The organism is Streptomyces sp. NPDC001858 (assembly GCF_053594615.1).
Map to the genome: position 1 here is coordinate 226,307 of NZ_JBSFEV010000005.1, position 57,671 is coordinate 283,977.

Annotated in this window: 48 protein-coding genes and 2 tRNA genes (1 of these 50 cut by a window edge); 30 read left to right on the plus strand and 20 right to left on the minus strand. The window is 72.2% G+C overall.

Annotation, left to right across the window (positions count from 1 at the left end):
- On the minus strand, positions 1-181 hold the start of the coding sequence (locus ACWCPF_RS09680; protein WP_451044434.1) for a DEAD/DEAH box helicase. Its footprint begins 2,585 nt before the window's first position; only the first 181 of its 2,766 coding nucleotides appear in the window; its start codon is at positions 179-181; the stop codon falls past the left edge of the window.
- A gap of 525 nt (positions 182-706) precedes the next feature.
- Between ACWCPF_RS09680 and ACWCPF_RS09685 the strand changes: the two genes are divergently transcribed.
- Positions 707-1,450 (plus strand): ferritin-like fold-containing protein, encoded by a 744-nt coding sequence (locus tag ACWCPF_RS09685; protein ID WP_451044435.1) that lies wholly within the window; start codon positions 707-709, stop codon positions 1,448-1,450.
- A 63-nt stretch (positions 1,451-1,513) separates the two neighbouring features.
- On the opposite strand, the gene ACWCPF_RS09690 is transcribed toward ACWCPF_RS09685, so the two are convergent.
- From ACWCPF_RS09690 to ACWCPF_RS09705, 4 genes are all read right to left on the minus strand, one after another.
- Positions 1,514-1,783 carry a hypothetical protein gene (locus tag ACWCPF_RS09690; RefSeq protein ID WP_451044436.1) on the minus strand — a complete coding sequence of 90 codons (270 nt, stop codon included), beginning with the start codon at positions 1,781-1,783 and terminating at the stop codon, positions 1,514-1,516.
- Between the two features lie 399 nt (positions 1,784-2,182).
- Complete coding sequence (locus ACWCPF_RS09695) at positions 2,183-2,410, minus strand: DUF3107 domain-containing protein (RefSeq protein WP_189920010.1); 228 nt, start codon at positions 2,408-2,410, stop codon at positions 2,183-2,185.
- 146 nt (positions 2,411-2,556) lie between these two features.
- Positions 2,557-3,198, minus strand: a complete 642-nt coding sequence (locus ACWCPF_RS09700) for a TetR/AcrR family transcriptional regulator (protein WP_451044437.1) — start codon at positions 3,196-3,198, stop codon at positions 2,557-2,559.
- A 181-nt stretch (positions 3,199-3,379) separates the two neighbouring features.
- The gene (locus tag ACWCPF_RS09705; protein ID WP_451044438.1) at positions 3,380-3,598 is read right to left on the minus strand and encodes a hypothetical protein; all 219 of its coding nucleotides are present in this window, start codon (positions 3,596-3,598) and stop codon (positions 3,380-3,382) included.
- A gap of 263 nt (positions 3,599-3,861) precedes the next feature.
- Between ACWCPF_RS09705 and ACWCPF_RS09710 the strand changes: the two genes are divergently transcribed.
- The 7 genes from ACWCPF_RS09710 to moeZ all read left to right on the plus strand — a co-directional run bounded on the left by ACWCPF_RS09710 (position 3,862) and on the right by moeZ (position 12,939).
- A complete protein-coding gene (locus tag ACWCPF_RS09710) occupies positions 3,862-4,866 on the plus strand; it encodes an alpha/beta fold hydrolase (protein WP_451044439.1) in 1,005 nt (334 codons plus the stop codon).
- A gap of 7 nt (positions 4,867-4,873) precedes the next feature.
- Positions 4,874-6,328 (plus strand): DUF3152 domain-containing protein, encoded by a 1,455-nt coding sequence (locus tag ACWCPF_RS09715; protein WP_451044440.1) that lies wholly within the window; start codon positions 4,874-4,876, stop codon positions 6,326-6,328.
- 277 nt (positions 6,329-6,605) lie between these two features.
- A complete protein-coding gene (locus tag ACWCPF_RS09720; RefSeq protein ID WP_451044582.1) occupies positions 6,606-8,471 on the plus strand; it encodes a DUF3492 domain-containing protein in 1,866 nt (621 codons plus the stop codon).
- The gene (locus tag ACWCPF_RS09725; RefSeq protein WP_451044441.1) at positions 8,468-9,676 is read left to right on the plus strand and encodes a hypothetical protein; all 1,209 of its coding nucleotides are present in this window, start codon (positions 8,468-8,470) and stop codon (positions 9,674-9,676) included. Before ACWCPF_RS09720 ends, ACWCPF_RS09725 begins: the two co-directional genes overlap by 4 nt.
- Before the next feature lie 303 nt (positions 9,677-9,979).
- A complete protein-coding gene (locus ACWCPF_RS09730; protein WP_451044442.1) occupies positions 9,980-10,942 on the plus strand; it encodes an NAD-dependent epimerase/dehydratase family protein in 963 nt (320 codons plus the stop codon).
- Positions 10,930-11,697: a spherulation-specific family 4 protein gene (locus tag ACWCPF_RS09735; RefSeq protein ID WP_451044443.1), complete on the plus strand. Its 768-nt coding sequence runs from the start codon at positions 10,930-10,932 to the stop codon at positions 11,695-11,697. Before ACWCPF_RS09730 ends, ACWCPF_RS09735 begins: the two co-directional genes overlap by 13 nt.
- 63 nt (positions 11,698-11,760) lie before the next feature.
- Complete coding sequence (gene moeZ, locus ACWCPF_RS09740; RefSeq protein WP_451044444.1) at positions 11,761-12,939, plus strand: adenylyltransferase/sulfurtransferase MoeZ; 1,179 nt, start codon at positions 11,761-11,763, stop codon at positions 12,937-12,939.
- An 86-nt stretch (positions 12,940-13,025) separates the two neighbouring features.
- On the opposite strand, the gene ACWCPF_RS09745 is transcribed toward moeZ, so the two are convergent.
- From ACWCPF_RS09745 to ACWCPF_RS09755, 3 genes are all read right to left on the minus strand, one after another.
- Positions 13,026-14,588: an alpha/beta hydrolase gene (locus ACWCPF_RS09745; RefSeq protein WP_451044445.1), complete on the minus strand. Its 1,563-nt coding sequence runs from the start codon at positions 14,586-14,588 to the stop codon at positions 13,026-13,028.
- 138 nt (positions 14,589-14,726) lie between these two features.
- Positions 14,727-16,271, minus strand: coding sequence for an alpha/beta hydrolase (locus ACWCPF_RS09750; protein WP_451044446.1), 1,545 nt, complete (start codon positions 16,269-16,271; stop codon positions 14,727-14,729).
- Between the two features lie 72 nt (positions 16,272-16,343).
- Positions 16,344-19,031, minus strand: a complete 2,688-nt coding sequence (locus ACWCPF_RS09755; protein WP_451044447.1) for a lysylphosphatidylglycerol synthase domain-containing protein — start codon at positions 19,029-19,031, stop codon at positions 16,344-16,346.
- A 186-nt stretch (positions 19,032-19,217) separates the two neighbouring features.
- Here ACWCPF_RS09755 and ACWCPF_RS09760 point away from each other — a divergent pair, with 186 nt between their 5' ends.
- From ACWCPF_RS09760 to nudC, 5 genes are all read left to right on the plus strand, one after another.
- Positions 19,218-19,625 carry an MGMT family protein gene (locus tag ACWCPF_RS09760; RefSeq protein ID WP_451044448.1) on the plus strand — a complete coding sequence of 136 codons (408 nt, stop codon included), beginning with the start codon at positions 19,218-19,220 and terminating at the stop codon, positions 19,623-19,625.
- Positions 19,626-19,885: 260 nt separating this feature from the next.
- On the plus strand, positions 19,886-23,200 hold the full coding sequence (locus ACWCPF_RS09765; protein ID WP_451044449.1) for an ATP-dependent helicase: 3,315 nt from the start codon (positions 19,886-19,888) through the stop codon (positions 23,198-23,200).
- Positions 23,201-23,244: 44 nt separating this feature from the next.
- Entirely contained in the window at positions 23,245-26,796 is a 3,552-nt protein-coding gene (locus ACWCPF_RS09770) for a UvrD-helicase domain-containing protein (protein ID WP_451044450.1), read from the plus strand.
- Positions 26,797-26,806: 10 nt separating this feature from the next.
- Positions 26,807-28,219: a dipeptidase gene (locus ACWCPF_RS09775; protein ID WP_451044451.1), complete on the plus strand. Its 1,413-nt coding sequence runs from the start codon at positions 26,807-26,809 to the stop codon at positions 28,217-28,219.
- Between the two features lie 155 nt (positions 28,220-28,374).
- Complete coding sequence (nudC, locus tag ACWCPF_RS09780) at positions 28,375-29,319, plus strand: NAD(+) diphosphatase (RefSeq protein ID WP_451044452.1); 945 nt, start codon at positions 28,375-28,377, stop codon at positions 29,317-29,319.
- A gap of 117 nt (positions 29,320-29,436) precedes the next feature.
- Here nudC and ACWCPF_RS09785 read toward each other — a convergent pair whose 3' ends face one another.
- Positions 29,437-29,679: a mycoredoxin gene (locus ACWCPF_RS09785; protein WP_351903091.1), complete on the minus strand. Its 243-nt coding sequence runs from the start codon at positions 29,677-29,679 to the stop codon at positions 29,437-29,439.
- Positions 29,680-29,882: 203 nt separating this feature from the next.
- Here ACWCPF_RS09785 and ACWCPF_RS09790 point away from each other — a divergent pair, with 203 nt between their 5' ends.
- From ACWCPF_RS09790 to ACWCPF_RS09805, 4 genes are all read left to right on the plus strand, one after another.
- Positions 29,883-32,099 (plus strand): ATP-dependent DNA helicase UvrD2, encoded by a 2,217-nt coding sequence (locus ACWCPF_RS09790; protein ID WP_451044453.1) that lies wholly within the window; start codon positions 29,883-29,885, stop codon positions 32,097-32,099.
- 221 nt (positions 32,100-32,320) lie between these two features.
- Positions 32,321-32,638 carry a hypothetical protein gene (locus tag ACWCPF_RS09795; RefSeq protein ID WP_451044454.1) on the plus strand — a complete coding sequence of 106 codons (318 nt, stop codon included), beginning with the start codon at positions 32,321-32,323 and terminating at the stop codon, positions 32,636-32,638.
- A 177-nt stretch (positions 32,639-32,815) separates the two neighbouring features.
- Entirely contained in the window at positions 32,816-33,184 is a 369-nt protein-coding gene (locus ACWCPF_RS09800; protein ID WP_030038270.1) for a WhiB family transcriptional regulator, read from the plus strand.
- The gene (locus ACWCPF_RS09805; RefSeq protein WP_451044455.1) at positions 33,181-33,507 is read left to right on the plus strand and encodes a hypothetical protein; all 327 of its coding nucleotides are present in this window, start codon (positions 33,181-33,183) and stop codon (positions 33,505-33,507) included. Before ACWCPF_RS09800 ends, ACWCPF_RS09805 begins: the two co-directional genes overlap by 4 nt.
- A 206-nt stretch (positions 33,508-33,713) precedes the next feature.
- Here the strand turns inward: ACWCPF_RS09805 and ACWCPF_RS09810 are convergent, their stop codons facing one another.
- Together ACWCPF_RS09810 and ACWCPF_RS09815 are read right to left on the minus strand one after the other, a co-directional pair.
- Positions 33,714-35,102: an ABC1 kinase family protein gene (locus ACWCPF_RS09810; RefSeq protein ID WP_451044456.1), complete on the minus strand. Its 1,389-nt coding sequence runs from the start codon at positions 35,100-35,102 to the stop codon at positions 33,714-33,716.
- A complete protein-coding gene (locus ACWCPF_RS09815; RefSeq protein WP_451044457.1) occupies positions 35,095-36,309 on the minus strand; it encodes a TOMM precursor leader peptide-binding protein in 1,215 nt (404 codons plus the stop codon). Before ACWCPF_RS09815 ends, ACWCPF_RS09810 begins: the two co-directional genes overlap by 8 nt.
- 241 nt (positions 36,310-36,550) lie before the next feature.
- On the opposite strand from ACWCPF_RS09815, the gene ACWCPF_RS09820 reads away from it, so the two are divergent.
- The 4 genes from ACWCPF_RS09820 to ACWCPF_RS09835 all read left to right on the plus strand — a co-directional run bounded on the left by ACWCPF_RS09820 (position 36,551) and on the right by ACWCPF_RS09835 (position 40,427).
- Positions 36,551-37,147, plus strand: a complete 597-nt coding sequence (locus ACWCPF_RS09820; RefSeq protein WP_451044458.1) for a M48 metallopeptidase family protein — start codon at positions 36,551-36,553, stop codon at positions 37,145-37,147.
- A gap of 146 nt (positions 37,148-37,293) precedes the next feature.
- Positions 37,294-38,961, plus strand: coding sequence for a TerD family protein (locus ACWCPF_RS09825; RefSeq protein WP_451044459.1), 1,668 nt, complete (start codon positions 37,294-37,296; stop codon positions 38,959-38,961).
- 11 nt (positions 38,962-38,972) lie between these two features.
- Entirely contained in the window at positions 38,973-39,653 is a 681-nt protein-coding gene (locus ACWCPF_RS09830; RefSeq protein WP_451044460.1) for an AIM24 family protein, read from the plus strand.
- An 18-nt stretch (positions 39,654-39,671) separates the two neighbouring features.
- Entirely contained in the window at positions 39,672-40,427 is a 756-nt protein-coding gene (locus ACWCPF_RS09835) for an AIM24 family protein (RefSeq protein ID WP_451044461.1), read from the plus strand.
- 100 nt (positions 40,428-40,527) lie between these two features.
- Here the strand turns inward: ACWCPF_RS09835 and ACWCPF_RS09840 are convergent, their stop codons facing one another.
- A complete protein-coding gene (locus ACWCPF_RS09840; protein ID WP_451044462.1) occupies positions 40,528-41,043 on the minus strand; it encodes an NUDIX hydrolase in 516 nt (171 codons plus the stop codon).
- Positions 41,040-42,491, minus strand: coding sequence for a zinc-dependent metalloprotease (locus ACWCPF_RS09845; protein WP_451044463.1), 1,452 nt, complete (start codon positions 42,489-42,491; stop codon positions 41,040-41,042). The genes ACWCPF_RS09840 and ACWCPF_RS09845 overlap by 4 nt, the downstream gene beginning before the upstream one ends.
- A gap of 192 nt (positions 42,492-42,683) precedes the next feature.
- On the opposite strand from ACWCPF_RS09845, the gene ACWCPF_RS09850 reads away from it, so the two are divergent.
- The 4 genes from ACWCPF_RS09850 (at position 42,684) to ACWCPF_RS09865 (ending at position 45,828) form a co-directional block, all read left to right on the plus strand.
- Positions 42,684-43,793 carry an SDR family oxidoreductase gene (locus ACWCPF_RS09850; protein ID WP_451044464.1) on the plus strand — a complete coding sequence of 370 codons (1,110 nt, stop codon included), beginning with the start codon at positions 42,684-42,686 and terminating at the stop codon, positions 43,791-43,793.
- Positions 43,794-43,923: 130 nt separating this feature from the next.
- Complete coding sequence (locus ACWCPF_RS09855) at positions 43,924-44,385, plus strand: molybdenum cofactor biosynthesis protein MoaE (protein WP_451044465.1); 462 nt, start codon at positions 43,924-43,926, stop codon at positions 44,383-44,385.
- Positions 44,386-44,517: 132 nt separating this feature from the next.
- Positions 44,518-44,682 carry a hypothetical protein gene (locus tag ACWCPF_RS09860; protein ID WP_358801141.1) on the plus strand — a complete coding sequence of 55 codons (165 nt, stop codon included), beginning with the start codon at positions 44,518-44,520 and terminating at the stop codon, positions 44,680-44,682.
- Between the two features lie 54 nt (positions 44,683-44,736).
- Positions 44,737-45,828, plus strand: a complete 1,092-nt coding sequence (locus tag ACWCPF_RS09865) for a YlbL family protein (protein WP_451044466.1) — start codon at positions 44,737-44,739, stop codon at positions 45,826-45,828.
- 42 nt (positions 45,829-45,870) lie between these two features.
- On the opposite strand, the gene ACWCPF_RS09870 is transcribed toward ACWCPF_RS09865, so the two are convergent.
- Positions 45,871-46,413, minus strand: coding sequence for a PPA1309 family protein (locus tag ACWCPF_RS09870; protein ID WP_450948909.1), 543 nt, complete (start codon positions 46,411-46,413; stop codon positions 45,871-45,873).
- Between the two features lie 163 nt (positions 46,414-46,576).
- On the opposite strand from ACWCPF_RS09870, the gene ACWCPF_RS09875 reads away from it, so the two are divergent.
- The 4 genes from ACWCPF_RS09875 (at position 46,577) to ACWCPF_RS09890 (ending at position 51,927) form a co-directional block, all read left to right on the plus strand.
- The gene (locus ACWCPF_RS09875) at positions 46,577-49,570 is read left to right on the plus strand and encodes a UPF0182 family membrane protein (RefSeq protein ID WP_451044583.1); all 2,994 of its coding nucleotides are present in this window, start codon (positions 46,577-46,579) and stop codon (positions 49,568-49,570) included.
- Positions 49,571-49,610: 40 nt separating this feature from the next.
- Positions 49,611-49,684: transfer RNA gene (locus tag ACWCPF_RS09880), tRNA-Met, on the plus strand.
- 206 nt (positions 49,685-49,890) lie between these two features.
- Positions 49,891-51,771 (plus strand): tetratricopeptide repeat protein, encoded by a 1,881-nt coding sequence (locus ACWCPF_RS09885; protein WP_451044467.1) that lies wholly within the window; start codon positions 49,891-49,893, stop codon positions 51,769-51,771.
- Between the two features lie 82 nt (positions 51,772-51,853).
- A tRNA-Met gene (locus tag ACWCPF_RS09890) sits at positions 51,854-51,927 on the plus strand.
- An 82-nt stretch (positions 51,928-52,009) separates the two neighbouring features.
- On the opposite strand, the gene ACWCPF_RS09895 is transcribed toward ACWCPF_RS09890, so the two are convergent.
- The 6 genes from ACWCPF_RS09895 to hisN form a co-directional block, all read right to left on the minus strand.
- Complete coding sequence (locus ACWCPF_RS09895) at positions 52,010-53,167, minus strand: ABC transporter substrate-binding protein (RefSeq protein ID WP_451044468.1); 1,158 nt, start codon at positions 53,165-53,167, stop codon at positions 52,010-52,012.
- Positions 53,164-54,006: an ABC transporter permease gene (locus tag ACWCPF_RS09900; RefSeq protein WP_451044584.1), complete on the minus strand. Its 843-nt coding sequence runs from the start codon at positions 54,004-54,006 to the stop codon at positions 53,164-53,166. The genes ACWCPF_RS09895 and ACWCPF_RS09900 overlap by 4 nt, the downstream gene beginning before the upstream one ends.
- Before the next feature lie 44 nt (positions 54,007-54,050).
- Positions 54,051-54,818 (minus strand): ABC transporter ATP-binding protein, encoded by a 768-nt coding sequence (locus ACWCPF_RS09905; RefSeq protein WP_451044469.1) that lies wholly within the window; start codon positions 54,816-54,818, stop codon positions 54,051-54,053.
- An 85-nt stretch (positions 54,819-54,903) separates the two neighbouring features.
- Positions 54,904-55,320 (minus strand): Fur family transcriptional regulator, encoded by a 417-nt coding sequence (locus ACWCPF_RS09910; protein ID WP_363166974.1) that lies wholly within the window; start codon positions 55,318-55,320, stop codon positions 54,904-54,906.
- Between the two features lie 228 nt (positions 55,321-55,548).
- Positions 55,549-55,941: a CBS domain-containing protein gene (locus ACWCPF_RS09915; RefSeq protein WP_451044470.1), complete on the minus strand. Its 393-nt coding sequence runs from the start codon at positions 55,939-55,941 to the stop codon at positions 55,549-55,551.
- Positions 55,942-56,116: 175 nt separating this feature from the next.
- Positions 56,117-56,917, minus strand: a complete 801-nt coding sequence (hisN, locus tag ACWCPF_RS09920; RefSeq protein ID WP_451044471.1) for a histidinol-phosphatase — start codon at positions 56,915-56,917, stop codon at positions 56,117-56,119.
- Positions 56,918-57,054: 137 nt separating this feature from the next.
- Between hisN and ACWCPF_RS09925 the strand changes: the two genes are divergently transcribed.
- Positions 57,055-57,669 carry a TetR/AcrR family transcriptional regulator gene (locus tag ACWCPF_RS09925; protein WP_451044472.1) on the plus strand — a complete coding sequence of 205 codons (615 nt, stop codon included), beginning with the start codon at positions 57,055-57,057 and terminating at the stop codon, positions 57,667-57,669.
- Positions 57,670-57,671: the final 2 nt, after the last annotated feature.

Sequence of the window (57,671 nt, forward strand, 5' to 3'; positions counted from 1 at the left end):
GGACGACGATGAGCGCCTGCGGGGCGTCGGTGAGGTCCTCGGGCTTGGCGCGGCCGGCCTCGACGTCGGCGGGGACGGTCACGCGCTCGAGGAGCGGGAGGCCGAAGCCCAGCGTCTTGCCGGTGCCGGTCTTGGCCTGGCCGATGACGTCCGTGCCCGTGAGGGCCACGGGGAGCGTCATCTCCTGGATGGGGAAGGGACTGATGATGCCGACGGCCTCAAGGGCCTCGGCGGTCTCGGAAAGGATTCCGAGCTCTCGGAACGTCGTAGTCAGGGTGCTGCCTCTTCTGTGTGCGCGGTGCGAGGCGAGCGCGGGGGTCGTTGACGGACCGTGCCGGGGGGACGTCGGCTGCCTTACGAGCCAACCGCTGGGGCAAGCCGTATGGCACGGGACCTCTGCCGACGCTCTAGCGCTCGTACCGCTGAGGGGGTCCCTCCAGGGGTTCCGTACGCACCGTGACTGCACAGTGTTTTCCGGACGAGGAGGGCTGTCGGGTCGGAGCCGATCGGGCCACCGACCGGGCATCCTCATACGTGCGGCCCGTCGAATATTCGGCAGGCGCATTACCACCATACCCCGGAATCGTGCACATGCGATGGCCGATTCGGTCACGTTGTGGTTGTCACAGTGCCCGGCGTGGTCCCGTACGTCTTCGTTGTCACACTGATTGACCAGGGACTTCCACCTTGCGGCGAGCGGGCTATTGTGCGCTTCATGACGACCTCTGACAAGCCTGAGAACACCGCCACCCCCACCGGTATCGCCGCGCAGGACTGGGCGCAGGCCGCCGCCGACCCGCAGTACCGGGCCGCGGTCGTGGATCTGCTGGGTGCGCTGGCGTACGGCGAGCTGGCGGCGTTCGAGCGGCTCGCGGAGGACGCCAAGCTCGCGCCCACGCTGGAGGACAAGGCGGAGCTGGCCAAGATGGCGTCGGCCGAGTTCCACCACTTCGAGAGGCTGCGCGACCGGCTCACGGAGATCGGTGAGGAGCCCACGCGCGCGATGGAGCCGTTCGTCGCCGCGCTCGACGGCTTCCACCGGCAGACGGCGCCGTCGGACTGGCTGGAGGGCCTCGTCAAGGCGTACGTCGGCGACTCGATCGCCAGCGACTTCTACCGCGAGGTCGCGGTGCGCCTGGACAACGACACCCGCGCGCTGGTGCTGGCCGTGCTCGACGACACCGGTCACGCCGGCTTCGCCGTGGACCGGGTGCGCGCCGCGATCGACGCGGACCCGCGCGTGGGCGGACGGCTCGCGCTGTGGGCGCGGCGGCTGATGGGCGAGGCCCTGTCGCAGTCCCAGCGGGTGGTCGCGGACCGCGACGCGCTGTCGACGATGCTCGTGGGCGGCGTCGCGGACGGCTTCGACCTCGCCGAGGTGGGCCGGATGTTCTCCCGGATCACCGAGGCGCACACCAAGCGGATGGCCGCGCTGGGCCTCGCGGCGTAGCGCCTACGGACCTCCGGGCGGACGGCCCGGCGCGGGCGATGCGGTGCGGGCGGAGCGCTGTGGCTACGCCGGGACCGATCGTCGACGGAGTCTTCCGGCCGGGCGCAGCAGCAGGGAGAGCGAGGCGGCGGAGACGATCGCCGCGCCGAGGAGGCTCGGCAGGGCGGTGCCGGGGCCCAGCGCGCTGTGGGTGACGAAGTCACCGAACAGGGCTCCGGCGACGCCCGTCGCGAAGACGAGGGAGCGGACGGGCATGCGGTGGGAGAGGCGACGCAGCGCCACCCACGCGAGCACGAGACCCAGCACAGCGGAGCCGAGCGCTTCCAAGATCATGTGGGTCCCTCCCGGACGGCGGGCTGTGCATCGAGGTCGTAGCCCGTCATTACCCGTGACCTGCGGAATGCAATCCTCCTCTGTGGTCGAGTTGTGCTCCATCTGTGCAGAACACGCTGACAGCGAAAACGACGGCGAAGACGACGGCGAAGACGACGGCGAAACGACGGCGAAACGACGGCGAAGAGGGTCGGGGAAAACGGAAGCGGGGGCCCGGCGGGGGGGGGGCAGCGGGCGCCCCCGGCGGGGGGGGGGCGCGGGGGGCCCCCCCGCCCCCCCGGCGGCGGCGGGCCCCCCCCCCCCCCCCCCCCCGCCCCCCCCCCGGGGCGGGGGGGGGGCCAACCGCGCGGGGGGCCCGGGCCTGGGCCCGCCCCCGGCCCCCCGCTTCCGTTGCGTCGCCTAGAGCGCGCCGAAGCCCACCTTGCGCGGGGCGGCCTCGCCCAGCTCCACGTAGGCCAGGCGGTCGGCCGGAACCAGGACCTTGCGGCCGTGCTGGTCCACGAGGCTGAGCAGCTGCGACTTTCCGGCCAGGGCCTCGGCCACCACGCGCTCGACTTCCTCGGGAGTCTGACCGCTCTCCAGAACGATCTCGCGGGGTGCGTGCAGCACGCCGATCTTGACCTCCACGGCTATGTCCCTCCGACGGTCATGGGGTGCGCGGGCTTCCGCGCCGTACGCTGCACACATTAGCCCGGTGAGGGGACGTACACGGTCCGGCCGTCCACGCCAGGAGCGAACAGCGAGCGGGAACAAACGGCCGGGCGCCCCGCGGGTCAGTGCTGATCGGTTCCGTGCAGCGGGAAACCTGCGATGCCCCGCCAGGCCAGGGAGGCGAGCAGCTGAACCGCCTGGTCGCGCGGGACGCTGCGGTCGCTGTGCAGCCAGGACCGCGCCACGACCTGCGCGAGGCCGCCCAGACCGGAGGCGAGCAGCATCGACTCCGCGCGCGAGAGACCCGTGTCCTCCGCGATGACCTCGCAGATCGCCTCGGCGCACTCGGTGGTCACCTTGTCGACGCGCTCGCGCACCGCCGGCTCGTTCGTCAGGTCCGACTCGAAGACCAGGCGGAAGGCGCCGCCGTCGTCCTCGACGTAGGCGAAGTACGCGTCCATCGTGGCGCGGACGCGCTGCTTGTTGTCGCTCGTCGACGCGAGCGCGCCGCGCACGGACTGGATGAGCGACTCGCAGTGCTGGTCCAGCAGGGCGAGGTAGAGGTCGAGCTTGCCGGGGAAGTGCTGGTAGAGCACCGGCTTGCTGACGCCGGCCCGCTCGGCGATGTCGTCCATCGCGGCCGCGTGATAGCCCTGTGCGACGAAGACTTCCTGGGCAGCGCCCAGCAGTTGGTTCCGTCGGGCACGGCGCGGCAGGCGTGTGCCCCGCGGGCGCGCCGCCTCTGTCTGCTCGATGGCTGTCACGCCGCCTCCCAAAGTCGTCCTCTTGCGGTGAGCGCCGCGCCGCCATCGTACTTTTCAGTAACCGTGGTGTGCGCGGTGCGAGCGCAGAATTTCACGGACTGGACGACGGAAGTAGCGGCAGAGACAGTTTTGAAACGGGATCTTCCGGGCATACTCCGGCCCCGCTCCGGCCGGGCGTCCGTCAGCGGTAGTCGTCCTCGTCGATCGAGACGACGCGGGCCTGTTCGGCCAGGTCGGCCTCGTTGGCCCGGGCCGGGTCCGCGCCCTCCAGGGAGTCGTCCCGATCCGGTGTGGCGTGCGCGTACTGCTCGGCTGCGTCGTCCTCCGGCGCCTCGACGTCGATCTCTCCGAAGTCGTCGTCCTCTTCGAACGTCTCCGGGTCGGTGGGGTCAACGGCCATGGTGGGCTCCCTTCCTACGAAAGTCCCTGCGAGCTGCAGGGGCCACAAGCGGGTGCCCTCGGTACGAGCCTAGGAGACACCCGTTTCGGACGCTATGCGATCGGTGTGCGCTGTGCCCCCGATTCGCGCCGGTATGGCATCGACGGGGAGCGGGGAGGAGATCGGCGTCGAGGCGTGGTCGAGACATGATCGATATGCGTTCGACCCGCGCGTGTGATGGCGAACACACAAAGTCGCGCGTGATCGTCTCGTAACATTGCCGCATGTCTTCGACCGAGTTGCCCTCAGTGCCGCTTGCCGGCGTGCTGCCGAAGGTGACCGCCGTGCGGGTCGCGGAGGGCGAGCGACTGCGGTCGGTCGGGCTGCCCGGCGTCACGCTGACGGTCCGTTCCAGGCCTGCCGCGCGCGAGGGGCTCCAGCCCGCGCTGTACGTGCACGGCCTGGGCGGTTCCTCGCAGAACTGGTCCGCGCTGATGGCGCTGCTCGACGGGGTCGTGGCCAGCGAGGCCGTCGATCTCCCGGGCTTCGGCGACTCCCCGCCGCCGGACGACGGCAACTACTCGATCACGGCACACGCGCGTGCCGTCATCCGCTACCTCGACGCCGCCCGGCGGGGGCCCGTCCACCTCGTGGGCAACTCGCTCGGCGGCGCGGTGTCCACGCGCGTCGCCGCGGTCCGGCCCGACCTCGTGCGCACCCTGACCCTGGTCTCGCCCGCGCTGCCGGAGCTGCGCGTGCAGCGCACCGCGCTGCCCACGGGCCTGGTCGGGCTGCCCGGGGTGGCCCCCCTCTTCAGCAGGCTGACCCGCGAGTGGACGGCCGAGCAGCGCGTCCGGGGCGTCATGGCGCTCTGCTACGGCGATCCCGGACGGGTCAGCCCGGAGGCGTTCCGGCACGCGGTGGACGAACTGGAGCGGCGGCTGCAGCTGCCGTACTTCTGGGACGCGATGACGCGCACCACGCGCGGGCTGCTCAGCGCCTACACGCTGGGCGGCCAGCACGGGCTGTGGCGGCAGGCCGAGCGGGTCCTCGCCCCCACGCTCCTCGTCTACGGCGGCCGCGACCAGCTCGTCGGCATCCGCATGGCCCAGCGGGCCGCCCGCGCCTTCCCCGACTCCCGCCTGCTCACGCTGCCGAACGCGGGCCACGTGGCGATGATGGAGTACCCCGAGACGGTGGCGATGGCCTTCCGGGACCTCGTCGCCGAGACGGCTGCCGCGAGCGCCGAGACCGCACCGGCCGGCGCGACCGAGACAGCGGGGGGCTGAAGCCGTCGTGGGACGCCACAGCCGGCGCGGGCCTGCGCCCAAGAGCGCCGCGAAGGGCAGCGCCTCCCAGGGCGCGCCCGAGGAGCCCCAGAGGCCTCCCCAGGGGCCCGCGTGGGCGGACGCACGAGGGGACACGCGAGGAGAGGCGCGAGGGGACCTGCGGGGGGACCTGCGGGGTGCCCGCACCCCGATGCCGCCTCCGGGCCGGGACGCCACTCCGTCGCACGGAGTACCCCGCTTTCCCATTCCCGACGGGACGCCCGCCCACGGGTTCCCGCAGGTGCGCGGCGGCCATCCGGAGCAGCGCGAAGCCGGCGGCGGCTGGGGTGAGCCGAGGGGGCGTCAGACGGGCGCCGGGGCAGGCGCCGGGCGGGGTGCGGGGCCAGGTGCAGGGCCGGGTGGGGGACAGCCGCTGATACCGCGTCAGCGGCAGACGTCTGCGGGTGGCTCGCGCCGGGTCCCCCGTCAGGACTACCTGGACGCCTTCGAGGAGAACGACGTCTTCACGCGCACGCGTGAGCAGGATCGGTACGCCTCCTTCGCCTCGGTCCCCGACTGGGACACCATCTCCGGTGTGACCGCCCCACCCGAAGTCGAAGTGGCCGCCGACGCTCCGCCCGCCGGGCAGCCCCTGCCCGCCAAGGGCGCCAAGGGGCGCACGTTCGCAGGCATCGCCGCCGCCGCCGTCACCACGGTGCTGGCCGTCGTGGTGGCCGGCCAGGTCACCGGCGGGCGGGACGAGGACTCCGTCCAGTCGCAGTCCGCGACCGGCCAGGCCCGTGACGCCGTCGACGACGCCGCGCGCGGGGACGACCGGCCGAGCCCGGCCGCCTCCGCGTCCCCGTCCGCGAGCCCCGTCGCGCTGACGTACGCGCAGAAGATGGACGCGAAGTACGCGCTCGGCCCCAAGCTCACGGGGTCGGGGAAGTTCGACGCGATCGCCGGCGTCGACAAGGCGCCCGGCAAGGGGCAGAAGTTCACGTACCGGGTGGACGTGGAACAGGGCCTCGGGCTCGACGGACAGCTCTTCGCCGAAGCCGTGCAGGTGACGCTCAACGACGAACGCAGCTGGTCCCACAACGGCGCCCGCACCTTCGAACGGATCCACTCGGGCACCCCCGACTTCGTGATCACGCTCGCCAGCCCCGGCACCACCGCCGACTGGTGCGCCAAGTCGGGCCTGGACACCACCCAGGACAACGTCTCGTGCGACTCGGCCGCCACCCAGCGCGTGATGATCAACGCCTACCGGTGGGCGCAGGGCTCGGACACCTTCGGCGACGCGATGTACGCCTACCGCCAGATGCTGATCAACCACGAGGTCGGCCACCGACTCGGCTACAGCCATGTCACCTGCGACAAGGACGGCGAGCTCGCGCCCGTCATGCAGCAGCAGACGAAATTCCTCGACCACGACGGGATCCACTGCCTGCCCAACGCCTGGCCGTATCCGGGCAACTGACGAGTCAGTCGTCCGGCATGCGGGACGTCGCGCCGTGGGGTGCGCCATGGACGTCTGTCGTGACGTGTGCTCCGATACCCGTGAAGTAACGTTTCGCAGTCGGATGATCTCTTAGCGCGACGGAACGCGACCCGCACGGGAAAGTTACGACCGTTCACCCCTTTTGGTGGTGCGACGGACAACCGTCCATCGCACCCCCGCCTTGTCCGCATACGTTCGTCCCGCTGCGAGCCGCCGGGTCAACGGCGGCTCCCCAAACGGGAGATCGGGGGTGCGCGTGCGCATCGGACTGCTTACGGAGGGTGGCTATCCGTATGTGAGCGGTGACGCCGGGCTCTGGTGCGACCGGCTCGTTCGCAGACTCGGGCAGCACGAGTTCGAGGTCTACGCGCTCAGTCGTGCCGAACACCAGGAGGACTCGGGCTGGATCGAGCTTCCGTCGCAGGTCAGCCGGGTGCGCACCGCGCCGCTGTGGACGGCCGAGGACGACGGGGTCACCTACGGCCGACGGGCGCGTCGGCGCTTCGCGGAGTTCCACGGCGAGCTGGTGGCCGCGCTCTGCGAAGGGGAGCCGGCGACCGTGGCGGACCCTTCCGGCGCAGGTTCAGCCGCTCAGGCGGACCGTTTCGCCAATGCGCTGTACGGCCTCGCCGAACTCGCCCGCGACGAGGGCGGGCTGGTGGGAGCGCTCCGCTCGGAGAGCGCCGTGCGCACCCTGGAACGTGCCTGTCGTGCGCCCGGCGCACTGCGAACGGCGCGCGAGGCGCGCGTGCCCGAGCTGCTCGCCGTCTCCGCGCACCTAGAACGAGCCCTGCGCCCCCTCTCGCTCGACTGGTACGAGGACACGGTCGGCGACGGCGGCGAGGGCCTCGGCTCGGTCGACCTGTGCCATGCCGCCTCCGGCGGCACCGCGGCCCTGCCCGGACTGCTGGCGCGGCACTTCTTCGACGTGCCGCTCCTCGTGACCGAATACGGCGTACGGCTGCGGACGCACTACCTGAACTCGGGGAACGGGACGTCGCCCACGGGCTCCGGGAGCACGTCGTCCGCCGAGGCCGCGCCCGCCGTACGCGCCCTGCTCGCCGCCTTCCACGGCCGGCTCGCGGCCGAGGTGTACCGGGCGGCGGCGATCATCACGCCCGGCAACACGCACGCCCGCCGCTGGCAGGAGCGGTGCGGCGCCGACCGCGCGAAACTGCGCACCGTCTACCCGGGCATGGAGGCGTCCCGCTTCGCCGAGGTGGGCGACTCCCCGGACGCCGCCGACCCGCACACCCTGGTCTGGGTCGGCCGGGTCGAACCGGCGAAGGACCTGGTGTCCCTGCTGCACGCCTTCGCCGAGGTCCGCAAGGAGGAGCCCCGGACCCGCCTGCGGATAGTCGGCGCGGCGGTCGGCGCGGAGGGCCGGGCCTACCTCGGCCACTGCCGGATGCTCGCCGCACAGCTCTTCCCCGACGAGGCGGACGGACCGCACGCCGTCGGCGACAACCCGGTGTCCTTCGAGGAGATCGGCGGCCCGGAGACGCCCGGCCTTGCCGAGGCGTACGCGGCCGGCGCGGTCGTCGTGCTGTCCAGCGTCGTCGAGGGGTTCCCGGTCGGTCTGGTCGAGGCGATGTTCTGCGGCCGGGCGACCGTGTCGACCGACGTCGGCGCGGTGGTCGAGGTCATCGGCGGCACGGGACTGGTCGTCCCGCCGCGCAATCCGCGCGCGCTCGCGGAGGCGTGCGTGGCGCTGCTGCGCGACCCCGAGCGCCGCGCGCGCCTGGGCGCAGCCGCCCGCGCACGCGCCCTCGAACTGTTCACGGTCGAGCAGAACGTCGCGGCCTTCCACGACATCTACCTGGAGCTCGTCTCCCAGGCCCCGGTGAGCCGGTTCGTCTTCGACGACGACGGTGATCCGCGGCCGTTCGCCGCCCCGGCCGAGGCGCGTCTGTCGGGCCTGTGGACCGCTCCGGGCGCTCCGGCGGCTCCGGCCGCCCCAGCCGCTCCGGGTGCTTCGGGCGCGCGGGCCGGCTCCGGGCACGGCCCGGGCTGGGCGGCGGGGCCGCCGGTACGGGGCACGGCGCCGGCGCCGGTGCCGGCACCGGGCACTTCGCCGGTACGGGGCACCGAGCCGGTCGCTGCGACGGAGGGAGCACGATGAGCGGGCTCGACGAACTGGACCGGTCAGGACTCGAACGGTCAGGACTGGACAGGTCAGGACTGGACCGGTCAGCGCTCGGTAAGCCGGGGGGCGGGGGATCGGGCGGTTCGCGGCGCGGTGCGGCCGACCCGGTGAAGGCGCTGATGCACCGGCACCGTGAGCTGTGCGAGCGGGCCGTGGACCCGCTGGAGATCGCGGCGGGCCTGGAGGCCCACGGAGTCACCGACCGCACCGCCGCCCGCTTCCGGCACCGGGACGTCTTCTCCCTGGCGGAGGAGATGTACGCGCGTGTGCCCCGCGACGGCGAGGCGCCCCCGCTCACCACGCCCACGGCGATCCTGCGGCCCCGCCTCGACTGGGCGCTGCTCACCCTCCTGCCGGGCGCCCTGTGCGCCGCGACCGTGACCGGCGTCCGCCTCACCCATGGCCGGACGTGTCTCCTCGTGGCCGCCGCCGGCCTCCTCGCCGTGGCCCTGGCCGTGCACGCGGCGCTGCGCCGGGGCCCGCTGGGTCCGCAGCACGGCGCCCACCCCGGCCTGCACCGGACGGAGGCCTGGACCTGCTGGCTCCTCGGCTACGCGGCCCTCGGCGACAGCCTGCTGCGCGCGGCCGTCGGCGGCGGCCCCGACGGCCTGCCCGACGGGACGGCGAACGGCCCCTGGCCCGTGGCCGCCGCCCCGCTGCTGGCCCTCGCCCTGGCCTGCGCGCCCGCCGCCTGGAGCGCTCACCTCCTCGCTGTGCACGCCCGGCGCCGCCTGAACGCCAGCCGCGGCCTGGAGGAGTTCGCCGCCTCCGTGCAGCCGCTGCTGCTCGGCGCGTTCACCCTGTTCATGTGCGCGCTCGCCGCACTGGCCGCCCTCTGCGGCGCGGCCCTGGGCGAGCCCGCCGGCTACGCGCACACCCTCACCCTGGGCGCCCTCCTCTTCCTCGCCCGCCTGCTCACGGTGCACGGTTTCGCCCACGCCCCGGCGGTCGTCCTCGGCGTCGTCGGCGCGGCCGAGGTGCTGGCTCCGGCCACGGTGTTCGCGGGGCGGCTGCCCGGCTGCGGCTTCCTCGCCACCCCTGTGGAGACCCTCGTGGCCGCCTGGGGCCCGGCCGGCGTCCCGTCACTCGTCTGCGGAACCGCCGCCCTGATCCTGCTGATCCACGCGAGCCGCACGCTGACCAGGGCCTCGGCCCACGCACGAACGGACCAGCCGTGCTGACCCGAACCCCCAGCCGAAGCCGTCCCCGTCCCCATCCCCATCCCCGTCTCCATCCCCGTCTCCATCCCCGTTCCTGCCTCTGTCGGCCGTACCGGCCTTCGCACACCGCGCAGCCCCCACCGTGCCCCGACGGCACGCCGCACGCGCTCCTCCACCCAACCGCAGCCCACCGCAACACCCCTGAAGGAGAGACCAGATGACCACCTCCCGATCCGCAGCGACCGGAGTACCCGGGGCGACCGGAACCTTTGCAGCCCCGGCAGCCCCGGTGGCAGCCCCAGCGCACACCCCGGGAGCCGCGCGATGAGGGTTCTGCTGATCGGAGCCAACGGCTACCTCGGTCGATTCGTCGCCGACCGGCTGCTCGCCGACCCGGCCGTCCAGCTCACCGCGCTCGGCCGCGGCGACGACGCCGACGTCCGCTTCGACCTCGCGTCCGGCAGCCCCGGCGCGCTCACCCGCTTCCTCGACGCGGTCCACCCCCAGGTCGTCGTCAACTGCGCGGGCACCACCCGCGGCGGCGCCCGCGAGCTCACCCGGCACAACACCGTCGCCGTCGCCACCGTCTGCGAGGCCCTGCGCCGCAGCGGCTGCGGCGCGCGACTCGTGCAGATCGGCTGCGGCGCCGAGTACGGCCCGAGCCAGCCCGGCTCCTCCACGGCCGAGGACGCCGTGCCCCGCCCCGGCGGCCCGTACGGCGTCAGCAAACTCGCCGCCACCGAACTCGTCCTCGGCTCCGGTCTGGACGCCGTCGTGCTCCGGGTCTTCTCGCCCGCCGGTCCGGGCACGCCCGCCGGCTCCCCGCTGGGCCGGCTCGCCGAGGCGATGCGCCGCGCCATGCAGTCCGGCGACGGCGAGCTCAAGCTCGGCGGCCTCGGCGTGCAGCGCGACTTCATCGACGTCCGTGACGTGGCCCGCGCCGTGCACGCCGCCTCGCTCTCCGCCGCCCAGGGCGTCATCAACATCGGCTCGGGCCGTGCCGTGCGGCTGCGCGACGCCGCGGCGATCCTCGCGCGCGTGGCCGGATACGGCGGCGCCCTCCATGAGCTCGACGGCCCGCCCGGCGGCCACCTCAGGCCCGCAATCGGCCACCCCCGCCCGGAGCCCGACCACGGGGGCCCGGTCGCCTTCCCGTACCCGGACGGCTGCGGCAGCTGGCAGCAAGCCGATGTGCGCACGGCCCGCGACCGGCTCGGCTGGCGGCCCCGGATCAACCTCGAGGAGTCCCTCGCCGACATCTGGATGGAGGCGGCGTGTCGTATCTGACCGGAACCCCTGCGGGCACCGCGAGCGCCGGCACCACCGATATCCGCACCGGCCTCGGCGTGCCCGGCCTCGCTCATCCCCTCGTCGCGCCGACCGAGTGGGGCGAACTCGCCCGCCCTGGCAGACCGCTGCACTGGGTCGTCCTCGACGTCGCCGACGGCCCCGGCGTCCGCCCCGATCCGCGCTGCCTGGAGTACGCGGGCCGGCTGCGCAACGCGCGCGTGCGCGTCCTCGGCCGTCTCGACACCCGTTACGGCGCCCGACCCTTCGCCGAGACGATCTCCGACGCGCAGCGGTACCTCGACTGGTACCAGGTCGACGGCTTCCTCCTGGACCGCTGCCCGACCGCGCGCACCGCGCTCCCCGAACTGCGCCGCACGACGGGCACGCTGCGCACGCTGGCCGATGCGCTCCACCTCGTCCTCGGCCACGGCGCGCACCCGGACCCCGGCTACGCCGAGCACGCCGACCAGCTGGTCACCTTCTCCGGGCCGTGGAACGACTACCGCTGGTCGCAGGCGGCCGAGTGGACCGCGGAGCATCCGCCCGAGCGCTTCTGCCACTTCGTGCACGGCGTGCCGCGCGGGCACCTCGACGAGGCGCTGCGCATCGCCCGATGGCAGGGCGCGGCGACGATCTGGTTGACCGATGCGACCTGCGGGCCCGACCGCGCCGGCCCCGGCGACCCCTGGGAGACCATGCCCGGCTACTGGGACGAACTCGTCTCGCGGATCGGAACGGGTGTCTCGGAATGAAGAAGGCCATGGCAGTGTTACGGGGAGAACAACTGTAGTGATAGACCGACCAACGGAGTCCCCGTGTCGCTGCCACCCCTGGTCGAGCCAGCCTCTGAGCTCACCGTAGACGAGGTCCGCAGGTACTCCCGCCACCTGATCATCCCGGACGTGGGGATGGACGGGCAGAAGCGGCTGAAGAACGCCAAGGTGCTCTGTGTCGGTGCCGGCGGCCTGGGCTCGCCGGCGCTGATGTACCTGGCCGCGGCGGGCGTGGGCACGCTCGGCATCGTGGAGTTCGACGAGGTCGATGAGTCGAACCTGCAGCGCCAGATCATCCACAGCCAGGCCGACATCGGCCGCTCCAAGGCCGCGTCCGCCCGTGACTCCGTCCTCGGCATCAACCCGTACGTCAACGTGGTCCTTCACGAAGAGCGGCTCGAGGCCGAGAACGTGATGGACATCTTCAGCCAGTACGACCTGATCGTCGACGGCACGGACAACTTCGCGACCCGCTACCTGGTCAACGACGCGTGCGTGCTGCTGAACAAGCCGTACGTGTGGGGCTCGATCTACCGCTTCGACGGACAGGCGTCCGTCTTCTGGTCCGAGCACGGTCCGTGCTACCGCTGCCTCTACCCGGAGCCCCCGCCGCCGGGCATGGTCCCCTCCTGCGCCGAGGGCGGCGTCCTGGGCGTGCTGTGCGCGTCCATCGGCTCCATCCAGGTCAACGAGGCCATCAAGCTTCTCGCGGGCATCGGCGAGCCGCTGGTCGGCCGCCTCATGATCTACGACGCCCTGGAGATGCAGTACCGCCAGGTCAAGATCCGCAAGGACCCCGACTGTGCGGTCTGCGGCGAGAACCCGACCGTCACCGAGCTCATCGACTACGAGGCCTTCTGCGGCGTCGTCTCCGAGGAGGCCCAGGAGGCGGCGGCCGGTGCCACGATCACTCCCAAGCAGCTCAAGGAGTGGATCGACGACGGCGAGAACATCGAGATCATCGACGTCCGCGAGCCGAACGAGTACGAGATCGTCTCCATCCCGGGCGCCAAGCTGATCCCGAAGAACGAGTTCCTGCTGGGCACCGCCCTGGAGGGCCTGCCCCAGGACAAGAAGATCGTCTTGCACTGCAAGACGGGTGTCCGCAGTGCGGAAGTCCTCGCCGTGCTGAAGTCCGCGGGCTTCTCGGACGCCGTGCACGTCGGCGGTGGCGTGATCGGCTGGGTCCACCAGATCGAGCCGAGCAAGCCGGTCTACTGACCCGGCCGCCCGCTGCGCCCACCGGGCTTCCCGGTTCGATCGGCGGGGGCTTCGCGTACCACGAGTGCGCGAAGCCCCCGCCGTCGTCATGAGCAGACCGTGCCGTCCTTCGGCACCGTCCCCTTCAGCAGGTAGTCGTCCACCGCCGAGTCGACGCAGGAGCTCCCGCTCCCGTACGCACCGTGCCCCTCGCCCTTCCAGGTGAGCAGTACCCCGACGCCCTTGCCGAGCTCGTCCGCCATCTTCCGGGCGCCCTCGTACGGCGTCGCCGGGTCCCCGGTGTTGCCGACCAGCAGGATCGGCGCCGCGCCCGCCGCGCTCACCTCCGGGGTGTCGTACTGCCCGGCCACCGGCCAGTCGTGGCACCAGCCGGCCGTGTCCCAGCCCAGGAAGTCCCCGAACACCGGCGAGATCCGCTCGAACTCCGGCAGCAGCTGCTTCGTCGCCTCCGCGGTCGGCCGCTGCTTGTCGTCCAAGCACGATATGACCCGTTGGGAGTGGGTCGTCGTGCCGTAGTGCCCCGAGGTGTCCCGCTCGTTGTAGCCGTCGGCGAGCGTCAGCAGCTCGGAGCCGTCCCCGTTCTCCGCCGACTCCAGAGCGCTGGTCAGGCTGGGCCAGCTCGTCTCGCTGTACAGCGGCAGGACGATGCCGGTGACCGCGAGCGTCTGCGTCAGCTTCCGTCCGTCCGACGTGGGCAGCGGCTTGCTGTCGAGCCCGTCCAGCAGGGCCGCGATCTTCTTGCTGCCCGCCTCGGGATCCTCGCCCGTCGCCTTGAGGTAGTCGTCGAGCGCCCGCTGGAAGCCGCGCGCCTGGTTCTGTGCGTGGCCCACCGTGTCGGCGCTCGGGTCGACGACCGCGTCGAGGATCAGCCGCCCCACGTTCTTCGGGAACAAGTGGGCGTAGACACCGCCCAGTTCGGTGCCGTAGGAGATGCCGAAGTAGTGCATCTTCGGGTCGCCGAGGACCTGGCGCATCAGGTCCATGTCGCGGGCGGTGTCGGTCGTCGACACATGTGCCATCAGCTTGCCCGCGGCCTTCTCGCAGCCCTGGCCGAAGTCGGTGGCGTCCTGGAGGTACGCCTGCTCCTCCGCCGGGGTGTCAGGGGTGGAGTCGAGGGACTCGGCGGCCTGGATCGCTTTGTCGCTGCGGCAGCGCACGCCCTCGCTGCCGCCGACCCCGCGCGGATCCCAGCTCACCAGGTCGTAGCTCTTGCGCAGCGAGGAGAACGTCGAGCCGAACGCGGGGAGCGTGGAGACGCCCGACCCGCCGGGGCCGCCGAAGTTGAACAGCAGCGAGCCCGCCCGCTCGCTTCCCTCGGCGCTGGACTCGGTGCGCACCAGGGCGAGCCCGATCGTGTTGCCGTCCGGCTTCGACCAGTCCAGCGGCACCTTCAGCGTCGCGCACTGCCAGTCGCCGCCCGGCGCCGCGGAGTCCGAAGTGCCCTTGCAGCGGCCCCAGTCGAGCTTCTGCCCGGTCAGCGAGGCGGGCAGGGCCGTCGTCGTGCCCGTCGCTCCGGAGGAGCCGGTCGAGGGTCGTGCGTCGGCCGAGGCGCCCTTGCCGTCCGCGCCGTCGTCCGACCCGCCGCCGCAGCCTGTCACCAACAGCGCGGCGGCGGCCCCCAGCGCCGTCCACCGTACGAATCGCACCATGTGCACTTCCCCCCTCGCAGGCCGTCCGCGTTCGGCGGCGAACGGCTGTCAGGCCATATTAGGCGGCTGACGACTCGACCGTCGGGGCCTGTGGATAACCTTTTGACCTGCGGGTTTTCCGGGAATTGGGGATGGGTGTCAGGAGCAGACGGTCCCGGCGGCGGGCACGTCGCCGCGGAGCAGATAGCCGTTCACCGCCGTCTGCACGCACTGGTTCCCGCTGCCGTACGCACCGTGCCCCTGCCCCCGGTACGTCAGCTCGACCCCGACTCCGCGGCCCAGCGCCGCCACCATCTTCCGCGCCCCCTCGTACGGGGTGGCCGGGTCGCCGGTGTTGCCGACGACCAGGATCGGCGCCGACCCGGGCGCGCTCACGTCCGGATGGTCGGCGGCGCCCGGCACGGCCCAGTCGGTGCAACCGACCATGCCCCAGGCCAGGAAGTCCCCGAACAGGCTGGAGGCGGCCCGGAACTCGGGCAGCTTCTGCGCCACGTAGGCGGTGGAGTGACGTGCCTTGTCGTCGGAGCAGTTGACGGAGACGTTCGCGGCCGCGATGTTGCTGTACTCGCCGTTCGCACTGCGGCCGTTCATCAGGTCGGACAGCAGCATCAGAATCTTGCCGTCCCCGTCGTAGGCCTGCTCCAGGCCCTCGGTGAGGTACTCCCAGAAGTCCTGCGAGTACAGGGCCTGCGCGATGCCGTTGGTGGCGGCGCTCTGGGTCAGCACACGCGGGAAGATGCCCGGGATCGGCTCGCCGTCGAGGTCGGTCAGGAGCCGGGCGATCCGGTCCTTCACGTCCTGTGCGGTGTCTCCGACGGGGCAGTCCTCGGTCTTGGACGTGCAGTCCTCGGCGAAGTTGTCGAGCGCGAGCTGGAAGCCCCTGGCCTGCGCGAGCGAGCCCTGCTCGGACGTCTGCGTCGGGTCGACGACCGCGTCGAAGACGGCCCGCCCCACGTTCTTCGGGAACAAGTGGGCGTACACGCCGCCCAGTTCGGTGCCGTAGGAGATGCCGAAGTAGTACAGCCTGTCGTCGCCGAGGACCTGGCGCATCAGGTCCATGTCGCGGGCCGCGTCGGTGGTCCGCACATGCGGCAGCACCTTCCCGGAGTTCTTCTCGCAGGCCGCGTTGAACTCCTTGGTGTTGTCGAGCAGGGCGGTGCGCTCGCCGGCGTCGTCGGGCGTGGCGTCCTGCTGGAAGTACGCGTCGAGCTGCTGGTCGTTCTCGCACCGCACGCCCGCGCTGCGGCCCACTCCGCGCGGGTCGAAGCTCACCAGGTCGTAGCGGGTGCGCAGCGCCGCGTACTCCTCGCCGAAGGCGGGCAGGGTGGAGACGCCCGAGCCGCCGGGGCCGCCGAAGTTGAAGACCAGCGACCCGATCCGGCTGCTCTCGTCGCCGCTGGTCCGGGCCCGGATCAACGCGATGCCGATCGTGTCGCCCTCGGGGTCGTCCCAGTTCAGGGGCGCCTTCATCGTGGCGCACTGCCACTGGTCGCCGTCCGGCAGCGGGGACGGGGCGCTGCCGCCGCCCTCGGCCTGGGACGGGGCCGGGCAGTCCTTCCAGCGGAGCTGCTGCGCCGTCAGATCCTCGTCCTGCGCGTCGTCTCCGCAACTCGTCACCAGGGAGGACAGCAGCAGGGCGGTGACGGTCACGGCGGCGGTGCGCAGGCGGGAGGGGTTCGGCATGATCCCATCCTGCGGTCGCGTGCGGGCACGCGCGCGGGGCGCGGGCCGTACGAGGTACGGGCGTGCGCCCTCCTACAGCGCGCCCTTGCGGCTCAGATGGTTGAAGGCCAGCCAGCCCGGCAGCACCGGCAGCCACAGCGTCAGCAGCCGGAAGAGCAGCACCGCGGGAGCGGCGACCTCCTTGGGCAGCCCCACCGCGATCAGACCGACCGTCAGGGTCGCCTCGACGGCCCCGACTCCGCCCGGGGTCGGGGCGGCGGAGCCGAGCGCGTTGCCGGCGAGGAAGACCACGGCGACGCTGGCGATGCTCAGCGAGGTCGTCTCGTCGCCGAAGGCGCGGATGGAGGCGTCCAGGCACATCACGAAGCAGGCGGTGAGCAGGAGCATGCCGCCGATGCCGGTGACCAGCTTCTGCGGCCGCTGGAGCACGTCCAGCATGCGCGGCACGACGCCCGCGAACAGCGATCGCACGCGCGTGACGACGAATTTGCGCAGGAACGGCACCGAGGTCACCACGAGCACGAGCACCGCGACCGTGAGCAGACCGGCGATGACCGTGCGGGACGGCGACAGCGACGGCGTCTTCTCGGTGCCGGTCAGATAGCCGAACGACAGCAGCATCACGATGTGGCAGCCGAGCCCGAACAGTTGCGAGGCGCCGACGCTGGCCACCGCGAGGCCGGGCCGCACCCCCGCCCGCTGCAGGAAGCGCGTGTTGAGGGCGACCCCGCCGACCGCGGCCGGGGCCACGATCTTCACGAAGGACCCGGCGACCTGCGCGGCCACGGTCCGCGGGAACGGCACCCGCTCCGGCACGAACCCCAGCAGGCTCATCGCCGCGGCGACGTAGCTCAACGCCGAGAACACGACGGCTGCGGCGACCCAGCCCCACTCGGCGTTGGCGACGAGCGGACCGAACTCGATGTGGGTGAGCTGCGTCAGCAGGAAGTACGCGCCGATGGCGCCGGCGATCAAGCTCATCAGGGTGCGCGGCCGCACCCGCTCCAGCCGGGCGGGCTCGACCGGCGCCTGGGGCCGGATCAGCAGCACCTCGTGCCGGATCTGCGTCAGCAGATCGTCCTCGCGCGCCTCCTCCAGCGCGTCGTCGATGGCCCGCTTCTCGGCCCGTGCCTCCGCCCGCACGGTCTTCTTGTCGGGCTTCTCCAGGGCGACGGTCTCCGTGTCGTTCCCGGTCGACTCCAGCCGGGCCTGCTTGGCCTGCCGGGAGGCCTCCAGGACCGCCTCGCGTTCGCGCTGGGCACGCTCGCGTGCCAGCCGGCGCAGCGTCGCGCGCGTGGAGCGGGTCAGCGCGATGGGCTGGAGCATCGGCAGACAGTCCGCGACCGTGTCCGGTCCCAGCACGTCCAGCGCGGAGGCCACCGCGCGTTCGGCGCCCACCAGCAGGCCGAGCGTCGTCACCAGCTGGGCGACGTCCATGCGCAGCAGCAGGTCGCCGGCCGCGATCTCGCCGCCGCGCAGGTCGGTGAGGATCACCGTGCCGGAACGATCCACCAGAATCGCGTCACCCGAGAGCCGACGGTGCGCGATGCGCCGCGACTGCAGCGCCTGCACCTGATGCCAGGTGTTGCGCAGCAGCTCGTCGGTGATCTCGTCGTCGGCGAGCGAGTCGAGGGTGCGGCCACCGGTGTGCTCGTAGACGAGCATCACCGCGTCGGGACCGAGTTCGGAGGTCGCGATCAGCTTGGGCGCGTTGGCGCCGGCCGCGATGGCCGCGTAGGCGAGCAGCGCCTCCTGCTCCAGCGCCTGGCGCAGCGACTGCAGGCTGCTGCGGGTGGCGAAGCCGCGCAGGGTCAGATTGCGCCACGCGCGGTAGAAGAACCCCTGGGCCTGCTGCTCCCGGTCGACGACCGTGACGTCCAGCGGCGGACCGTCCTCCAAGGTGACGAAGTAGCGTCTGCCCCGGTCGCTCTCCGTCGCGTCCGCCCCCTCCTCGCGGGCCGCGCTCACCGGGTGGAACCCGACGTGCCGCAGGCCCGCCATCAGGGTCCGTCCCGTGGGACGCACGTTCGGCGAGCCGACCGCGTAGAGCGTGCCGTACGCCACCGTCCAGCCGATCAGGACGGTGAGGATGATCGAGAACGGCGTCGTGTAGCCGGTGACGAGCATCGAGAAGGCGTCCAGGAGCAGCACGATCCACAGCACCGAGCGCCAGCGCGGCCGTCGGGACATGCCGACGGCCGTCATGTACGCGATGACGGGTGCCAGGTAGCCGTGCACCGGATCGGTGAGGGCGTGGATGTCGCCGGGGGAGGGCTGGGTGAGCGCCTCCTGGATCGAGCCCGGCGCGGCCTTGGCGACCCATAGGTCGGTGGCGAGGGTCACACCGTGGGCGAGGACCGCCGCGAGCACGCCGTCGGCGATGCGCAGTCCGTCCCGCTTGATCAGCCGCTCGATGGCGAACGCGACCGGCACCAGCAGGATCGCGATGCTGGACGCCAGCCCCGCGATCTTGATGAGGAGATCGGGGGCCTGTCCGGTGCCCTTGTTGATGTCCTGTTCGAGGCCCGAGGTCGTCCCGTGTGCGAATGCGGCGATGCCCAGGAGCAGGACGACGGCGAGCACCCCGACCAGCAGCCGCATGAGGTCGGAGGGGCGGTGCACGCGCGCGGGGAGCAGTGGTTCGTCGCCCTCGACCTCGTCGATGCGCGCCTCTTCCTGTGGCTCCTCGGCGGTGTCGGGGCGCGACGCAGCGTCAGAGGTGCCTTCCGCGTCCTCAGGATGCACGCCCTGCTGCTTCATCGTCTCTTCTTGATCTCGTATCACCGGTCACCGCCCGCACGATGGTGGCATGCCCCACCGACACACGGGGGCATCAGGGTGCAAATGCGGGGGCGCACAGTCTGCCTGAAGCACCGCCCGGGAGCGAGGGTCACACAGGGTCGTGGACCCGTCGCATTGTCGGTGCGGTGCGGCAGGATGGTGCGGATGAGCGAGCAGAGCCTTCCGGACGACGCCCGACCGGAGTACGAAGACGCCCGCCCGGAGTACGCCGAGGCGCTGCCGGAGTACGCCGAGCGGGTCCTCGGGGTCGCGGAGCTGATCCCGCCCGGGCGCGTCATGACGTACGGGGACGTCGCGGAGTGGCTGGAGGAGGGCGGGCCCAGACAGGTCGGCCGGGTGATGGCTCTCTACGGGGGCGCCGTCCCGTGGTGGCGTGTGGTGCGCGCGGACGGGGTGCTGCTCCCGGGCCACGAGCTGCGCGCACTCGACCGTTACCGGGCCGAGGGCACGCCTCTGAAGCAGGCGAGCAGGTCCGCCGAGGGCCATGTGCCCCGCCTGGACGTGAAGCGGGCGAGGTGGGACGGCGGCGAAAGCGCGGAAGGTCACACCTGAGGTCACATCTGACAGCTTTCGCCATCGGGCGGTTTCGGGGGGATCTTGCTGCTCGTTCGGGGGAACGGGCGCAGACCGGGCACGTCGGCGCCATGGCGTACGTTCGATGCTCGAATGCGTCGGAGGAGGAACCGGAAGCAACCCTTCCGGACCGCCCGTCGGCGTAGCGTCGGCCGCACGCGTCCCGCTCATCCCGCGGCCACCGCTCTCCCGAAGCGGTGCTCCCTCAACCAGCACACCCACCAGGACCGGCGAACCACGTGAGCTCCTCTTCCTCCACCAGGCGCCTGTCGCACCCCCAGGGGCGACAGGGGAACCGTGGCGCTTACCGACTGGTCCGTACCCCGCCGGCCCGGCCGGATCCCCCTCGTCTGGACGCCGCGCAGCGGTCCGTGGTTGACCACGGCGCCGGCCCGCTGCTCGTCCTCGCGGGCCCGGGCACCGGAAAGACCACCACGCTCGTCGAGTCCGTCGCGGCCCGGATCGCCCGCGGGGGCGACCCCGCGCGCATCCTGGTGCTCACGTTCAGCCGCAAGGCGGCCGTCGAGCTGCGGGACCGGATGGCGCAGCGCATGGGCGCCGCCCGCGCGCCCCAGGCCACCACCTTCCACTCGTACTGCTACGCCCTCGTCCGCGCCCACCAGGACGCCGACCTGTTTGTGGAGCCCCTGCGGCTGCTGTCCGGCCCCGAACAGGACGTCGCCGTCCGCGAGCTGCTCGCCGGTCAGCTCGACCTGCAACGGCTCGGCCTCGCGCACGTGCGCTGGCCCGACGAACTGCGCGCCTGTCTCACCACGCGCGGGTTCGCCGACGAGGTCCGCGCGGTGCTTGCCCGCAGCCGCGAACTGGGCCTCGACCCCGCGTCCCTGGACGCCTTCGCGCACCGCATCGGCCGCCCCGACTGGCGCGCCGCGGCCGCCTTCCTCGCCGAGTACCTCGACGTGCTCGACCTGCACGGCGTGATCGACTACGCGGAACTCGTCCACCGCGCGGTGCTCCTCGCCCACCGCCCCGAGGTCGCCCAGCGGCTCGCCGCGCAGTACGACGCCGTGTTCGTCGACGAGTACCAGGACACCGATCCGGCCCAGGTGCGGCTGCTGCACGCCCTCGCCGGCGGCGGCCGCACCCTCGTCGCCTTCGGCGACCCCGACCAGTCGATCTACACCTTCCGGGGCGCCGACGTGAACGGCATCCTGGACTTCCCCGGGGCCTTCCCCCGCCCCGACGGCCGCCCGGCCCCCGTCGAGGTCCTGCGCACCTCCCGCCGCTCCGGAGCGGCCCTCCTGGCCGCCACCCGGCTGGTCACCCAGCGGATGCCGCTGACCCGCCTGCCGGCCGAGAAGGTCCGCGCCCACCGCGAACTGGCCGCCGCACGCGCCGGCGGCCGGGTCGAGGTCTACACGTACCCGACCGCAGGCACCGAGCTGGACAACGTCGCCGACATCCTGCGCCGCGCCCACCTGGAGGACGGCGTGCCCTGGAGCGAGATGGCCGTCCTGGTCCGCGCCGGCTCCCGCACCATCCCGACGGTCCGCCGCGCCCTCACCGCCGCCGGCGTCCCCCTCGACATCGACGGCGACGACCTCCCCCTGCGCCACGAACCGGCGGTGGCGCCGCTGCTGTCGGCCCTGCGCGCGGTCGCGACGGCGGAAGCCGCGCCGCCGCCGACGGCGGATCAGGACGCCGAGGGCGCGGACGCCTGCTGGCTCGACACCGAAACCGCCCTCGCCCTCCTCGTCTCCCCCCTCGCCGGCATGGACGCCGCCGACCTGCGCCGCCTCGGACGCGCGCTGCGCGAGGAGGAGCGCGCCGCGGGCAACGCGCTGCCGCCGCCCTCCGACGAGCTGCTCACGCGCGCCCTGGCCGAACCGGAGCGGCTGGTCACCCATGACCCGACGTACGCGCGCGGCGCCCAGCGCCTCGGCGCGCTGCTGGCGACGGCCCGCGCGCGTCTCGCGGGCGGCGGCACGGCCGAGGAGGCGCTGTGGGACCTCTGGGACGGTACGCCCTGGCCCGCGCGCCTGGAGCGGGCCGCCCGGCGCGGCGGCGCGGCCGGCCGCAACGCCGACCGGGACCTGGACGCCGTGTGCGCGCTGTTCGCCACCGCCGCGCGCGCGGAGGAGCGCACCGGCGGCCGGGGCGCCCTGAACTTCCTGGCCGAGATCGAGGCCGAGGACATCGCCGCCGACACCCTCACCGGGCGCGCCCTGCGCCCCGACGCCGTGCGCCTGATGACCGCCCACCGCGCGAAGGGCCTGGAATGGGGCCTGGTCGTCATGCCCGGCGTCCAGGAGGGTCTGTGGCCGGACCTGCGCCGCCGCGGCTCCCTCCTGGAGGCCGACCGCATCGGCCGCGACGGACTCGCCGAGCCGCTCACCCCGGGGGCGCTGCTCGCCGAGGAGCGCCGCCTCTTCTACGTGGGAGCCACCCGCGCGCGCGAGCGTCTCGTCGTCACGGCCGTCAAGGCGCCCGCCGACGACGGCGACCAGCCCTCCCGTTTCCTGACCGAGCTCGGCGTCGAACCCAAGGACGTCACGGGACGCCCGCGCCGCCCCCTGTCGGTCGCCGCACTGGTCGCCGAACTGCGCGCCACGACGGTCGACCCGCGCGTCTCCGCCGCCCTCAGGGAGGCCGCCGCCCACCGCCTCGCCCGGCTGGCCGCGCTCGCCGACGAGGACGGCCGGCCCCTGGTGCCGTCCGCCCACCCGTACCGCTGGTGGGGCATGTTCGAGCCGACCGAGAGCAAGGTGCCGCTGCGCGACCGCGACCAGCCCGTCGTGCTCTCCGGCAGCGCCCTGGACCAGCTCGCCAACACCTGCGCCCTGCAGTGGTTCCTGGGGCGCGAGGTGAAGGCCGACGCCCCCGCCACCGCCGCCCAGGGCTTCGGCAACGTCGTGCACGTCCTCGCCGACGAGGTCGCCTCCGGGCACACCCCGGCCGACCTCGACGTCCTCATGGAACGCCTCGACTCCGTGTGGAACGCGCTCGCCTTCGACGCGCCCTGGAAGTCCACGCAGGAGAAAGCACACGCACGCGTGGCGCTCGAACGCTTCCTGCAGTGGCATGTCATGGACCGCGCGGGTCGCACGCCCGTTGCCAGCGAGCACGACTTCGACGTCACCCTCGAAGCGGGCGACTACGAGGTGCGCGTGCGCGGCCAGATGGACCGCGTCGAGGCGGACGGCGACGGCCGCGCCTACGTCGTCGACTTCAAGACGGGCAAGGGCAAGGTGTCGGGGGCCGAACTGGCCCGCCATCCGCAGCTCGCCGTCTATCAGCTGGCCGTCCGCGAGGGCGCCGTCGACGATGCCTTCGACGGCGTGCGGCCGCAACCCGGTGGCGCCGAGCTCGTCCAACTCCGTCAGGGGGCCGCCCAGCGGGACGGCGGCGAGACCCTGCCCAAGATTCAGGCGCAACAGGCGCTGGAGGGGGAGTGGGTCGGCGAGCTGCTCGCCACCGCAGCGGGCAAGGTCCTCGACGAGCGGTTCACCCCGACCGCCGGCGACCACTGCAAGCACTGCGCCTTCAAGGCGTCCTGCAGCTCCCAGCCCGAGGGGCGGCACGTGGTGGAGTGAGCGGTGTGTCCTCGATTGTCAGTGCCCGCCGTTAGCCTCTCAGCATGCCCGCCCGTATCAGCGATCCCGAGCAGCTCAAGGAGCTCCTCGGGATCCCCTTCACCCCGGAGCAGACGGCCTGCATCATCGCGCCGCCCGCCCCGCAGGTGATCGTGGCCGGAGCCGGGTCGGGCAAGACGACGGTGATGGCCGCGCGCGTGGTGTGGCTGGTCGGCACCGGCCAGGTCGCCCCCGAACAGGTCCTCGGCCTGACCTTCACCAACAAGGCCGCCGGTGAACTCGCCGAACGCGTCCGCAAGGCACTGATCAGGGCGGGCGTCACCGACCCCGACCTCATCGACCCCGACCGCCCGCCGGGCGAGCCGGTGATCTCCACCTACCACGCCTTCGCGGGCCGCCTCCTGACCGACCACGGCCTGCGCATCGGCCTGGAGCCGACGGCCCGGCTGCTCGCCGACGCCACCCGCTACCAGCTCGCCGCGCGCGTGCTGCGCGAGGCCCCCGGCCCCTACCCGTCGCTCACCCGCTCCTTCGCCGACCTGATCAGCGACCTCCTCGCACTCGACGCCGAACTCGCCGAACACCTCGTCCGCCCCGAGGAACTGCGCACGTGGGACGCCGGACTGCTGCACACCCTGGAGGGCGCCAGACTCACCAACGCCGACCTGCGCAAGGTGCCCGAGACGGCCGCCGCCCGGCGCGAACTGACCGACCTGGTGCTGCGCTACCGGGCCGCCAAGCGCGAGCGCGACCTGCTGGACTTCGGCGACCAGATCGCCCTGGCGGCGCAGCTCGCCCAGGTCCCCGAGGTGGGCCCGATCCTGCGTGACGAGTTCCGCGTGGTCCTGCTCGACGAGTACCAGGACACGTCGGTGGCCCAGCGCATCCTCCTGGCCGGCCTGTTCGGCGGCGGCACCGGCCACCCCGTGACCGCCGTCGGCGACCCCTGCCAGGCCATCTACGGCTGGCGCGGCGCGTCCGTCGCCAACCTCGACGACTTCCCCGAGCACTTCGCGCACACCGACGGAAGCAGGGCGCGGCGCCAGTCCCTCAGCGAGAACCGGCGCAGCGGAGGCCGCCTCCTGGACCTCGCCAACGGCCTCGCCGAGCCCCTGCGCGCCATGCACGCGGGCGTGGAGGCCCTCCGGCCGGCCCCCGGCGCCGAACGCGACGGACTGGTCCGCTGCGCCCTTCTGGCCACCCACGCGGACGAGATGGACTGGATCGCCGACTCCGTCGCCCACCTTGTGCGCACCGGCACGGCGCCCGGCGAGATCGCCGTCCTGTGCCGCACGGCCGGCGACTTCGCGGAGATCCAGGGCGCGCTCGTCGCCCGGGACATCCCCGTCGAGGTGGTGGGCCTGTCCGGGCTGCTGCACCTGCCCGAGGTCGCCGACCTCGTCGCCGTCTGCGAGGTCCTCCAGGACCCCGGCGCCAACGCCTCCCTGGTCCGGCTGCTCACCGGCCCGCGCTGGCGCATCGGCCCCCGCGACCTCGCCCTTCTCGGCCGCCGGGCCCGGCTGCTCGTCGGCCACGCGCGCGGGGGCGGCGACGAGGACCCGGACCGCCGCCTCGCCGAGGCCGTCGAGGGGGTCGACCCGTCCGAGGTGATCTCGCTCGCCGACGCCCTCGACACCTTCCTGGAGACGCCTCTCTACGCCGATGGCCGCACCACGGGCGACGACGGGCTGCCCTTCTCGCCGGACGCGCGCGTGCGGTTCGCACGGCTCGCCACCGAACTGCGCGACCTGCGCCGCTCCCTGGCCGACCCGCTGATGGACGTCCTGCACCGCGTCCTCGCCGTCACCGGACTGGAGGTCGAGCTGTCGGCGTCCCCGCACGCCCTGGCCGCCCGCCGCCGCGAGACCCTGTCGAACTTCCTCGACGTCGCCGCGTCCTTCGCCGCCCACGAGAGCGAGGCGAGCCTGCTGGCCTTCCTCGGCTTCCTGCGCACCGCCGCCCAGTACGAGAAGGGCCTCGACAACGCCCTCCCCGGCGGCGAGAACACCGTCAAGGTGCTCACCGCGCACAAGTCCAAGGGCCTGGAGTGGGACGTCGTCGTGGTCCCCGGCCTGGTCACCGGGACCTTCCCCAGCGGTCAGGGCCGCGAGAAGTGGACCGCGCAGGCCAAGGTGCTGCCGCACGCACTGCGCGGCGACGCCGACACGCTCCCCGACCTCGGCTCCTGGGACGCGCGGGGCATGAAGGCCTTCCACGAGGCCATGAAGGACCACCAGCACACCGAGGAACTCCGTCTCGGCTACGTCACCTTCACCCGCCCCCGATCCCTCCTTCTCGGCTCCGGCCACTGGTGGGGCCCCACCCAGAAGAAGCCCCGCGGCCCGTCCGACTTCCTGCACGCCCTCCACGACCACTGCGCGGCCGGGCATGGCGAGATCGAAGCCTGGGCGGACGAACCGGCGCAGGACGAGGAGAACCCCGCCCTGCACCGGGCGACGGTCGACCAGCTCTGGCCGCTCCCGCTGGACGACGACGCCCTGACCCGCCGCCGTGCCGCCGCCGAGACGGTCCTCGCCCACCTGGAGGCCCTCGCCTCGCACGAGGACGGCCGCCCCGACGCCACCCACGACCCGGACACCTACGACGACCCGGACTGGCCGCCACCGCCCGACGAGGACCAGGACGAGCCGCCCTACGACGAAGCCGACCCCTTCGAGCCCGACCCGTTCGACGAAGCACCCCTCGACGACGCGCCTCTACACGACGCGCCCCTCGACGACGCCCCCCTCGAAGCCCGCCCCGCCGTGCCCCACCAAGGCACGGCACCCGAGGTTCCCGTCACGCGCCCGCGCGGGAGCCGCCTCACCCCCGAGGAAGCCCGCGCGGTCGCCTCCTGGGACCGCGACCTTGACGCACTCGCCGGAGAGCTCCTGCGCGCCCGCCGGAGCGTCACGGAGGTCCCCCTGCCGACGACCCTGACCGCCTCGCAGGTGATGAGGCTGGCCGAGGACCCGGACGGTCTCGCACAGGAACTCGCGCGCCCCATGCCGCGCCCCCCGCAACCGGCCGCGCGCCGGGGCACCCGGTTCCACGCATGGGTGGAGGCCCGCTTCGAGGAATTGACCCTCCCCTTGCTGGGACCGGACGAGCTGCCCGGGGACGACGACGTCGAGATCGCCGACGAACGCGATCTGGAAGCCCTCAAGGACGCCTTCGAGCGCACCGAGTACGCCCACCGCACGCCCCACCGCGTCGAGGCCCCGTTCCAGCTCGCCCTCGCCGGGCGCGTCGTACGGGGCCGTATCGACGCCGTCTACAAGGAGGGCGACGGAGCCTCGGCGACCTACGACATCGTCGACTGGAAGACCCACCGCGCCCGCACCGCCGACCCCCTCCAGCTCGCCCTGTACCGGCTCGCCTGGGCCGAGCAGCAGGGGGTGCCCGTGGAATCCGTCACAGCGGCGTTCCTCTACGTCCGCACCGGCGACGTCGTACGACCGGATGGTCTGCCCGATCGTGCCGCGCTGGAGCGCCTGTTGACCGGGGAAGACGGCGCCGACGGCGACCGCGACGGACCGGCCGCGCAAGTAAACCCTGCGCAAGGGCCCGGCCAGGATGTCGGTGCGGGCCGATAGGCTCGTGACCATGAGCCATCCCGTTGACAGTGCCGTCAGCGCCGTCCGCACGTACATCGAGCAGCACCGCGCCGCCTTTCTCGACGACCTCTGCGAGTGGCTGCGCATCCCGTCGGTGTCGGCGCAGCCCGACCACGCCCCCGACGTCCGGCGCAGCGCGGACTGGCTCGCCGCCAAGCTCAAGGAGACGGGTTTCCCGACCGCCGAGGTCTGGCACACCCCCGGCGCACCGGCCGTCTATGCCGAGTGGCCCTCCGACGATCCCGAGGCGCCCACCGTCCTGGTCTACGGCCACCACGACGTGCAGCCCGCCGTCCGTGAGGACGGCTGGGACACCGACCCCTTCGAGCCCGTCGTCCACGGAAACCGCCTCCACGCGCGCGGAGCGGCCGACGACAAGGGCCAGGTCTTCTTCCACACCCTGGGCGTCCGCGCCCACCTCGCGGCCACCGGCCGCCCCGCCCCGGCCGTCCATCTCAAGCTGCTGATCGAGGGCGAGGAGGAGTCCAGCTCGCCGAACTTCCGCGCCCTGGTCGAGGAGCGGAGCGGGCGGCTCGCCGCGGACGCCGTGATCGTCTCCGACACCGGCATGTGGTCCGAGGACACCCCCACGGTGTGCACCGGCATGCGCGGGCTCGCCGAGTGCGAGATCCGGCTCTTCGGCCCCGACCAGGACATCCACTCGGGCTCCTTCGGCGGCGCGGTGCCCAACCCGGCCACCGCGGCCGCCCGCCTGGTGGCGGCCCTGCACGACGAGCACGCACGCGTGGCCGTGCCCGGCTTCTACGACGGCATCGTCGAGCTCACCGACCGCGAGCGCGAGCTCTTCGCCGAGCTGCCCTTCGACGAGGACCGGTGGCTGCGCACCGCCAGGTCCCACGCCACCCACGGCGAGGCCGGACACACCACCCTGGAGCGCATCTGGGCCCGCCCCACCGCCGAGGTCAACGGCATCGGCGGCGGCTACCAGGGCCCCGGCAGCAAGACGATCGTCCCGTCCTCGGCGTTCGTGAAGCTGTCGTTCCGGCTCGTCGCCGGCCAGGACCCCGAGCACGTCGAGAAGGCCGTCCGCGCCTGGGCCGCCGGGCAGCTGCCCGCCGGGATCCGGCACGAGATCACCTTCAGCCCGGCCACGCGCCCGTGCCTGACCCCGCTGGACCACCCCGCCCTGCAGTCCGTGGTCCGCGCCATGGAACGGGCCTTCGAAGGGCCCGTCCGCTTCACCCGCGAGGGCGGCTCGGGACCCGCTGCCGACCTGCAGGAAGTGCTCGGCGCCCCGGTGCTCTTCCTCGGCATCTCCGTCCCGTCGGACGGCTGGCACGCCCCGAACGAGAAGGTCGAGCTGGATCTCCTGCTCAAGGGCGTCGAGACCACCGCATACCTCTGGGGCGACCTCGCCGAGAACTGGCGTCATGCGCCCTGACACCTCCGCTCGGTCCGGAGGGCACGCGCGCGCGGGGCACACTGGACGGACCGCCCCGCACCGCGACACCCCACCCGAACCGGTCGTCCTCAGCCGTACGTCCCGCTGAACCACCCGCCGAAACAACCGTTCCACCGGGGGAGTTGGAAGTACCCGTGACCACCTGGACCGACCAGAACGCCGATCGACCCATCTCACTGACCGCACCGAGCGGCCTCGACCGGGCCGCCCACCACCGGCTCGACGAGGCCTGGCTCGCCGCGGCGTGGAGCCACCCGACGACGCGTTGCTTCGTCGTCTCCGGCGGCCAGGTCCTCATCGACGAGACGTCCGACGGCCACACCGAACTCGTCATGACGCCGTCCTTCGAGGCCCCGCTCACCGAGGCGCACCGCTACTTCCTGGGGAACGACGAAGACGGCGTCAGCTACTTCGCCCTCCAGAAGGACACGCTGCCCGGCCGGATCGACCAGTCCGCGCGCCCGGCCGGCCTGCGCGAGGCGGGCCTGCTGCTGTCACCCCGGGACGTGGGCCTGATGGTGCACGCGGTCGGTTTGGAGAACTGGCAGCGCACCCACCGCTTCTGCTCCCGCTGCGGCGAGCGCACGGTCATCGCGGCGGCCGGCCACATCCGCCGCTGCCCCGCCTGCGGCGCCGAGCACTACCCGCGCACCGACCCCGCGGTGATCATGGCCGTCACCGACGACGAGGACCGCATCCTCCTGGGCCGCCAGGTCCACTGGCCCGAGGGGCGCTTCTCCACCCTCGCCGGCTTCGTGGAGCCCGGTGAGTCCATCGAGCAGTCGGTGCGCCGCGAGGTCTTCGAGGAGGCCGGCATCACCGTCGGCCAGGTCGAGTACATCGCCAGCCAGCCCTGGCCGTTCCCGTCCAGCCTGATGCTGGGCTTCATGGCCCGCGCGACCTCCACCGACATCGACGTCGACGGCGACGAGATCCACGAGGCCCGCTGGTTCTCCCGCGACGAACTCGGCGCCGCCTTCGAGTCCGGCGATGTGCTGCCGCCCTACGGCATCTCCATCGCGGCCCGGCTGATCGAGCTCTGGTACGGCAAGCCGCTGCCGACCCGCACCTTCATCTGACCGGCGCCCGCAGACCCGACCCGGCGCAGACAAGACAGACAGCAGACAAGACAGACAGCAGACAAGGCAGGCAAAAGGGCGGCCCCGTAACTCGGGGCCGCCCTCTCCAGGTGCGCCTTACGCGCCGACCTTCTGCTTCACCTGGGCCAGCGACGGGTTCGTCAGCGTCGAGCCGTCCGGGAACAGCACGGTCGGCACCGTCTGGTTTCCGCCATTCGCCTTCTCGACGAACGCCGCGGAGTCCGGGTCCTGCTCGATGTTGATCTCGGTGTACGCGATGCCCTCGCGGTCCATTTGCTTCTTCAGCCGCTGGCAGTAGCCGCACCACGTGGTGCTGTACATCGTCACAGTGCCCAGCATGTCCTTTGTGCTCCTTCGGCGGGTCCGGGGGTCAAGCGGTCGGGTGGTCGCAGAGGGAGAACGTACTTGAAAGGGCCACCATTCCCGGGACGCCCCCGAGGCGCGACCGGCCGGAGGTGACGTCCGCCGCATTAGTACGACTGCGAGGGCCCGCCTGTGGACAACCGTCCCGCCCGTCTCCGCCGACCTGGCAGCATGGCCGTGTGACAGCAGCAACGCACTCCCCCCTGTTCCCGCAGGCACCGGACTCGGCCGACGCGGTGCTCGACGGGCTCGACCCCGAGCAGCGCGAGGTGGCCACCTCCCTGCGCGGTCCGGTGTGTGTGCTGGCAGGAGCCGGTACCGGCAAGACCCGGGCGATCACCCATCGCATCGCCTACGGTGTGCGCGCCGGCATCCTGCACCCCTCCAGCGTGCTCGCCGTCACCTTCACCAACCGCGCCGCCGGAGAGATGCGGGGCCGACTGCGCCAGCTCGGCGCCCAGGGAGTGCAGGCCCGCACCTTCCACTCCGCGGCCCTGCGGCAGCTCCAGTACTTCTGGCCGAAAGCGATCGGTGGCTCGCTGCCCCGGCTCGTCGACCGCAAGTTCCAGCTCGTCTCCGACGCGGCCGCCGCCTGCCGCCTCCGTCTCGACCGGGGCGAGCTGCGGGACGCCATCGCGGAGATCGAGTGGTCCAAGGTCACCCAGACCGTCCCCGCCGACTACGCCCTGGCGGCCGCCAAGGCGGGCCGCGAGATCCCCCGCGCCCCCGCCGAGATCGCCCAGCTCTACGCCGCCTACGAGGACCTCAAGCGGGAGCGCGCCGTCATCGACTTCGAGGACGTCCTGCTGCTGACCGTCGCCGTGCTGCAGGACCGGCACGACATCGCCGAGCAGGTCCGCGCCCAGTACCAGCACTTCGTGGTCGACGAGTACCAGGACGTCAGCCCCCTCCAGCAGCGCCTGCTCGAACTGTGGCTCGGCGACCGGGACGACCTGTGCGTGGTCGGGGACGCCAGCCAGACGATCTACTCCTTCACCGGAGCCACCCCCGACCACCTCCTCGACTTCCGCACCCGCCACCCCGGCGCCACGGTCGTCAAGCTGGTCCGCGACTACCGCTCCACCCCCCAGGTCGTCCACCTCGCCAACGGCCTGCTCTCCCAGGCCCGCGGCCGCGCCGCCGACCACCGCCTGGAGCTGGTCTCCCAGCGCGCCCCCGGGCCCGAGCCCGGCTACGCCGACTACACCGACGAGCCCGCCGAGGCCGAAGGCGCGGCCCGCCGCATCCGCGAGCTCCTCGGCGCGGGCGTCCCGGCCGCGGAGATCGCCATCCTGTTCCGCACCAACGCGCAGTCGGAGACCTACGAACAGGCCCTCGCCGACCTCGGCATCCCCTACCAACTGCGCGGCGCTGAGCGCTTCTTCGACCGACCCGAGGTGCGCAAGGCGATCGCCGCGCTGCGCGCCGCCGCCCGCTTCGGCGGCAACGACACCCTCCTCGAAGACACCGTCGACCTGCCCTCGCAGGTGCGTGCCGTCCTCTCCGGCGAGGGCTGGACCTCGCAGCCGCCGGCCGGCTCCGGAGCCGTCAGAGAGCGCTGGGAGTCGCTGGCCGCGCTGGTCAATCTCGCGCATGACTTCACCGCCGCCCAGCCCGGCGCGACGCTCGCCGACCTGGTCGCCGAGCTCGACGAACGGGCGAACGCCCAGCACGCCCCGACCGTCCAGGGCGTCACGCTGGCCTCCCTGCACTCGGCCAAGGGCCTTGAATGGGACGTCGTCTTCCTGGTCGGCGTCGCCGAGGGCATGATGCCGATCAGCTACGCCAAGACCGACGAACAGATCGAGGAGGAGCGCCGCCTCCTCTACGTCGGCGTCACCCGGGCCCGTGAGCGCCTCCATGTCTCCTGGGCGCTCTCCCGCTCGCCCGGCGGCCGCGCGAGCCGCCGTCCCAGCCGCTTCCTCGACGGCCTGCGGCCCGGTTCCGGCACTTCCGGCGGCCGCGGTGGCAGCGGCGGGGCCGGCGGGGCCGGAGGCATCGAGCGCGGTTTCACCGGGGCCGCCGCGGTCGGCGGCCGCGCCGCGCCGCGCCGGACCCAGCGCACCCCGGCCCGCTGCCGGGTCTGCGGGCGCACCCTCACCGAGGCCGGCGAGATGAAGCTGATGCGCTGCGAGGACTGCCCCTCCGACATGGACGAGGGCCTCTACGAACGGCTGCGGGACTGGCGGGCGGTGCAGGCGCAGCGCGCCGGCCAGCCCGCGTTCTGCGTCTTCACCGACAAGACGCTGATGGCGATCGCCGAGACCGTCCCCGAGGAGGACGGCGAGCTCGCGCGGATCCCCGGGGTCGGAGTGCGCAAGCTCAACCGCTACGGAGCCGACGTCCTGGCCATCTGCGCAGGCCACGACGTCACCGGGGACGAAGACAAGGAGTGACGGGGGCCGACGCGGGACCCGCGGTGGACCGACGGAGGGCCGACGGAGGACTGATCCGAACTCGTCGGAAAAATAGTTTGCGCATGCCCCAGCAATCCCCATAGGTTCTTAGACACGGGAACGGCGGCCTTCTCGAAGGCCCTGATTCCGTGCTGTACTTGCATATCCGACGGACTGGGTTCACCCCCGGTCCCCCGAGACGCCGAGAGGAGGCGATTCCAGTGATCATCACCAACATCAGCTCCACCGCGAAACTGAACGATCGCTCGATCGTCTCCGCGTGCATGCTCGGCACCTCGGTCCTGGGCACCGGTCTGTCCGGCCTTCGCGCCGACCGGCTGGCCTGCTCCTCCGCTGCTCCCGCGGGTCTCACCGTCCGCGAGCGCAATGAGCGACCGACTGAGGCACTGGAAGCAGTAAAGGCAGAAGCACTGACCTATGCCTTTGCGGCAGCCGGTGCCGGAAGCCGGAAGCAGACGACGCAGCACCACCAGATGTGGGCCTTCCGTGGGCCAGAACCCTGGAGTGATCCAGCCTGATCGACTCAGGCCGGCGCCTTCAGGGCCGCGGAACCCCATCCGGGATCCGCGGCCCTTCTGTTTTTCCCGAACAACGGGGACGGCGGAGCGAAGGGGCCTCGGGACAAGAAAAGAACCCGGTACCCAGCCGACAACCGGTCCCACCGGACCGGACCGACCAGACGAGGAAGACGAACCGTGCAACTCGAAGCGCACGCCCCGTCCGTACCGCCTTCCGAAACGATCCCCCCGCCCGGCCTCACGGAGGACTCCACCTTGACCCCGCTCACGGCGCTCACCGCGCTCGACGACGCCATCGAGAACCTCGGCGTACCCGTCCCCTGCCGTTCCTACGACCCGGAGGTCTTCTTCGCGGAGTCGCCGGCCGACGTCGAGTACGCCAAGTCCCTCTGCCGCACCTGCCCGCTGGTCGAGGCCTGCCTCGCCGGCGCCAAGGAGCGGCGCGAGCCCTGGGGCGTCTGGGGTGGCGAGCTGTTCGTCCAGGGTGTCGTCGTCGCCCGGAAGCGGCCGCGTGGTCGCCCGCGCAAGAACCCGGTCACGGCATGAACACCAGCGCAGGAACGATCGACCGCCCCCTCACGCAAGACCCCAAGAAGCAGGCCCCGATGAAGCCGTTCACCAGCGAGCCCGCAGGCTCCGCGACCGAAGACATCACCACGACCGGCGCGTACGACTCGCGCCAGAACAGGACCCGGGAGATGCAACTCATCCCAGAAGCCCTGGCTCGTGCGCATATGCACGACCGACTGCAAGAGGCCGAGCGGGAACGTCAGGCCGCGCGCCTGGCGACCGCCCGCCGGATGCAGCGTCGGGCCGAGCGCGCCTCGATGCGCGCTCGCCGGGCGCTCGCCATGGCCGTGATGCAGTAACCACGCCCACCTGAAGCGGTGGCCTCCCCTCCTGAGAGGGGAGGCGAAGCTCTCCCCCGCGGGGGCCGGTCCGTCCGAACGGACCGGCCCCCGCGGTGCGTTGTCCGAGCGATCCACCGAGGACCGGCGGTGAGGTACGTCACAGTCCGGTGAGCGGGCCCTCGGGCCGTGCCCCTACGCCGGGCTTCGAAGCCGTGCTCCCCGGCTCACGCCTCCGCCACCGACTCCTCGACTTCCAGGGCCTCCAGAGCCTCCAGGGCGTCCTCCGGAAGGAACCCGGGCAGCCACTCCTCCAACTCCTCGCGCAGCCGGACCGTCGCGCCGAGCTGACACAGCACACCGATCGTGCTCAGCGTCACCCGATGTATCAGCAGATACGCCGGGGGCAGGTTGAGCTGCTTGCCCAACTGGTGGGCGGGGGAGCGGGGGTCGGCGATCCTCGCCGCCTGGCTGCGCATCCAGCCGCGGGTGAACGTGAACTCCTCCACCTGGGCCGGCTCGATGATCGGCAGCAGATAGTCGAGGACCGCGTCGGGATCCAGCTCGATGGACTCCTTGACGAAGCCCTCCGTGCAGAGGAGTTCGTAGACCGCCTCCGCCTCGCCGTCCAACGTCATGCGCAGGGATTCGCCGATCGGGTCCGGCAGTCCGCCCGGGAGCCGGTCCACCGTGCCGAAGTCCAGGATGCCCAGGCGCCAGTCGTCCTCGCCGTCCGGCCCGCCGGGCAGCAGGCGGAAGTTGCCGGGGTGCGGGTCGGCGTGGAGCAGGCCGGTGCGGGCGGGGCCGGAGAAGAGGAAGCGGGACAGCAACTGACCGGCGCGGTCGCGCTGTTCACGGGTGCCGTCGGCGATCACCTCGGACAGCGGCACTCCGTCCATCCACTCGGTGACCAGGATCTGGTCGCGCTGGTGGACGACCGCCGGGACCGCGAAGTCGGGATCGTCGGCGAACTCCTCCGCATGGGCGTGCTGGGCCTGCGCCTCAAGGCTGTAGTCGAGCTCCTCGGAGACCCGGTCCTTCAGCTCGGAGATCAGCGGCTTGACGTCCATGCCCGGGATGAGCGGGCCCAACAGCCGTGCGAAACGGCTGAGTTGGTTCAGGTCCGACAGCAGGGCCTCGCCGGCCCCCGGGTACTGGACCTTGACCGCCACCTCCCGGCCGTCGTGCCACACCGCTCGGTGCACCTGGCCGATCGAGGCCGCCGCGGCCGGCTGGTCGTCGAACTCCAGGAACAGCTCGGACCAGTTCTCGCCGAGCCGCTCCGCGAGCACCGAGTGCACCGTGCGGGTCGGCATCGGCGGCGCAGCGTCCTGAAGCTTGGTGAGGGCCGCCCGGTAAGGGCCGGCCACCTCCTCGGGGAGAGCGGACTCGAAGACGGACATGGCCTGCCCGAACTTCATCGCACCCCCCTTCAGCTCGCCCAGCACCTTGAAGAGCTGATCGGCGGTGCGCTGCTGCAGCTCGCGGCTGACGATCTCCGCGGACTCGCCCACGATCCTCTTGCCCAGACCCCAGGTCGCCCGTCCGGCGAAGCCGAGCGGGAGCGCGGCGAGCTTGGCGGTCCGGGTGACCGCCTTCCGGGGAAGATCAGACATGCGCCCTCCAAGTCCCAGCCAGCCGCGCCGCGTCCGTCGTACGGCGTAACCCCTTCGAATGCCGTTGCTCCCCCATTGTCGCGTGCGATGCCTGGTCCTCGGAGGTGTGTTCCTGCTTACCTTTGCCCGCGGCCCCGCACGAACAGGCGGAGTGGGGCCATACCGGTCGCGCGTGCCACTGGAGCGTGGGGACGGAGACCTCCCAGCGGGCGCCCGCGCTCGACGGGGTCCGGCCGTCGAGGAAGGCGAGCGCATGGGCCGCCGCCAGCCCGGCGACCGTCGTGGCCAGGGTCAGATCGCAGGCGCGGGCCGCGCGCCGCCTCCCGGAGTGCCACTGGGCGACCAGCCGAGGCCAGGCCGGGTCCCGGTCGGTGCGCTCCTGCTGCAGACAACCGGCGCAGCCCGTCTCGCCCGGCAGCACGAGCGGGCCGACCACACCCGTGCCCTCCACGACCCCGGCGTAGAGATGCGGTGTGCCCGAGGCGATCAGCGGCTCCGCCGCCGAGGGAGCGGGCGCGTGCACCGACACGTCGTCCCGGGGAGCGAGGATCACCAGGGAGTGGCCGGGGGTGTCCGTCCCGGCCGGTGATCCTTTCTTTCTGCGGGGTGGACGGCCGGGGGCGGCGCGGCGCACGGCGCGGCGAGCGGCCTCGTCCCGACGCTCGCCGATCGCCTCGGCGGGCAGGCCGCCCGGCGCCACGTCCGCGGGCTCCACCAGGCCGCCGTCCCGCACCTCCACCTCGCCCACCCCGGCTCCCGACAGCAGCGCGGCCAGTGCCACGCCGACCCGGCCGGCTCCCTGCACCTGGACCCGCAGCCGGCCTCGGGCTGTCAGATGCTCTATCGCGTCGCCCGGTTCCGACGTGATCAGGGACAGCGCGGCGAGATCCGGGCGCAGCCGGTCCATGACCTGCTTCTTCTCCCGCAGTGCGGAGGTCTCCGGCCCGCCGCCGCGTGCGTCGTCGAGCAGTCCCGCCCGTGCCAGCCGCTCCACCAGCCGGTCGACATGGCCGTCGGGCAGATCCATGCGGCGGCCCTCCTCGCGCAGGAGCGCGAGGCCGCGGGTGCCGTCCAGCAGATCGAGGAAACTGCCCGTCGCCGTGTCCACCGGGCCGAGTGTCAGTGCGTGCGCCGGTGTCATACCGAACTGCACGGTGTTGAGGTCACGCCAGCCGCGCCGCAGCGCGGGCTTCACCATCGGATGCATCAAAGGCCCCCGTATGCCTGGAATCTCCCCATCGGGTCGGCGGAGCGGGGGCGTGGGGGTGTCCTCGCTCCGCCGACGAGTGCCAGCATGCCCGGGACCGCTCGGGCGTGCCGAAAGTTGTCCACAGGCAACGGCATTCGTCGTACAAATCCGTCGTACGACGCAAAGGCGGCGGAGAAGATCGGAAGCGAACCGTCCCGGAGTCGGGACTTCCCGCGTGTGCAGCGGGTAACGTCGGGGCGTGTCCGCCGACCCACTGCACCGCGCCGGAAGCCCACAGCGCAGCGCGACGAGCCAGCCGCCGAGCGGCTCGGGGGCGAGCGCGATCGAGGTCCGCAGAAGCGCCCGTCGACGTCGGACGGTCTCCGCGTACCGCGAGGGCGATCGCACCATCGTGCTCATCCCTGCCCGGATGTCCGAGGCCGAGGAGCAACGCTGGGTGAGCGTCATGCTCGACAAGCTCGCCGCCCAGGAGAGCCGGCGGGTGCCCGGCGACGCCGAGTTGGCCGAGCGCGCGGAGCGGCTGTCCGCCCAGTGCTTCGGCGGCCGGGCCCGGCCCAGCTCGGTCCGCTGGGTGACCAACCAGAACACCCGCTGGGGCTCGTGCACACCGGCCGAGGGCAGCATCCGTCTGTCGCACCGCCTCAAGGGCATGCCCGAGTACGTCATCGACTACGTCCTCGCCCACGAGCTCGCGCATCTGCTCGTGCCCGGCCACGGCCCCGACTTCTGGCGGCTCCTGGAGTCGTACCCGCGCACCGAACGCGCCCGCGGCTACCTCGAGGGCGTCGTCGCCGCCGAACGGCTGCCCCAACCGCCCGCCGCGGGCGGGGAGTGACCTGCCCGCGCGCGCGGAGCGAACCCGTCCGGTGTCACGTGACGCGGGTTGTGTACCGGGTCTGTACCGACATCGTCCGTTGTCGGACTTTGCCGTTAGCCTGACGCGACGCACTCACACATCGGGATGGGGGACGGTCGTTACGCATGCCCAGGGAATTCCAGCGCGGCCACAAGGCCAGGATCAGTGACCTCACCGCGGGCACCGATCTGTACGTAGGCGTGCAGATCACCGCTCCCGGCCTGACCTTCGACATCAGCTGCTTCGGCCTCGACGCCGACGAGCGGCTCTCGGACGACCGGTACTTCGTCTTCTTCAACCAGCCGAAGTCCCCCGAGGAGTCCATCCAGCTCCTGGGCGCCCAGGCGGGAGACACGGAGTCCTTCCGGATCACTCTGGACCGGATCCCGCAGCAGATCCGCAAGCTGTCCTTCACGGCGACCCTCGACGGCGCCGGACAGATGTCGCAGATCGGCCCCGGATACATCCGTATCGTCGCCGGCGGCGAGGAAGTGGCCCGCTACGCGTTCAACGGCTCGGAGTTCACCACCGAGCGGGCCGTGATGCTGGGCGACTTCTACTTCAAGGACGTGTGGCGGTTCGCGGCCGTCGGACAGGGCTTCGACGGCGGACTGGACGCGCTGCTGAAGAACTTCGGCGGCGAGGTCGCGGAGGAGGAGGCGCCCGCCGCCCCGGAGCCACAGCCGCAGGCCGGGCCGGTTCCCGGCTTCGCCCCGCCCGCCTTCGGCGCACCGTCCGCCCCCGCCCCGGCGCCCGCGCCGCAGCAGCCCCAGCCCGCCGCGCAGGGCTTCGCGCCCCCGCCCGCGGCGCCTGCGCCGCACACCCCGGCCCCCGCACCGTCGATGCACGCCGCGCCGACCATCGTCGCGCCGCTGACCCCGCCCGGCGGCGGCCAGCTGCCGCCCCCCGCCCCGGCTCCGTACGGCCAGCCGCCCCAGCAGCCGCCGTACGGTCAGGGCCCCGCGCCGACCGCGCCGATGCCTCCCGGCTACGGCCAGCAGCCCCAGGCGCCGCAGGCCCCGCCCGGCTACGGCCAGCCGACCCCGCCGCCCGGCTACGGACAGCAGCCGCCGTTCGGGCAGGTCCCGGGGCAGCAGGCGTACGGCGTGCCGCAGGGCTCGCCCCAGGGCGGCGCGGGTGTGACCGCCGCGCTCCAGCAGTTCAAGGAGACGCCCACCGGGCAGCGCTGGACGCCGCAGACCAAGAAGATGATCCGCGTCGACCTCGCCATCGGCGGCCAGCCCGTGCTCGCCCGCCAGGGCAGCATGGTCCTCTACCAGGGCAAGGTCGACTTCGGCTACAAGGGCGCCGGATTCGCCGGCCGGATCGTCGGCAACGCGACCGGCCAGGAGATGCAGCTGATGCGCTGCACCGGCCAGGGGCAGGTGTTCCTCGCCGAGAACTCCACCCAGCTGCACCCCATCGAACTCCAGGGCGACGCGATCTGCGTCTCCGCCGAGAACGTCCTCGCCTTCGACGAGAGCCTCCAGTACGAGGTCCGCCGCGTCGAAGGGCACGGGATCCCCGGCGGCGCGCTGTTCACGATGCAGTTCCAGGGCACCGGCACGATCGTCGTGAAGACGCACGGCACGCCCGTCGTCCTGCCGGTCACGCCCACCACGTTCGCCGACTGCAACGCCGTCGTCGCCTGGTCGGCCGCCTCCCAGGTGGTCGTCTCCAGCCAGGTGCGGATGCGCCGCAACGCCTACCCGGGCGACACCGGAGAGAGCGTCAACCTCCAGTTCCGGGGAGCTCCCGGCAACTTCATCGTCGTCCAGCCGTACGAGGTCTGAGGGAGCCCGTCATGAACCAGCCGCTCGCGGGCTACGCTCCCGCACCCGTCACCGCGCGCATGGAGAACCACGGCAACCACATGCTGAAGGTCGCCATGCAGACCGGGAACGACCTCTTCGCGCGCGTGGGCTCGATGGTCGCCTACGAGGGCTTCGTCCAGTACGAGCCCAACCCGCCGGCCGTCCGCCAGATCGCCAAGGACTGGATGACCGGCGAGGGCGCGCCCCTCATGAAGTGCACCGGCGACGGCCTGCTCTATCTCGCCGACTACGGGGCGAACGTCGTCGTCATCCAGCTCAACGGCGACGGCATCTCCGTCAACGCCACCAACCTGCTCGCCTTCGACGCGCACCTCACCTGGGGCGTCGAGCGCGTCAAGGGGCTCGCGAAGTTCGCCGGCCAGGGCCTGTGGAACACCAAGATCTCCGGGCAGGGCTGGGTCGCGCTGACCTCGCGCGGCAAGCCGATCGTCGTCGACTGCGGCGGCGGCGAGGACGAGACCTACGTCGACCCCGACGCGCTCGTCGCCTGGTCCCCGAACCTCAAGGTGAAGGGCAAGCGCAGCTTCAAGGCGCAGTCGCTCATCGGCCGGGGCAGCGGCGAGGCCTACCAGATGGCCTTCTCCGGCCAGGGCATCGTCGTCGTCCAGCCCAGTGAGGACAGCACCGACCGCCTCCGGGTCCGGGGCTGAGGGGGAGCCAGAAACGCCATGCAGAGCCCACTTTTCGCACACAACGACTCGCAGACCCGGGAACGCTGGAGTCTGCAGAACAAGCAGATGCTCCGGGTCACCCTGGAGGGCCACGACGACATCCTCGCCCGCAAGGGCACGATGGTCGCCTACCAGGGCCTGATGGAGTTCGACGCCGAGTACCAGAGCAACAACCAGGGACGCGCGCGTGCGCACACCGGCGAGGGCCTGGACCTGATGCGCTGCCACGGGCAGGGCACGGTCTACCTCGCCAACCTCGCCCAGCACGTCCACGTGGTGGAGGTCGAGCAGGACGGCCTGACCGTGGACAGCAGCTACGTGCTGGCCATGGACTCCGCGCTGCACCACGAGGTCATCGCCGTCGACAGCCTCTACGGCATCTCCGGCTCGGGGAAGTACCAGCTCAACATCACCGGCCGCGGCAAGGTCGCGCTGATGACCTCCGGCGCGCCCCTGATGATGCAGGTCACGCCCGACAAGTACGTCAACTGCGACGCCGACGCCATCGTCGCCTGGTCGACCGGGCTGCGGGTGCAGATGCAGGCCCAGACGCACACCTCCGGGGTGTGGCGCCGGCGCGGCAACACCGGTGAGGGCTGGGAGCTGAGCTTCATGGGCAGCGGCTACGCGCTCGTGCAGCCCAGCGAGCTGCTGCCGCCGCAGAACGCCCAGATCGGCTCCGGCCTGGCCGCCCAGTACGGCGTCGGGCAGCAGGGGGCGCGCGGACAGAACCAGGGCAACGTCTGGAGCTGACCCGCCGCAGAGCAGACGTAAGGGGCGATCACCTGATGGGTCGCCCCTTACCCGTTTCGGCCCCTTGCGGCCGTTGCGGCCCGTCATGGCCCGTCGCGGCTCACAGCCGCGCGCGGGTCGCCTCCAGCAGCCGCACGACCGACCCGTCGGCCACGCCCGCCACCTCGTCGTAGGCGAACCAGCGCAGGTCGAGGGACTCCTCGCTGATCGCCTCCACCGCCCCGGCCGGAGCGAGCGCCGCGTACTGGACGTCGTAGTGCCAGGCACAGGGCGTGAGATGCCGGTCGAGCCGGACCGGGCCTCCGGGCAGCAGCGTCAGCCCCGGGACGCCCGACTCCTCGGTCCCCTCCCGCAGGGCCGCCGCCGCCAGCGTCGCGTCGGTCGGCTCGCAGTGGCCGCCCGTCTGCAGCCACATCCGCAGCTTCTTGTGGAGCGTGAGCAGCACCCGCCCCTGCTCCGGGTCGATCACCAGCGCGCTCGCCGTCAGGTGGCCGTCCCCGCAGGCCTTCCGCATGCCGTCCGGATGCGCCGCGAGATGGTCCAGGTAGCTCTGGCGCAGCTCTTCCTGGCCCTCGTACCCCTTCAGGACGAGGACCGCGTCGTCGTACAGGCTCACTCGGTGTCGTCGCCCCTGGAGTCGTTCTCGTCGTCCTTCTTCAGATTCGGCTTCTCGGTGTGGCCGCCGCCGCTCGCCGCCTCGCCGAGCATCTTGTCCAGCTCGGAGAAGTCCAGCTGCTCGCGGTGCACGAAGCCGTCCGGGTCGTCCAGGTCGGACGCCGTGGGCAGCATGTCCGGGTGGGCCCACAGCGCGTCCCGGCCGTCGACCCCGCGCGCGTCCGTCAGCGAGGCCCACAGCCGGGAGGCGTCGCGCAGCCGGCGCGGGCGCAGCTCCAGACCGATCAGCGTCGCGAACGTCTGCTCCGCGGGACCGCCCGTGGCACGGCGGCGGCGCAGCGTCTCGCGCAGCGCGTCCGCGGACGTCAGGCGCGGCTTCGCGGCCGCGTGAACCACCGCGTCCACCCAGCCCTCGACGAGCGCCAGGGCCGTCTCCAGACGGGCCAGGGCGGCCTTCTGCTCCGGGGTGTCCTCCGGCTGGAACATGCCCTGCTGCAGCGCGTCCTGCAGCTGCTCGGGGTTCTGCGGGTCGAACTGGCCGACCACGTCCTCCAGCTTGGCGGTGTCGACCTTGATCCCGCGCGCGTAGCCCTCGACCGCACCGAACAGATGCGAGCGCAGCCACGGCACATGCGCGAACAGACGCTGGTGGGCGGCCTCGCGCAGGGCGAGGTAGAGCCGCACCTCCTCCTTCGCCACGCCGAGGTCCTTGCCGAAGGCGTCGATGTTCACCGGCAGCAGCGCCGCGCGCCCGGCCGGGCCGAGCGGCAGCCCGATGTCGGTCGAGCCGACGACCTCGCCCGCGAGCACGCCCACGGCCTGCCCGATCTGGGAACCGAACATCGCGCCGCCCATCGACCGCATCATGCCGATCAGCGGGCCCGCCATGGCCTGCATCTCCTCCGGCAGGACGTCGCCCATGGCCGCGCCGACGCGCTCGGCGACCGGGTCGACGAGCTCCTTCCACGCGGGCAGGGTCGCCTCGACCCACTCCGCGCGGGACCACGCCACCGCGGAGCCGGCGCCGGACGGCAGGGAGGTCGCGTCGTCCAGCCACAGGTCGGCCAGCCGGACGGCCTCCTGGACCGCGGTGACGTCGGAGGGGCCGACGCTCGCGTCCTTCACTCCGTCGGAGGTGCCCTGGGCGACCTGCTGGCGGGCGATCTGCTTGGCCATGTCCCAGTTCACCGGGCCGCCCTCGTAGGAGAGCATCTGGCCCAGCTGCTGGAACGCGGCCCCCAGGTCGTTGGGGTTCAGTGAACCGAACATCGCGGCGAGCGGATTGTCCGCGCCGGGGCCGCCAAAGCCGCCGGCGCCGGGCAGCCCGCCGAAACCGAACGGGTTGGCCGGTCCCTGACCACCGCCGCTCTGCGGGTCCTTCTTCTTGCCCTCGTCGCCGTCTTCCGGCTCCTCCGGCGGAAGGCCGAATCCGAATGGGGTGTCACTCACGGGATTCCTCGGCTGGTAAGGCCACCGGTTATCGGCCGGCGGCGACTGCCCTGCAACACCACCCAGCGTAGACACCCCGGCTCGATCGGGCCTCGGTGCTTCGCCGACTCCTGGCCTGCGGCAGGATGGATGCCACCTGGTACGTACGCGTCACTCACGCCCGTATGCCAAGACAACCGCTGGAGACACCTGGTGAGTTCCCCAGATCCGCAGGTTCGCGCAGCGCGAAACCACTCGAGCCCGGGCGGTGCGCGCGGGCCCGTCGTCGCCGTGACCGGTGCCGCGACCGGGGTCGGCGCGCTGCTCACGGAGCGGCTCGCCGCATCGGAGGAGGTCAAGCAGGTCGTCGCCATCGACGAGCGGCGAGGCGAGTGCGACGCGGCGCAGTGGCACATCCTCGACGTCCGTGACCCGGCGATCGCCGAGAAGCTGCGCGGGGCGGACGTCGTCGTCCACCTCGCCCTCGACCTCGACCTGGGGAGTGACGCCGCCGCCCGGACGGCCTACAACGTGCGCGGAACGCAGACCGTGCTGACGGCCGCCGCGGCGGCCGGGGTGCACCGCGTCGTGCTGTGCACCTCCGCGATGGTCTACGGGGCGCTGGAGGACAACGAGCTGCCGCTCGCGGAGGACGCCGAGCTGCGCGCGACGGCCGAGGCGACCGGCGTCGGCGACCTCCTGGAGATCGAACGGCTCGCGCGGCGCGCACCCCGGGCGCATCCGGGGCTCAATGTCACCGTGGTGCGGCCCGCGATCCTGGTCGGCGGCACCGACACCGCGCTGACCCGGTACTTCGAGTCCCCGCGGCTGCTGGTCGTCGCCGGTTCGCGGCCGGCCTGGCAGTTCTGCCACGTCGAGGACCTGGTGGGCGCCCTGGAGTACGCCGTCCTGGAGAAGGTCGACGGAGAGCTGGCCGTCGGGTGCGACGGGTGGCTGGAGCAGGAGGAGGTCGAGGAGCTCAGCGGGATCCGGCGGATGGAGCTGCCGTCGGCGGTCGCGCTCGGCGCCGCCGCCCGGCTGCACCGGATCGGTCTCACGCCGTCTCCGGCGGGCGACCTGGCGTACACGATGCACCCCTGGGTGGTGAGCGGGAGCCGGCTGCACGACGCGGGATGGCGGCCGCAGTGGACCAACGAGGAGGTCCTCGCGGAGCTGCTGGAGGAGGTGTCCGGGCGGCACACCGTCGTCGGCCGGCGGCTGGGCCGCAAGGACGCGACCGCCGCGGGCGCGGCAGGCGCGACGGTGGCCCTGCTGGGTGCGGCGGCCGTGGTGCGCAGGGCCCGGAAGGCCCGGCGGCGGTGAGCACGGGGGCTTCCCGCCCGCCGGGAAGCCCCGGACGGGCCGGCTTCGGAGGTCGCTCCGAAGCGGCACACGCGTGTACCGGACGACGACGCTGTTCCCCGTGGTCTCGGCGGTGCGGCACGATGGGGGCATGGCAGCCACCAATGACCACCCCGGCGAGCAGGCGGCGCAGGATCCCGTCAAGCTGATCGCCGTGCGCGAGACCGCGCTCTCCCTGGACGAGGTGTTCCGCGCCGTCGGAGACGACGCGGCCGGCGGGACGGCGCTGTTCGTGGGCACCGTGCGCAACCACGACGGGGGCGCCGACGTCGACGCGCTCGGCTACTCCTGCCACCCCAGTGCCGAGGCGGAGATGCGGCGGATCGCGGAGAAGGCCGTCGCGGACTTCCCCGTGCGCGCGCTCGCGGCCGTGCACCGCGTGGGAGACCTGCGCGTCGGCGACCTGGCCGTTGTCGTCGCCGTCTCCTGCCCGCATCGCGGGGAGGCCTTCGAGGCCTGCCGGAAGCTGATCGACGACCTCAAGCACGAGGTGCCCATCTGGAAGCACCAGACGTTCTCGGACGGCACCGAGGAGTGGGTCGGCGCCTGCTGACCCCTTCCGGTCACGCTCCCGGGACCACCCGTCCGGTTGCGTAACCGGACCCCTGCCGTGAGCGTTGTCAGTGCGGATGGTTAATCTGCTGATCAGTCAGTTGCGGTAGCTCATCGGGGTTGGGAGGTCGGCATGGCTGCGCTCGCCTGGTTGTTGATTCCGCTTGCCACCGGGATCGGCGCGGGCCTGTGGGGCAGTTGGGCCAACCGCACCCGCAAGGCCCGCAGCGACGGCCCTGAGCTGGACGGATACGCGCGCTTCCGCGCGGCCATGGAGAAGCCCCACTCGCATACCTGACCCGGGTGGCAGCCCTGACGGTGCGCTGACAGACGGGTCACGTAATGTCGAGTCATGCCACGCCGCACCGCGACGATGCTCGCCTCCACCCTGATGCTGATCGCGCTCCTGTGCGCGGGCGTACTCATCCCCGTGCCGTATGCGGAGATGTCCCCGGGGCCGACGGTGAACACGCTCGGCGACCACGACGGCGAGCCGGTGCTGCAGATCTCCGGGCGCAAGACCTACGCGACCAGCGGCAACCTGAACATGACCACCGTGCGCGTCACCAGCGCCGACTACCGGATGAACCTGGTCGAGGCCGTCTACGGATGGCTCGCGCACGACAACAAGGTCGTGCCGCACGACACGCTCTACCCGGACGGCAAGACCGAGGAGCAGTCCACCCAGGAGAACGCCGAGGAGTTCAGCCAGTCCCAGGAGAGCGCCAAGGTCGCCGCCCTGAACGAGCTGGACATCCCGGTGACCTCCTCGGTGATCGTCTCGACCGTGGTGAAGGGCTCCCCGGCCGAGGGCAAGCTGCACGCCGGTGATGTGATCAAGGCCGTGGACGGCACCGCGGTGAAGGAGCCGGGCGACGTCGCGAAGCTGGTGACGAAGCACAAGGCGGGGGAGAACGTCGTCTTCACGATCGTGCCGGCCAAGGAGCAGGCGGCCGCCGAGAAGGCGAACAAGACGGCGACCAAGACCCAGGACGTCACCATCACCACCGCGAGCTCCGACGACACCGGCGAGAAGCGGGCCATCGTCGGGATCTCGGCCGGGACCGACCATGCGTTCCCGTTCACCATCGACATCAAGCTCGCCGACGTCGGCGGGCCCAGCGCCGGTCTGATGTTCTCGCTCGGCATCTACGACAAGCTCACCCCGGGCAGCCTCACGGGCGGCAAGTTCGTCGCCGGCACCGGGACCATCGACGACGCCGGCAAGGTCGGGCCGATCGGCGGCATCGAGCTGAAGACCGTCGGCGCGCGCAGCCAGGGCGCCCAGTACTTCCTGACGCCCGCCGACAACTGCGCGGCCGCCGCCAAGGACACCCCCTCGGGGCTCAGGCTCGTCAAGGTGGACACCATCGACGACGCCCTCACCGCCCTCAAGGACATCCGCAGCGGCGACACCGCCGACCTGCCGAAGTGCACGAAGTAGCCGGCTGACCCGGCCGGCCACCGCGCGAACCTTCCGGGGGGGCTACTCCGCGAAGGTCGCCGACAGCGCCTCGGCGAGGCCCGGCACCAGGCCCGCGCCCGTGAGGACCTCCGTCGGGGCGTCCTTCTCGCGCAGCCGGAGCGCCGAGTCGCGGGTGCCGTCGCGCAGCACGCCGACCGTCATCCGGACCTCCTGACGGTCGGGGTGGTCCGCCACCCACTTCGTGAGCTTCGCCCCGCTCAGCCCCTGCGGGACCTGGGCCTCCGCGGACGGGGGCAGCATCAGCCGCTCCACGGTGAGGGCGCAGCCGACCACCGCGTCGGGCCAGGCGATCGTGGCCAGGAACTCGTCGAGCGGCTTGTCCGTTGGCACTTCGTCCTGCTCGATCGGGGTGAGACCGGTGGTTGCGGGCTCGTCCTGAAGGCCGAGCTGGGCGGCGAGCGACGGTTCCTGGGCTCGCAGCCGAGCGGTGTCTACGAGGGCGAAAAGGCGGGCGGGCTGGTCCCAGCCGAGGCCGGAGGCGTACTCGTCGATCTCGAGTACGGCCCGGGTGAGCGGGCTCGCCGCCATGGGAGTGTTGGACATGGTCACAATCCTCTCTCGTTCCTGGCCGGAATCGGGAACCGAGTAAAGGGTGAGTAAGTTGCATAGATGTGGGCTCGCGATCACGGGGGGCCACGAACGGTCCACGAACACGCGGGCCTGACGGATCAATTTCGACTTCGAGGTGCGCACCTTGGCTTTCCAGATGCCGGACCGCGGCGGAGGCCCGACAGGGCCGCGGATGAGAGTGGGCCGCCCGTCCCGGCGCGTCCGGACCCTGCTCATGACACTGGGCGTCCTTGCCGTTCTCGGCATGGCGTTCACCATGTTCGCCGGGTTCTGGACGGACTGGCTCTGGTACCGCTCGGTGAACTACTCGTCGGTCTTCACCACCACGCTGTGGACGAAGATCGGGCTGTTCTTCGTCTTCGGCCTGCTGATGGCCATCGCGGTCGGCTTCAACATCTGGCTGGCCCACCGGCTGCGGCCGCCGCTGAGCGCGATGTCGGTGGAACAGCAGAGCCTGGACCGCTACCGCATGGGCATCGCGCCCTACAAGACGTGGCTGCTGCTCGGCATCACCTCCCTGGTCGGCCTCATCGCCGGCGCCTCGGCGGCGGGCCAGTGGCGGACGTGGCTGATGTGGGTCAACGGGGTGTCCTTCGGGCAGAAGGACCCGCAGTTCCACCTCGACGTGTCCTTCTTCGCCTTCGACCTGCCCTGGTACCGGTTCCTGCTCGGCTTCGGCTTCGCCGCCACGATCCTCGCCCTGATCGCCGCCGCGCTCACCCACTACCTGTACGGCGGACTGCGGGTCACCAGCCCGGGCGCGCGCGCCACGGCCGCGGCCACCGGGCACCTGTCGGTGCTGCTGGGCATCTTCGTCACGCTGAAGGCGGTCGCCTACTGGCTCGACCGCTACGGACTGGCGGTGAAGTCCAGCGACTTCAAGGCGACGGACAACTGGACGGGCCTGAGGTACGTCGACGCCAACGCCTACCTGCCGGCCAAGACGATCCTGTTCTGCATCGCCGTCATCTGCGCGCTGCTGTTCTTCGCCACCCTGTGGCGGCGCACCTGGCAGCTGCCGGTGATCGGCTTCGGCCTGATGGTGCTCTCGGCGATCCTCATCGGCGGGCTGTACCCGGCGATCGTCCAGAAGTTCCAGGTCCAGCCGAACGAGCAGGCCAAGGAAGCCCCGTACGTCGAGAAGAACCTCAAGGCGACGCGCGAGGCGTACGGGATCGACGGCGCGCAGGTCACCGAGTACTCGGGCACCAGCACCACCAAGGACAAGACGAAGCTGCGCGACGACGCCGACGCCGCCGCGAGCATCCGGGTCCTGGACCCGAACATCGTGTCCCCGACCTTCCAGCAGCTCCAGCAGATGCGGAAGTACTACGCCTTCCCGACCAACCTCGATGTGGACCGCTACAACATCAAGGGCACGGACGAGGACACGGTCATCGGTCTGCGCGAGCTGAACCTCGCGGGCGTGGACAAGCAGAACTGGATCAACAACCACTTCCGCTACACCCACGGCTACGGCGTGGTCGCCGCCAACGGCACCACCTCCGACTCCGAGGGCCGGCCGCTCTTCACCGAGTCCAACCTGCCCTCCGTGGGCGAGCTCGGCACGTACGAGCAGCGGGTCTACTACGGGGAGAAGACGACCACGTACTCGATCGTCGGCGGTCCCCAGAAGGAGATCGACTACTCCGACGACCAGGGTGAGAAGACCACCAGCTACACCGGCAAGAGCGGGGTCAACCTCTCCAACCCGATCAACCGGGCCGCGTACGCGGTGGCGTTCGGGGAGCCGCAGATCATGTACTCCGGCGCCATCGGCGACGGTTCGCGGATCCTGTACAACCGCACGCCGAAGGAGCGCGTCGAGGCGGTCGCCCCGTGGCTGACCATCGACGGCGACGCCTATCCGGCCGTGGTCGGCAACAAGATCCAGTGGATCGTCGACGCGTACACGACGACGAACGGCTACCCGTACGCCTCGCGTACGACGCTGGGCGACACGACGGCCGACTCGCTGACCGCGACGAACGACAACCGCGCGGTGGTGGCCCAGCAGAACCAGGTCAACTACATCCGCAACTCGGTGAAGGCGACCGTCGACGCGTACACGGGCGAGGTCAAGCTCTACCAGTGGGACACCAAGGACCCGGTCCTGAAGACCTGGATGAAGGCGTTCCCCGGCACGGTGAAGTCCAAGTCGTCGATCTCGAACGACCTGATGGCCCATCTCCGGTACCCGCAGGACCTGTTCAAGGTCCAGCGTGAGCTGCTCACCCGCTACCACGTGAAGGACGCCACGACGTTCCTCAGCGGCAGCGAGGTGTGGCAGGTGCCGGACGACCCGTCCAACAAGTCGGGCGACGCGGTGCCGCCGTACTACCTGAGCATGAAGATGCCCGACCAGGCGGCGCAGGCGTTCTCGCTGACGACGACGTTCACGCCCAACGGCCGGGACAACCTCAGTGCGTTCATGGCGGTCGACTCCGAGGCGGGCACTCCCGACTACGGCAAGATCAGAGTGCTGAAACTGCCGACCAGTACGACGGTCGACGGACCCAAACAGGTGCAGAGCCAGTTCAACTCCGAACAGGAGATCGCCGAGTCCATCAGACTCCTGAGGGGCGGCGACTCCGACATCGAGTACGGCAACCTGCTGACGGTGCCGTTGGACGGCGGACTGCTGTACGTGGAGCCCGTCTATGTGCGCGGTGGCGGACTGAAGTACCCGCTGCTGAAGAAGGTGTTGGTGACCTACGGAGGCAACACCGCCTTCGAGGACACCCTGGACGAGGCCCTCAACAAGGTCTTCGGCGCGGAGAGCACGACCACGCCGCCGGCTGACGAGGGAGACGGCGTCACGCCACCGCCGACGTCCACCAACCCGACGGTCAGAGAGGCGCTCGCCGACGCCCAGAAGGCCTTCACCGCGGGCCAGGAGGCGCTGAAGAAGCCCGACTGGGACGCGTACGCCAAGGCGCAGAAGGATCTCGAGGCCGCGCTGAAGCGGGCCGAGGCCGCGCAGGCGGCGGCCGACAAGGGCGCCAAGGCCAGCAGCACACCGAGTCCGACCGGCTCGGCGAGCCCGAGCGGCGCCTCCGGCGCCGGCTCCGGCAGTGGTGCCGGCAGCAGCGCGAGTCCGAGCCCCAGTCCCAGCCCGAGCAGCGGCTGATCATGTCCGCCCCGCGTCGTGGTACGGTTGTGGAACACGACGCGGGGTGGAGCAGCTCGGTAGCTCGCTGGGCTCATAACCCAGAGGTCGCAGGTTCAAATCCTGTCCCCGCTACTGAAGACGAAGGCCCGGATCCAGAAATGGATCCGGGCCTTCGTGGTGTGCGAACGCATGTGCCGGGGCACGTGATGGCCGCGCCGCTGTGGGGAGTTGAGGGATCTGTGTTTGACTTGTCTCTCTGTGGGCATGTCGACAAAACGCTGAAGTGACCTTACGGGCCGCGGTATACCAGGTGTACCCGGGTTGCGGGTGGTGCGACGATGGACGTTATGGGGGACAAGGCAACTCTGTTCGAGACAGGGCGGTTTGTGCAGCCTTCCGGCGAGGAAGCGACCCCGGACGAGAGCCGGGACGAGACGGCGGACGCCGTCGAGACGGGTGAGGCCGTCGAGGAGATGCGCCTGCGGCTCGCGGCGGAAGCCGGCGACGCCGAGGCCATGAGCGTCCTCGGGGCCATGCTGCTGCGCCGCGGCGACCTCGACGGCGCCGAGCCCCACCTGCGTGCCGCCACCGCCGAGGGCGACCGGGCCGCCGCCAACAACCTGGGCGTCCTCCTCCACCAGCGCGGCTACCCCGACGACGCCGCCGGCTGGTGGCGGGTCGCCGCCGTCGCCGGCTCCGCCGCGGCCGCGCACGCGCTGGGCCGCCACCGACGCGAGTGCGGAGACGAACCGGCCGCCGAGTACTGGCTGCGCCAGTCCGCCGAACAGGGGCACGCGCTGGGCGCGTACGCCCTCGCCGACCTGCTGGAACACCGTGGCGACGCCGGGGCCGAGCGCTGGATGCGGGCCGCCGCCGAACGCGGGCACCGGGAAGCGGCGTACCGGCTGGCCCGCGCCCTCGACCAGAAGGAATACGAGCAGAACGGGGAGCGCCGGAGCACCGTCACCGACGGCGACCGGGATGAGCACGGCCATGACAACGGGATCGTGGCGCGGGCCGAGGCCGAGCAGTGGTACCGGCAGGCCGCCGCGCGCGGACACCGCCGGGCCGCCCTGCACCTCGGCACCATCCTGGAGAAGCGGGGCGACCTGAAGGAGGCCGGGCGCTGGTACCTGACCTCCGCCAAGGACGGCGAGGCGCGCGCCGCCTGCGCACTCGGCTTCCTGCTGCGCGACGCCGGCGACACCGAGAACGCCGCCATCTGGTGGCTGCGGGCCGCCCAGGAGGGCGACGGCAACGCGGCGAACGCACTGGGCGCGCTGCACGCCGAGCGCGGGCAGACCCAGACCGCCGAGCGGTGGTACCGGGCCGCCATGGACGCCGGCGACGACAACGGCGCCTACAACCTCGCCCTGCTCTGCGTCGAGCAGGGCCGCACGGCGCAGGCCGAGCAGTGGTACCGGCGCGCGGCCTACGCCGGGCACCGGGAGGCGGCCAACGCGCTCGCCATCCTGCTGCTCCAGGGCGGCGACACGGCCGGCGCCGAACCGTGGTTCTCCAAGGCGGCCGAGGCGGGCAGCGTCGACGCCGCGTTCAACCTCGGCATCCTGTTCGCCGGGCGGGGCGAGGAGCCCGTCGCGCTGCGCTGGTACGAGCGGGCGGCCGCCGCCGGGCACACCGAGGCCGCGCTGCAGGTCGGCATCGCGCGGCTGCGGGACGGCGACGAGCAGGAGGCCGAACGGCATCTGCGGTGCGCCGCGGGCGGCGGGAGCGCGGAGGCGGCCTACCGGCTGGCGGCCGTGCTGGACGCGCGCCGGCCGCAGCAGCCGGCGCACGAGCTCGGGGAGATCGTGCACGAGAAGACCGAGTGCGAGGAGTGGTACGAGCGGGCGGCCACGCAGGGGCACCGCCGCGCCCAGGTGCGGGTCGGGATGCTGGCCGCGGCGCGCGGCGACGTCGTGGAGGCGGCGCGCTGGTACCGGACGGCCGCCGAGGCCGGATCGCGCAACGGCGCCTTCAACCTCGGGCTGCTGCTCGCGCGGGAGGGCAGCGAGCCCGAGGCCGCCGTGTGGTGGACCCGGGCGGCCGACGCCGGGCACGGGCGGGCGGCGTTGCGGCTCGCCCTGGTCTACGCGCGTCGCGGCGAGCTGGCGGAGGGACAGCGCTGGGCGGACCGGGCGGTGTCGCTCGGGCCGGGCGAAGTCGCCGAACGGGCGGCGCGGCTGCGGGACGCACTGCGTGAAGAGCTCTCCGCATGAGCTCCTCTGACCTGCGAAGACGAGCGGCCGTCTAATGGATTTGCCTTCGTCCTCCCCCTTCACGTAACGTTGCATTCATCGCCGCGGGGTGGAGCAGCTCGGTAGCTCGCTGGGCTCATAACCCAGAGGTCGCAGGTTCAAATCCTGTCCCCGCTACTGAAGGCCGAGGGCCGGAATCCAGAACATGGATTCCGGCCCTCAGTCGTATGTCCTTCGGTCGTGGTCGTGCTCGGGAATTTCAGCCGCTGCGGCCGACCGCCTCCTCGTACAGCCGCCGGTCCACGGTTCTCAACTCCGGGAGCGGGTCCCCGTCGGTGACCCCCTGGGCCTGGTAGGCGGCCTGGAGGCGGTCCGTAGTGCCGGCGCGGATCTCCCAGTCCATGCGGAGCGAGGGCGTGGACTTCAGGATCGTCTCGTCGATCTTCAGCAGCTTCGCGAGGTAGGTGACGAACGCCTCGTCCTTCTTGTAGTCGGCCGCGAAGTAGGTGTTCACGGTGCGGATGTACGCCCTGATCAGGGCCACCCCCGCGGCCACGTCGTCGTTCAGCAGGCTCGGGCCGTAGAGCAGGCCGCCCAGCGGTTCGCCCTGCGGCTGGCCGCCGAGGAAGGCGTACGAGGGGTCGCCGTCGACCTTGCGCCAGATCGGGTCGAGGAGCCAGGCCGAGTCCACCCCGCCGTTCTGGAGCGCGGTCAGGACGTCCGCCGAGCCGAGCTGCTGGTACTGGATGCGGTCCAGGGCGCCGCCGTGCTCCTCCAGCGCCTTCTCCATGGGGTACGCGATCACCGAGCCCTTGCCGATCATCGTGCCGAGTCTGCTGTCCGCCATGGAGACGTCGGCGGCCTGCTCGCCGTCCTTCAGACGCACCCACAGGCCGCTCTTGGAGCCGGCGCCGGGGGAGAAGTTGCCCGCGACCCAGCGGATGTCGAAGCCGCCCCTGACGCCGTTCATCACCGCCGCCTCCGGGGCCGCCCACAGGGCGTCGACCTCCCCCTTGGCCAGCAGGGGCAGCGCGTCGGGCGTGGGCAGCACCTTCAGGGCGACGTCCAGGCCCTCCCGCGCGAACTCGCCCTTGTCGAGGGCGACCTGGAGCGGGGCCACGTACTCCGCGCTCAGGGTGCCCGTCGCGATGGTGAGCCTGCGGCGCTCGGGCAGGGGCGAGGGGGCCGGGGAGCCCGTCCGGCAGCGGGCGGGGGCACGGGTGGGGGAGAGGTCGGCCGGGTCCGTCCGGGCGGCGGCGGTGCAGCCGTCCACCGGGCGGATCGCCCGGGTGGTGCCCTGGGCGTCCGACCGCGTTTTCGCGTCGTCGTCCGGGTGCGGTGACGAGCAGGCCGCCGATGCCAACAGGGCGGCCGTGACCAGTACGGCCGGCCCCAGCCTGCGAAAACGTCTCCTCATGCCTGCCCCCGGCCCCGGTCCCGCGGCGCCCACGGTGTGAGCAGCCGTCCCACGATCCGTACCAGCTCGGAGAAGACCACTCCGAGCGCTGCCACACAGACGATCCCGACGAACATGACGTCGTTCTGGAACAGGGCGCGCGAGTCGAAGATCAGATGGCCGAGGCCGTTCGCCGCAGCGATCTGTTCCGAGGCGACGATGACCAGGACCGCCACGCCCGCCGCGATCCGCGCGCCCACCAGGACGGCGGGCAGCGAGGCGGGGAGCAGGACGTGGCGGAACATCTGCCACGGCGAGGCGCCGAAGACGCGGCCCGCGTCGCGGTGGCCGGCGGGGATCGCCAGCACCGCCGACATCGTCGAGATCCAAACGAAGAAGAAGACCGTCGTCGCCACCAGGGCCACCTGCGGGCCCTCGCCGAGGCCGAACATGTTCAGGAAGATCGGCAGGAGGGCCAGTTTCGGGACGACGTACAGGGCGTCCAGGAGGGGCTCCAGGGCCGCTCGGACCAGGGAGAGGGAGCCCATCAGCAGGCCGAGGGCGTAGCCCGCCGCCGTGCCGATCGCATAGCCGCCCAGGACGCGCTTCAGCGTCGCCCACACGTCCGGCCACAGCTCGCCGGCCGCGGCCCGGTCCCAGCCGTCGGCGAGGATCGTGGACGGGGCCGGGTAGACGCGGTCGTCGATCCAGCCCCGGACGGCCGCCAGTTGCCACAGCAGGACCAGCAGCAGCGGGACCGCGAGCGCCAGGGAGAGCTCCAGGGCCCGGCGGCGGCGGTGCGTGCGGACGGGGTGCAGTTCCTCGGGGCCGGGGCGGCGTACCAGGACCGGCCCGCCCAGGTCCGAGTTCGAGTCGGGATCCGTGTCCTTCTTCAGCGGCGTGCTCACGCGAGCACCGCCTCTCTGCGCAGCAGGTCCCACAGCTCGTCCCTGAGGGCGGTGAACTCGGGGGTCGAGCGGATGTCCCCGGTGCGCGGGCGCGGGAAGGGCGGGCGGTGTTCGGCGATGATCCGGCCCGGGCGGGCGGACATCACCAGGACGCGGTCGCCGAGGACGATCGCCTCCTCCAGGCTGTGGGTGATGAACAGGGTGGTCGTGCGGGTGGCCTGGGTGAGGTCGAGGAGTTCGTCCTGGAGGATCGTGCGGAGTTGGGCGTCCAGGGCCGCGAAGGGCTCGTCCATCAGCAGGATCTCGGGCTCGACGGCCAGGGCGCGGGCGATCGCGACCCTCTGGCGCATCCCGCCCGAGAGGGTCGCCGGGTAGGCGTCCGCGAAGGCCGCGAGGCCCATCCGGGCCAGCCAGTCGTCGGCGCGGGCGGTCGCCGCACGGCGCGGGACGCGCTGGACGTCCAGGCCGAAGCGGACGTTGGCGCGGACGGTCTTCCAGTCGTAGATGCCGTAGTCCTGGAAGATCATGGCTGCGGGGCGGGGGTCGGCGGTGCGGATCTCCAGCGTGCCGGTGCTCGGGCGCAGCAGCCCCGCCGCGATACGCAGCAGGGTCGACTTGCCGCAGCCCGAGGGGCCGACGACGCAGGTGAACTCTCCGGGGGCGACGGCCAGTTCGAGGGGACCGAGGGCGGCGACCGCGCCCGGGCCCCGGCCGAAGGTTCGCGTCAGATCACGTGCGCTGAGTTTCGGATACGGCTCTCCCACAGCTCCCGACGATATGACGGGTCGTCAGATTCGGGAACCCCGTGTGCCGGGGCGGGTGTGCGGAGGGGGCCTGTGCGGTCGCCGCTCAGGCCGCGGCGCAGTTCGGGCAGATCCCGCGGTAGGTGACCTCGACGTCCGAGACCTTGAAGCCGAAGCGCTCGGAGTCGGGGAGGTCCGCCAGCGGGTTGCCGCTCGGGTGCACGTCCTTGATCGCGCCGCACTGGGCGCACACCAGGTGGTGGTGCGGGCGGTGCGCGTTCGGGTCGTACCGCTTGGCGCGCTTGTCCGTGGCGACCTCGAGCACCTCGCCGAGCGAGACCAGCTCGCCGAGCGTGTTGTAGACGGTCGCCCGGGAGATCTCCGGCAGCCGGACGACGGCCCTGGCGTGCACCTCGTCGGCGGTCAGATGGACGTGATCGCCGTCGAGCACCTCGGCCACGACGCGGCGCTGCGCGGTCATTCGCCAACCGCGTCCGCGCAGTCGTCCCAGAAGGTCACTCATGGATCCCAGCCTAACAGTCGACGGGAACAGGTCCCGAACGAGTGTGACTTTAGAGCCCAACTTGACTTGGACAAAGTCCATTGTAGGATCAACCCTGAGACTGCGGCAAGCGGCTGGAGGTCGCGGTCCAGGCCCTGCGCGGCTGACAGCACTGGACCGCTTGTCGTGAGCGAACGGGCCGGGTTCCCCTCGGGGGCCCGGCCCGTTCGTCGTCCGGGCCCGGTGTCCTCAGGCCGGTACCTGCTGCCGGGCCGGCGCCCAGCAGCGGATGATGTCGCGGACCGAGACGATGCCGGCCGGCTCGCCGCGGTCGAGGACGATCAGATGGCGGAAGCCGCCGTGCGCCATCGCCTGGGCGGCTTTCTCCAGGGTCCAGGTCGGTGCGGCGAAGACGACGTCGTTGGTGGTGTGGGCGTGGGTGTGTTCGCTGTCCGGGTCCTGGCCGAGGCCCACGGAGTCGAGGATGTCCCGCTCGGTGAGGATGCCTATGCCGCCGGCGTCCGGGTCCAGGACGATGGCCGCGCCGACGCGGCGTGCGGACATCAGGGCGGCGGCCTGCCGGAGGGTGTGTGCGGGGCCGATGGTCAGGACCACCGTGCTCATGGCGTCGCGGACGAGCATGGGCTGAGCACCTCCTATGAATCCGTGACTTGTGCGGGTCATGGGCTAGTTCATGAATTCACAAGTTCACAAGTGGGGGTGGTGTCAGCGTGGCAGGTAAAGCGGGGGTCAACAAGAGGGCGCGCGCGTCCAATTGAGGGCGCGCGCGCTCATCTGTGGTGCTCGGGTGCGATGTTCAGGAGCGCTCGTTCAGATAGCCCAGCAGCTCGTCGTGGAGCAGCCCGTTCGACGCGGCCGCGTCGCCGCTGTGCGGACCCGGCCGGCCGTCGAGGCCCGTGAAGACGCCGCCGGCCTCCGTCACGACGATCGCGGGGGCCGCCATGTCCCAGAGCGAGAGCTCCGGTTCGGCGCACAGGTCGACCGCGCCCTCGGCGACCAGCATGTACGGCCAGAAGTCGCCGTACGCGCGCGTGCGCCACACCTCGCGGGTCAGATCCAGGAAGCCGTTCAGCCGCCCGCGCTCCTCCCAGCCGGTGAGCGAGGAGTACGCGAAGGACGCGTCCGACAGCTTCGAGACGCGGGAGACGTGCAGCCGGCTCGCGGCGGAGAGGCTGCGGCCGGTGAACGCGCCGTGCCCCTTCGCGGCCCACCAGCGGCGGCTCAGCGCGGGCGCGGAGACCACGCCGACGACCGGCTGATAACCCCCCTCGCCCGCCTCCATCAGCGAGATCAGCGTGGCCCAGACGGGGACGCCCCGCACATAGTTCTTCGTGCCGTCGATCGGGTCGATCACCCAGCGGCGGGGGCCGGTGCCCTCGACGCCGTACTCCTCGCCCAGGACCGCGTCCCGGGGCCGGGCCCGCTGGAGGTGGCCGCGGATTATTTCCTCGGCGGCCTTGTCGGCCTCGCTCACCGGGGTCATGTCCGGTTTGGTCTCGACCTTGAGGTCGAGGGCCTTGAAACGGTCCATGGTCGCGGCGTCGGCGGCGTCCGCGAGGACGTGCGCGAGTCGGAGGTCGTCCAGGTAGTCCGGCATGGGACGAACCGTATCCGGCGGAGCCGAGCAGGGGCCACAGGGGACCGCGGTGTGGACGGCGGCCCCGTCGCGAACCCTTGACAGTGCGGTCGTGCGCGTCAAACCTGGGGCGCAGAGCCGCTCGTTCCAGGGAGGCGATGATGCCTGCAGCGCGGGAATCCCTGCTGGACGCCGCCTTCGAGGCGCTTGCGCTACGGCCGTGGGCCGCGGTGCGGATGGTGGACGTCGCCGCGGCGGCCGGGGTGTCCCGGCAGACGCTGTACAACGAGTTCGGCAGCAAGGAGGGCCTGGCCCGGGCCCTCGTCAGACGCGAGGCCGACGGGTATCTCGCCGGCGTCGACCGGGCGCTCGCCGTGCGCGGGGACGCCCGTGACCGGCTCACCGCCGCCGCCGAGTGGACCGCCGCAGCCGCCCGCGACAACGTCCTCGTCCGGGCCGTCCTCACCGGGTTCTGGAGCGAGCGGCTGCCCTCGCCGACGCTCTCGGCGGTGCCGTCCTCCTCCGCGGTGCCCGCGCAGCGGCGGGCGGACGGGCCGCTGCCCTCGCCCGGCGACCTGGTGGGCGCCGTCCGCGACCGGGCCGTGGCCGTGCTCTCGGGACCCGGCGCGGTCCGGGCCGACGCCGCCGACCTGGCCCGCGCCTGCGAACTCGCCGTCCGCCTCGCCCTGTCCTGCGTGGCCGCGCCGCCGCCGGGGGAGGGCGGCGTCGCCGACCTCGTGCGCGGAGCCCTGCACCGCCAACCGCCCGGCTAGCG

What these genes read in the sequence shown, in the direction of transcription:
- ACWCPF_RS09690 (WP_451044436.1), bottom strand. Translation starts at nt 1,783, where the DNA reads ATGATCTTGGAAGCGCTCGGCTCCGCTGTGCTGGGTCTCGTGCTCGCG.
- ACWCPF_RS09705 (WP_451044438.1), bottom strand. Translation starts at nt 3,598, where the DNA reads ATGGCCGTTGACCCCACCGACCCGGAGACGTTCGAAGAGGACGACGAC.
- ACWCPF_RS09710 (WP_451044439.1), top strand. Translation starts at nt 3,862, where the DNA reads ATGTCTTCGACCGAGTTGCCCTCAGTGCCGCTTGCCGGCGTGCTGCCG.
- ACWCPF_RS09725 (WP_451044441.1), top strand. Translation starts at nt 8,468, where the DNA reads ATGAGCGGGCTCGACGAACTGGACCGGTCAGGACTCGAACGGTCAGGA.
- ACWCPF_RS09730 (WP_451044442.1), top strand. Translation starts at nt 9,980, where the DNA reads ATGAGGGTTCTGCTGATCGGAGCCAACGGCTACCTCGGTCGATTCGTC.
- ACWCPF_RS09745 (WP_451044445.1), bottom strand. Translation starts at nt 14,588, where the DNA reads ATGGTGCGATTCGTACGGTGGACGGCGCTGGGGGCCGCCGCCGCGCTG.
- ACWCPF_RS09750 (WP_451044446.1), bottom strand. Translation starts at nt 16,271, where the DNA reads ATGCCGAACCCCTCCCGCCTGCGCACCGCCGCCGTGACCGTCACCGCC.
- ACWCPF_RS09755 (WP_451044447.1), bottom strand. Translation starts at nt 19,031, where the DNA reads ATGAAGCAGCAGGGCGTGCATCCTGAGGACGCGGAAGGCACCTCTGAC.
- ACWCPF_RS09760 (WP_451044448.1), top strand. Translation starts at nt 19,218, where the DNA reads ATGAGCGAGCAGAGCCTTCCGGACGACGCCCGACCGGAGTACGAAGAC.
- ACWCPF_RS09770 (WP_451044450.1), top strand. Translation starts at nt 23,245, where the DNA reads ATGCCCGCCCGTATCAGCGATCCCGAGCAGCTCAAGGAGCTCCTCGGG.
- ACWCPF_RS09775 (WP_451044451.1), top strand. Translation starts at nt 26,807, where the DNA reads ATGAGCCATCCCGTTGACAGTGCCGTCAGCGCCGTCCGCACGTACATC.
- ACWCPF_RS09785 (WP_351903091.1), bottom strand. Translation starts at nt 29,679, where the DNA reads ATGCTGGGCACTGTGACGATGTACAGCACCACGTGGTGCGGCTACTGC.
- ACWCPF_RS09805 (WP_451044455.1), top strand. Translation starts at nt 33,181, where the DNA reads ATGAACACCAGCGCAGGAACGATCGACCGCCCCCTCACGCAAGACCCC.
- ACWCPF_RS09810 (WP_451044456.1), bottom strand. Translation starts at nt 35,102, where the DNA reads ATGTCTGATCTTCCCCGGAAGGCGGTCACCCGGACCGCCAAGCTCGCC.
- ACWCPF_RS09815 (WP_451044457.1), bottom strand. Translation starts at nt 36,309, where the DNA reads ATGCATCCGATGGTGAAGCCCGCGCTGCGGCGCGGCTGGCGTGACCTC.
- ACWCPF_RS09825 (WP_451044459.1), top strand. Translation starts at nt 37,294, where the DNA reads ATGCCCAGGGAATTCCAGCGCGGCCACAAGGCCAGGATCAGTGACCTC.
- ACWCPF_RS09830 (WP_451044460.1), top strand. Translation starts at nt 38,973, where the DNA reads ATGAACCAGCCGCTCGCGGGCTACGCTCCCGCACCCGTCACCGCGCGC.
- ACWCPF_RS09835 (WP_451044461.1), top strand. Translation starts at nt 39,672, where the DNA reads ATGCAGAGCCCACTTTTCGCACACAACGACTCGCAGACCCGGGAACGC.
- ACWCPF_RS09855 (WP_451044465.1), top strand. Translation starts at nt 43,924, where the DNA reads ATGGCAGCCACCAATGACCACCCCGGCGAGCAGGCGGCGCAGGATCCC.
- ACWCPF_RS09860 (WP_358801141.1), top strand. Translation starts at nt 44,518, where the DNA reads ATGGCTGCGCTCGCCTGGTTGTTGATTCCGCTTGCCACCGGGATCGGC.
- ACWCPF_RS09865 (WP_451044466.1), top strand. Translation starts at nt 44,737, where the DNA reads ATGCCACGCCGCACCGCGACGATGCTCGCCTCCACCCTGATGCTGATC.
- ACWCPF_RS09870 (WP_450948909.1), bottom strand. Translation starts at nt 46,413, where the DNA reads ATGTCCAACACTCCCATGGCGGCGAGCCCGCTCACCCGGGCCGTACTC.
- ACWCPF_RS09875 (WP_451044583.1), top strand. Translation starts at nt 46,577, where the DNA reads ATGCCGGACCGCGGCGGAGGCCCGACAGGGCCGCGGATGAGAGTGGGC.
- ACWCPF_RS09885 (WP_451044467.1), top strand. Translation starts at nt 49,891, where the DNA reads ATGGACGTTATGGGGGACAAGGCAACTCTGTTCGAGACAGGGCGGTTT.
- ACWCPF_RS09895 (WP_451044468.1), bottom strand. Translation starts at nt 53,167, where the DNA reads ATGAGGAGACGTTTTCGCAGGCTGGGGCCGGCCGTACTGGTCACGGCC.
- ACWCPF_RS09910 (WP_363166974.1), bottom strand. Translation starts at nt 55,320, where the DNA reads ATGAGTGACCTTCTGGGACGACTGCGCGGACGCGGTTGGCGAATGACC.
- ACWCPF_RS09915 (WP_451044470.1), bottom strand. Translation starts at nt 55,941, where the DNA reads ATGCTCGTCCGCGACGCCATGAGCACGGTGGTCCTGACCATCGGCCCC.
- hisN (WP_451044471.1), bottom strand. Translation starts at nt 56,917, where the DNA reads ATGCCGGACTACCTGGACGACCTCCGACTCGCGCACGTCCTCGCGGAC.
- ACWCPF_RS09925 (WP_451044472.1), top strand. Translation starts at nt 57,055, where the DNA reads ATGATGCCTGCAGCGCGGGAATCCCTGCTGGACGCCGCCTTCGAGGCG.